This window comes from Phocaeicola intestinalis (assembly GCF_014837065.1).
GTDB lineage: Bacteria > Bacteroidota > Bacteroidia > Bacteroidales > Bacteroidaceae > Phocaeicola > Phocaeicola intestinalis.
In genome coordinates, this window is sequence record NZ_JACSPP010000002.1 from 1 (window position 1) to 57,671 (window position 57,671).

Sequence of the window (57,671 nt, forward strand, 5' to 3'; positions counted from 1 at the left end):
CCACAAACTGGGTTACAGTACGCACCAAACAGCTCAAAAATGTGGGCTAAATTGGGAACATTAAACTGGACACCCTAATTAATAATTAACAATTAAGAATTAATAATTAATAATTAAGAACCTTGTCACGCCGGATTTGCAATCCGGCGTAATCATATAAGTCATTTATGAGCAGCGACTTATCTGGGAGCATTCATTCAAACAAATAATCATAATACGCCTCCTTGCCGGTGAAGGCGCTCAGCAGTTCCGCATTGCCAAGAGGTGTTTGGTGCACCCCGTTATACAGCCTGATTTCATTGCGTATCAGATTGAAATCGTCATAAAACACGGAAAGGTTCAATGCCTTCATCAGGCGCAACATCGCGTATTGAACCGTATCAGCTTTCTCTTTCATCGTCTTTCTCAACGCAAGTGCATAAAGCGTATCAGCTTTCAGGAAGTCGTGCCTTGCTGTATCCCGATACCCGGCACGGTCTTCCAATGCCGCTTTCAAATGCCACATATCCGCCGCTATCGAATCGGGTACATTTGTTTTCATCTTCCGCAAGAGCGGCAATAATTCTTCCATCTTCCGGCTCCGAAGCAGGTAGATGTATTTGCTCAGGTAAGCTTTCTTTAGCGAAGGGCACATCAGCAGCGCGTCATCCAGCTTTTGCCGGACAAGCGAGTCATGCCGGCATACACGCGGATTCTCCCGGTCGACCGGCATATACCAGAAAGCCGAATCGGCACGCATCAGGCTGTCTGCTTCCTTCAGCAAACGCTCTGCCATCTCCTGATTAGGCACAACGGAAGGCTTCCTCTGTCCGCACGAAAAGAGGGAAAGCAAAACAAACAAAAGCAGTATGTCGCGAACGGTATGCATAAGTTTCATTCTTTCTCAGAACAAAAGTAAACAAAAAGAATTATCTTTGCAACAAAATGCCAAAAAGAAATGATTCGGAAAGTTGAACTTCAAGACGCCCACGCTTTAGCGGACATTTACAATCATTATATCGCGCACAGCACTGCCACTTTCGACATCCGTCCTATCGGTGAAGAAGAGATGCGTAAACGGATTGCCACCCTATCCGCCTGCCATCCGTATTTCGTATGCGAAGAAGAAGGGAAAATCGCCGGTTATTGCTATGCACACCCTTGGAAAGAGAAAGACGCTTACAGCCGGACATTGGAAACAACGGTCTATCTGGCACCGGGACAAGAGCGGAAAGGCATCGGAACACAACTGATGCGCCAACTGATTGACGAATGCCGACGCTCCGAAGTCCATTCGCTCATCGCCTGCATCACCGAAGACAACCAAGCCAGCTGCCTTTTTCACGAACGGTTAGGCTTTACCCAAGTGTCCCATTTCAAGGAAGCGGGCTTCAAGTTCGGCAAGTGGGTGGGGATTATCGATTATCAGCTCATCCTATAGTTGGCAACTTCAACTAAATTTACTAACTTTGCGAAAATACCTTCCGCTATGAAACATGACACCTTATTAAATAGATACTTAAAAACGCAGATTCACGTTTACTTCCTATTCGGCATCTTCCTATTATTGCCGGCATCCCTTTCCGCCTCTTCCGGCAAAGAACGCCAAATTTCGTTATTGGAGAAAGCCGAACAAGAGCTGTATACCAATCCGCAACTTGCCGTCTACTACACTTTAGGCGCGCAGGATTCTATCCATTCCGCATTAGGACAGGCTCAAGCACTCTACGTCTATGCCCAAGCCGAGAAACTTTTAGGGAATTTCGACAATTGCATTCAGGCATTATACGAAGCGGAGTCTAAGCTTCCTTCCAAAGAAATCAAACTAAGAGGAAACATCTACAACCTAATGAGCCTGGGATACTGCAACCTGGGCGACTATAGCAAAGCCATCGACCTGAGCAACGATGCCATCGCATTGTTCCAGACCGAGCAAGACTCGCTCAACCTTGCCTTATGCTACAACAACCGGGGCATCATCCACACCTACATCAATGAATACCAGCAAGCCGACCGGTTCCTGAAAAAAGCCCTGGAACTCAACCGTTCTTCGCACGACCTGAAACGCATTGCCGCCAATCTGAACAACCTGTGCCTCTACAAAGGGAATATCAAAGAACAACTGAAATGGATAAACGAAGCCATTGTCATCAACAAAAACCTGAATGCCAAATGGTCGCTAAGCGAGAACTATAACAACCTGGGAAAACTCTACATATATGCAGGCAAATACTCCCAAGCGATAGATGCCTTAAAGACCGCCTACCGGATTGCATCCGAAGTAGGCGCCAAAGGGCTGATGTGTGACAATTACGAATATGCCGCACAAGCCTACAACGCCATCGGGAACTATCAAATGGCTTACCAAAAACAAGCCGCCCTCACCGAACTGAGCAAAGAGATACAGAACACCAACAAGCTGCGCTCGGTAGAGCAACGCATCGCACAGGAAAAAATGTCCGCCCTCCAGCAAAAGGAAAGGCAGAAACAACAGGAATACGAAATAGCCACGCTCCAGCGAAACTTCATCACGTTCCTCGTCATTATTGTCCTGCTTACCGTAATCGGCACCTTGTTGTTCCAGCGTTACAAGCGTAAGAAAAAGCTGCAATTGCTCAACGCCCAATACCGCATCGAACAATCGGAACATGAAATAGCCAAACTGAAAATGCAACAACAAAAAGCGGATTTGGAAAACGCACAACAGGCTTTGGAAACCAACAAGCAAGAGACCATGAACTTTGCCGTATTCCTGCAAAGCCGCAACGAACTGCTCGACAAAATCCAGGAACAAGTGCGCCAAAGCTACCGCATGGAACACTCGGAACTGATTGCCCACCTGAAGAAACTAAACGCGTTTATCAAACAATACCAGACTACAAACAAAGCCAACAGCACTACTCTGCAAACCATCGATGAGAAAAGCCAGGAGTTTCTGGCACACCTGACGGAACGGCATCCCAACCTGACACAAGGCGAAAAACACCTTGCCAGCCTGCTGCGTGTAAACCTTTCGACCAAAGAAATCGCCATGCTGACCGGCAACACGCCTAAGACCATCAACATGAACCGCTACCGCCTGCGCAAGTCATTGGGGCTTTCCGGAGAAGACGATTTAATCCAATACATCCAAAGCATCTGATTCTTCCCTTATATCCTGCACAATACAGATTCGTGTATGTTGTATACGCCACATGACCCAACCATGCATGGTATAAACCATACTCAGATTAGTTAAAAGGTTACCGTTATTATCTTCTTGCTTCAACGCAGATAGCTTCGTCTGGTGTAAGATTAATAATCTTCCGCTTGTAAGATTAATAATCTTGCAGCCTGAAGATTAATAATCTTACAGCGGATGCACCTATATGCGCTTGCCGCCGCACCTATATCCGCCGGCTTCCGCAACCGGCTGCGTCTTGCAATGATATTATCTGGAAAAGGGGTTGCCAGGAACTGTTTCTTGGATTTTGCTCCTCATGTCCCGAGAACGATGTGCACATCGTCTCTACATCCAATGAGAGATTATTGAATATGAATGAATCTCTGCCGCAACCTTTATCTTCCTCACCTGACCGAAATATAAATGAAATATAGATTTGTAGATATAGAATAAGCCTCGTATAAGTTAATTATCAATACATTATGAAATATCATGTAGATATAAATATCAGTCAAATTCCAGATTTGTAGACACTTTATAGCCAGTAAAGATTATTCCTTACATGCACGATTTGATATATTTGTCCAGCCAAACAAAAAAACACAAGGCACAATTTAAACCTTAATATAAACCAAAAACACAATGAAAGAAAGGAATCATTTGAAAGCATGGCAATGGATTTTCTTGCTGGCTTTACTGCTCCCGGCAGCGGGATTCGCGCAGACCATTCAAGTGAAAGGTACAGTACTCGACGGCTCAGGCATGACCGTTATCGGAGCAAGCGTACTGGAAAAAGGAACAACCAACGGTGTCATTACAGACATAGACGGTAACTTTACCTTAAATGTATCGCCTACGGGCACGTTGGTAATCTCTTATGTCGGGTTCAAAACCCAGGAAATTCCAATCAACAACCAGACTTCGTTTAATGTGACTTTGGCAGAAGACACCGAAATACTGGACGAAGTAGTCGTTATCGGTTACGGTACGATGAAGAAGAGCGACATGACCGGAGCGATTTCATCGGTTAAATCAGATGAATTGCTGAAACGTGCCACTACCAGCCCTACCGAAGCCTTACAAGGCAAAGTTGCCGGTGTAAGCGTATTGAAATCGGGAGGTAACGCAGGCGCAGGCATTTCTGTAAAAATCCGTGGTATCAAGACAATGGGTGATAATGAACCGCTTTATATCATTGACGGTTATCCGGGCGACATCAACGCTATCAACCCGCAAGATATCGAATCCATGGAAATCTTGAAAGACGGTGCCGCAGCTGCTATCTATGGTTCTGTGGCTGCCAATGGTGTAATCTTGGTAACGACCAAAAACGGTAAGAAAGGAGAAACAAAAGTCACATTCAACACTTACCTGACTTTCAATAGTGCTGCTAAAACAAATGAAATGTTGGATGCTGACGGTTGGTTGAAAGTAACAGATATGATGTATGAAAATGCTGGAGAAGCTTTGCCTAATTACATCATTAAAAATTCTGACGGAAGTCTGAAAAACCCCACCGGATATAACACAGACTGGCAAGACCAAGCTTTGCGCAACGCTATGTCTCAAAACTATTATGTCAATGTAACCGGAGGATCTGAAAACGCAAGCTACTCTTTGTCATACGGTCACGCTGATGAAGAAGGTATTTTCTTAGGCAATGAATACGTACAAGACAATGCCCGTCTGAAAGTAAATATGTCTAAATACATTTTCGATTTTGACGCTACATTGAATTTCAAGGCTACACAAAACCAACAGCCTCAATATTCTTTGAGACAGATGTACTCTATCACTCCTTTGGTGCCTGTATATGATGAAAACCAACCATCGGGCTATGGCCTTACACAAATGACGGTAGGAAACCAAACTTATACATTCCCTACTTACAATAATATCATGGCAGACCAACATTTCAATCAAGAAAAAACAAATGGTTATGATATTACCGGTAACATAGGTTTAGGAATCCATTTAGCACCTTGGCTGACATTTAAAACAACCTATCAATACAACGGTTATTATTCAGTCACAAGATCACATACAGAAGCCTATACATCCAACATTCAAGGAGCGGTTAAGTTCCCATCAAATTCAGAAAGCAACTCTTATTTCTATTCTCATACATTTGAGAATGTATTGACTTTCATGAAAGATTTTGATAAACACTCGGTTACAGCCATGGTAGGTAGCTCTATCATTGCTTACCGAAACGATGAAAGTTCTGTCGGTGTAGAAGGAAAGAACTCTAATGATGAACCTGCTGGATTCTTCGATCCGCACAATCCTACTATCAATGCCGGTATTGGAGGAACATTCAGCGGTAGCGGTACATTCTACAACTACAACCGTGCATCTTTCTTCGGACGTTTAAATTACTCTTTTAACGACCGTTATCTTTTGCAAGCCACTGTACGTGCAGACGGTTCGTCTAAATTCGGCAAAAACAACCGTTGGGGTGTATTCCCTTCGGTAGCAGTCGGTTGGAGAATCAGTGAAGAAGATTTCTTCCCCAAGAACACAATCATCAGCAACTTGAAATTCCGTGCAAGCTGGGGACGCTTAGGTAATGAGAATGCTTTAGGCTATTATTACGCCCCCACCATGACACAAGACAACACGCAATGGATGAGTTACATACAAGGAGGTATGCCTTGGCCGGGTATGTCAAACCTATACTTAGTCAATGATGACCTCCGTTGGGAAACGACAGATACAAAAAACATCGGTTTCGACTTTGGTCTTTTCAGCAATCATCTGACCGGTACAATCAACTATTACTACAATACGACTACCGATCTTTTGATAGAAAAGGTTATGCCACCCTCAGCTGGTATTTATAACCCGACTGTAAATGTAGGCAAGATGCGCAATAGCGGATTCGAATTGGAATTAAATTACGCAAACAATGTTGGCGGATTCGACTATAACATCGGATTCAACCTGTCTACTATCAGCAACGAAATGATTAAGGCAGACCCGAACCAAGTTTTATACGGATCAGCACTTAAAGATGCCGGACACTTTGCCACCCAAACACTGGAAGGCTATCCAGTAGGCGCCTTCTTCTTGTATCAAACAGACGGTTTATTCCAAAGTGATGCAGAAGCTGAAGCTTATAATAAGGAACATGGTACTTGGATTACGGATGCTAACGGAAATAAAGAATGGGCAGGCATTCAACCCAATGCAAAAGGCGGTGATATCCGTTTCAAAGACATAAACGGTGACGGCGTACTCGATGCAAAAGATAAAGTCTACAGCGGTTCCGGTATTCCCAAAGTAGAAGCGAACCTCTCATTCAGCGGTTCATATAAAGGCTTCGACCTTTCTTTCCAATTGGGAAGCGCTTGGGGACACAAGCTATACAATGCCAACCGCATTTATACAGAAGGCATGGATGCAGGAGCAAACCAATTGACAACGACCTTGGATGCATGGACCCCGGATAACACAAATACAGATATGCCGAGAGCCGTATTAGGAGACCCGAACAACAACACACGCGAGTCAACCCGTTATTTGGAAAACGGAAACTTCGTCCGTATGCGCCAACTGCAATTGGGATATACTTTCCCAACTGACTGGATGAAAAAGCTATACATCGAAAGATGCCGTCTGTATGTAAGCGGAGAGAACCTGTTTACCATCACTAACTATTCAGGCAACGATCCGGAATTCTCATCTTCCATCTTGAATACAGGTGTAGATTCGTTCGTTTATCCGTTCACACGTTCCTATGTAGTAGGTTTACAAGTAACATTCTAATCATTTATAAAACAGCATACAAGATGAAAAAGATATTATATATGGCATCATTAGCATTGACATTTGCATTTGCTGGATGCGATGACTTTCTGACAGTTGAATCGCCTGATTTCTCCACCGAAATTTACTGGAGAGACAAGTCAGACGTTGAAGCCGGACTTTCCGCTGTATATGGCCAATTGGAAAACCGTACTTCTAATTACGGTTTTGCCGAACACAAATATCCGGTAGAAACTTTCCGTGGTGACGATGTAGCTATAGGCGATGACATCAACAACTATCCGGACATGAAAGACCTATATGAGTATACATACACCAACGAAAATGCCACGACCAAGGAATACTGGATGAATAACTACAACGGTATCAACTATGCAAACAACGTGATTTTCGGTATCGATAAAGTACAAACTTCCGGAGAAAAAATGAGTGATGAAGACTATAACCATTTAATGGGAGAAGCCGTTTTCTTAAGAGCTTATTATCACTTCAAACTCATTTTGAATTGGGAAGACATCATTATCCGAGACGAATACCTAACCAGTGAAGAACAAGTACACAAAGCCATCAGTCCGCGTATTGATTGCTGGGACTTCATTTGCACCGAACTTGAAAAAGCCGCAAATCTGCTTCCTGAGACTCGTCCTTCAACTGAAACAGGACGTGTAACAAAAGACGTAGCATACGCTTACTTAGGCTGGTCGTACTTAACTCGTGCATACGAAGAGACAGACAAGAAAGACACCTATTTAAGTCAAGCCATTGCCGCATTCAATAATGTAAAACATGCAGCATTAGAGCCTGATTTTGAAAGCATGTTTAATGGAACGAACAAGAACTGCCAAGAATCTATATTTGAACTGCAATTCACCAATATTACTTCCGATGGAGCTTACCACAAACACGTTATGCACTATTGGGTAGCAGCTCCTTCCATGGGAGGTTGGGATGAAATCAGAGTCAGTCCAATGATGTACAATGAATTCTTGAAAGAAGGAAAAATTGCCAACAACAATACGCAATATGATGCCCGTGCTTACGCTTCGATGATATTTGACGATGCATATTATGCAGCTGATAATTCCATCTTCGGAGAATACAACTATGCAGATTGTTTCCCCAGCGGCTCTAAAACGGCTTATTGCTTCAAAAAACTAATGCCGTCTACGTATGAAGAATTTGCCCAATCATCAGTCTATACCAATGTACCCTTAATGCGGTATGCCAATGTCATGCTGATGAAAGCTGAAGCCCTTAACGAACAAGGGACAGAAGCCGGACGTACTGAAGCCATTAACTTAATCAATGAAATCAGAAGCGTGCATGGCAAATTACCACCCATGGAAGGCAACTCATACGAAGCTGTAAAAGCACAAATCGAGCACGAACGTTTAGTAGAGTTTTCAATGGAGTGCTATCGTTTCTATGATTTGCGCCGTTGGGGCAAACTGGAAGAAGCCATGAAAACTGATGATAGAAGTAATTTCAACATCAGTGAAGACCAATTCTTACCCATACCATTAATGGAAAGCCAAAGCAATAATGATGTAAATTAAAAACTAAACAACAAATGAACAGCAGGATCGCATAAAATGCTAGCCACTATTGCTCCTGCTGTTTTCAATATTTAACATTAAAAATATTTACGCATGAAACCACTAACTACAATATTTTGCACCCTACTATTCTTTTGTAGTTGCAACAATGAAATAGAAACAACAGATATACAAAAAGAATCAAATATCAATAGGGAGTATCAAATAACATATCCATTGAGTAAAACAGAGAGCCGTTCTAATAGTGAATTGGACACATCATGGGAAACAGTACAAGAGATTACACTGCCTTCTGGTGAACCAGCTTATACACCTTGGAATCCTGAAATTTCTTCTAAAACAGTTCCAAATGAGTTTAGCATGGATATAAAAAAAGAAGATGGGTGGAATCTTATTGCACATTCTATGAATAACCAAGAAAAAGGACTTAACTATCTTTTTTTCTATAATATATATCGTGGCACACTCAAAGTCTTCTATTATTTAGAAGAAAATTTTAATCAGACGACAGGATTATGGCATGTACATATAGATAAGCCTCAAAATCTATTAGCTTTTACAGGACTCTATGCAAAAGCCATTAATGCATCTGATAAAATACAAGATATCTATTGTAGTAATATTACAATTAATCCTTCTAAAGCTTTTACTAAAGGATGGAACTGCTTTGAAGTTGATTTAGCTTACGACCCAAATTTTGAAGATGCTACTCTATATATTGAACCATGTGGTATTATTGAATCTAACATTGAAATATCAGGCAATTATAATTCAAGTTCAGAAGGATCTATAATAACTATAGGTGCAGACAAACAATCCGGAGTTTTAAAAGGCACTGGGAAAGACGCAGAAAAATATTTGTCTGATGAATCATCTAAAGTTGCATGGGAAAATTTTCCTAGCACCCGTACTTTATCTTCTTCTATTTCCGAAAGAGACAGTAAATCCGTTGATATTGGAAGCATAATAAAACTTGGAGCAAATTTCTTACAGAAAGTATTTTCTTCAGAAAAAAAAGGTGAAGAATATAAATTAAAATTTGCAACACAAGGTAGTGTAACACTAAAAGGCGATATTACAACTATAGTGGGTGGAGGATTTTCTCCTATAGCTATTAGTATAGACAAAGATAAAGTTGGTAATTTAGGTGTATGGGGAGTAGAAGAACAACCTACAATTCAATTTAACACATTAGGAAGGAAGAAAGAAGTTTTTACATCTGGTAGTCCAACATTTATGACATATGGAGGCACTACTCCTATTTACCATATAGTCATTAACCCTGACTTATCTAATAAAATTACAAATTTAAAACGTGACTATGAAACTTTAATTGGAACATTTTCTGATTCATATACAGATAAAGAAAATCAAAATTCTATTAGCGGAGGTATGAATTATAGTGCACAAGGTGAACATATTTACAATGATATATATGCACGTATAGCACCTGTCTTTAAAGTTCATTTTAAGAATTTAAATAATAACGATACAAGAGAAGTTCCGCCTGCTATTTATTTATATGGCAGTAAAGATGGATCAGGTACACCATTTGGTATCAAAAATAACTTTATTTTTGGCATCAATGTGACATTTACAGCTCCTGATGGGAGAGAGTTTATGTCAACTAGAAGTTTTCGCCCGTTATTAGAATGGAGAACTGATAATCTTCAACAAATTTATAAACAGACTGCTCCTAATGGGCATCCTGACAATTTTTTCCTTATGTATAACTATTAATCCATATTATGTTTACAGTTATCGGACTCATGTTGGGAGGCATGTGCATCGGATTCCTGCTGCGCAAAAGCCGTTTTACCTGGATACACAACGTCATCACCGCACTTATCTGGATATTGTTGTTCCTGCTGGGTGTGGAAGTAGGAGGCAACCGCCAGATTATCGAAGGGCTTGCTACCATCGGATTGGAAGCGTTCGTCATTACCCTGGCAGCCATCCTCGGAAGCTGCATCTGCGCTTGGGCTTTGTGGTACCTATTATATAAAAGGAAAGGAGGACGGGCATGAAAGGCAGTCTGATTATCGTAGGGTTCTTTGCCTTGGGATGTGTGTGCGGACTGTTCCACGTCATTCCATTCGACATTGCCAAGACCGACATCAGCTTTTACACGTTGTGTGCCCTGATGTTCAGCGTAGGATTAAGCATCGGCAACGACCCTCAGACACTGAAAAACTTCCGGAGTTTGAATCCGAGGCTGATATTTCTTCCGATAATGACGATACTGGGAACCGTATCGGCAGCCGCATTGGTCAGCCTGTTGCTTCCGCACCGGAGCGCAGCCGACTGTATGGCTGTAGGAGCCGGTTTCGGCTACTATTCGCTATCAAGCATCTTCATTACCGAATACAAGGGAGCGGAACTGGGCACCATTGCCTTACTGTCGAATATCCTGCGTGAAATTATCACGCTGTTGTGCGCACCCTTATTGGTCCGCTGGTTTGGCAACCTGGCTCCCATATCCGCCGGAGGAGCCACCACGGCAGACACCACCCTGCCTATCATCACCCAATGTGCAGGGCAGCAGTTTGCTGTAGTGTCTATCTTCCACGGATTTGTAACGGATTTCAGCGTACCGTTCTTAGTAACATTCTTTTGTTCTTTATAAAACTAAAATTACCATGAAACATACTGCATTCATTCTTACATTTATCTGTGCTACTGCTTGGGCTGACAATAGCCAGCCCTGGCAGGACGCACGTATCAATGAAATCAACCGTGAACCGATGACGGCACATTTCCTGCCTTTCATCAGCGAACAAGCAGCACTCGCACAACAGGCTTTGCCCGACGAACAACGTTTCAACGTAAACCCGGCTACCGAACGCCGCATCTCGCTGAACGGCACATGGAAATTCTTGTACTCGAAAAACAACGATGCTTGCCCGGCAGATTTCCAAAAGCCCGGATATAACACAAAAAAATGGAAAGACATCCAAGTGCCCGGAAGCTGGGAACTTCAAGGCTTCGACGCACCTATCTATACCGATACGCGCTATCCTTTCCCACCCAATCCTCCGTACGTACCTACTGATTACAATCCGGTCGGAGCATACGTACATGAATTCACCGTACCCGAAGGTTGGGACGGCATGGACATTTTCCTGGACTTCGAAGGAGTGGAATCGGCTTTCTATTGCTGGGTAAACGGAGAACTGGCTGGGTACAGCGAAGACAGCCGCCTGCCGGCACACTTCAACGTGACCAACCTGTTGAAAAAAGGAAAAAACAAACTGGCTGTAAAGGTATTCCGTTATAGCGACGGCTCCTACATGGAAGGACAGGACTACTGGAAATACAGCGGCATCGAACGGGATGTATACCTGTATGCACGTCCGCAAAGCCGTGTGAAAGACTTCCGAATGACCGCCGAACTGGTAAACGGCTACAAAGACGGAGATTTTGACCTTGACGTCATCTTGAACGAACCGCGCCAAGGACAACGCGTAGACGTGAAGATACTGGACGCTGCCGGCAAACAGCTGATAGCCGAAACAAAAACCGTCAGCAATGAAACAGACACCTTATTTACCATTGAAAAAATGTTTCCGAATGTCTTGCCTTGGAACGCCGAAACTCCCAACCTCTATACACTGGTCGTAACAGCTTCGGACACCCAAGGGAAAACACTGGAATCGTTCGCCCATCCGTTCGGTTTCCGTACCGTTGAGATGAAAAACGGACAACAGCTCATCAACGGAGTCCCTGTCTTGTTCAAAGGAGTGAACCGCCACGAGCACAACCGCTTTACCGGACGTACCATTGACGTGGCAAGCATGGTAGAAGACATCCGGCTGATGAAGCAGTTCAACATCAATTCGGTGCGTAACTGCCACTATCCGAACCGGTATGAATGGTACAGCCTGTGCGACAAATACGGACTTTATCTCGTGGACGAAGCCAATCTGGAAAGCCACGGCATGATGTTCCACAAAGACGAAACGCTTGCCAACTATCCCGACTGGGAAGGTGCATTCATGCAACGCATGAGCCGCATGGTGCAACGCGACCGGAACTATACCGCCATCGTCACCTGGTCGCTCGGCAATGAATCGGGCTACGGAAAGAACTTCGAGACCATTTACCATTGGACGAAACAGACCGACCCGACCCGTCCGGTGCAATATGAAGGAGGCGGCTACGAAAGCGTCTCGGATATCTATTGCCCGATGTATGCCCGTATCTGGCGTCTGCGCCAACACGTGAACCAACGGGATGCACGTCCATTGATTCTTTGTGAATATGCACACTCTATGGGAAACAGTACCGGAAACCTGCAAGACTATTGGGACTTGATTTACAAGTATGACCAACTGCAGGGAGGATTCATCTGGGACTGGGTGGATCAGACATTTGCCAAGAAAGACGAAAAAGGACATGACATCTGGGCATACGGAGGCGATATGGGATTCGTAGGCGTGCCCAATGACTCGAACTTCTGCTCCAACGGACTTGTCGCTTCCGACCGCAGCTTGCATCCGCATATCTGGGAAGTGAAGAAGGTATACCAATACGTTCATTTCAAACCGGTTGCGTTTACGGCAAACCGCGTTGAAGTAGATAACTGGTTCGACTTCATCGACTTGTCTGATTATCAATTGCGTTGGACGATAGAAGCCGACGGAAAAGCTGTACAAGGCGGGACAATGGACTTCCCCTATATTCCAGCCCGAAGCAAAGGCGAAGTGGAACTGCCGCTGCAAACCCTTCCGGCAGGAAATAAGGAATATTTCTTGAAACTGGAAGCCATTACGCGCAAAGACACTCCGTTAGTTCCAGCCGGACACGTAGCCGCTATGGAACAATGGCAACTGCCCGTCAGCAATGTTGCATCTGCAATGGAAACAGTCAACGGTACGCTGCAAAGCGAACGCACGCCGGAAGCTCTGACACTGAACGGCACCAACTTCCGTATCAGCTTCAGCACGAAGAGCGGCGAGATGACTGCATTGGAATACAACGGAAAGAATCTGGTAAAAGAAGGCCTGCAAGCCAATTTCTGGCGCGGACTGACCGACAATGATGTAGCGAACGGTACGGAAGCACGCTGCCAGACATGGAAACATGCCGGACAAAACGCAACATTAAAAGACATCCGTCTGGAAGAAAGTGCAGACAAGCAACTGGCAACCGTAACTGCAATGTATGACATGAAAGAGCAGGAATCAGCTTTGACCGTAACTTACCGCATCCGTCCCAATGGAGTCGTAGGCGTAACCATGCAATTCACAGCAGGCAAAAAACAACTGCCTGAAATGCCCCGCTTAGGCATGCGTATGGTCTTGCCCGGCGAATACGAACAAATGACGTGGCTGGGAAGAGGACCGCAAGAAAACTATGCCGACCGAAAAACCGGAGCAGCAATCGGGTTATACAACGCAACCGTATGGGAACAATACCATCCCTATGTACGTGCCCAGGAAACAGGAAACAAATGTGACGTGCGCTGGGTAGCTTTGCGCAATGCCGCAGGCGAAGGCTTGCTGGTAACCGGCGAAGAACCGTTAAACGTAAGCGCTTGGAATTTCCCGATGGAGGACATCATGTACCGTCCCTTCAACATCGAACGCCGGCATGGAGGCAGCATTGAAAAGAAAGACATGGTATGGCTGAACATTGACCACCTGCAAATGGGCGTAGGCGGAGACAATACATGGGGAGCGGAAGTACATCCGGAATATACCATCACTCCACATGACTGGACATACAGCTTCACCCTTCAGCCGTTAGGCAACAAAGATGATGCTGCTGAATTAGCACATAAAGTATGGTTTTAACAAACACAAGCACCATGAATACGACAACAATCAAAACCCTATTATTCTCTTGCCTTACCGCTGGGCTTGCCGCCTGTAGCCCGACGGTACAAGAGGCACATACCGACCTCCGTTATGAGTTCGGCAACATCTTAAACATAACGCTTACCCCTGACTCGACTGTCCGCCGTGCCGGATGCTTTACGGATGCCGGCTCTTGGATGGGATTCACGATTCCACAAGCAGATAAATGGGTAAACGGATTCTGCGGACCGTTCAGCATCGACAACCGTATCTGGTTTGCACAATCAGCAGTCAGCGTTGACTTCCAAAACGGGGCAGATGGCCTTTCACCGGATTCCACTTCTTATTTTCCGGGTGAAGTATACATGGCTTCCTCTTCCGAAACCGGCACCATCGAACAACGTATGAATTTCATAAACAGTTCGACTGCACTGCTGCAAATCACCAGTAATGCCGATAAGGGGTTCATCATTACCGGAAAAGACTGGAACAACAATATCCGGTTGGAACAGGAAGATCAGACCATTACGGCACGTCACCCCAACGGTGAAATCGTACAACTGACATTCATGCCGGGAGTAACCTTGACATGCGACGGCAAAAATTATACGGCACAAACCGATGCGCAATGCAGCCAAACCAATGTAGCCATCTCTTTCTATTTTACAAACGAAGAATTGGCATCAGGTACACAGAAAAGCATAGCCCTACTTCAAAATACCGAAGCGGCGCTGCAAAAGAACGACGACCGCTGGCAAACTTACCTGCAAAAGATTTTACGCAAAGACATGAAGCATGAATACGACCGTGTAGCTGTAAAATCAGTCGTCACCCTCATCTCTAACTGGCGTACACATCGTGAAGGCCTTCTGCATGAAGGAGTTATCCCCAGTCATGCCGTACCTTATTTCATTGGCTTTTGGGCATGGGACAGCTGGCGTTTCTCGGCAGCATTGGCACGCTTTGCACCCGAATTGGCAAAGAATAACATCCGTGCCATGTTTGATTACCAGCAGCCGGACGGCATGATTATCGACTGTATCTATACCAACTCCGCCGAGAACAATGCACGCGACAGCAAACCACCCTTGGTATGCTGGGCTGTGGACGAAATCTTCACTTACAACCAAGACACCGCGTTTGTAAAAGAAATGTATCCGCAGCTGCTCGCTTATTATAAATGGTGGTATCAAAAACGTGACCATAACCGTAACGGCATGTGTGAATTCGGCTCAACCGACGGAACACTGGAAGCAGCCGGATGGGAAAGCGGCATGGACAATGCGATTCGTTTCGATAATGCCAAGATGCTGAAAAACGGAAGCGATGCATGGAGTCTTGATCAGGAAAGCGTCGACCTCAATGCGTATTTAGCATACGAATGCAAATTGCTGAAAAAGTTCGCCGGACTCATCGGAAGCAGTTTCGACGGACCGGACTACAGCGATAAAGTTGCTGATTATTTCTTTAACGACAAGATAGGATGGTTCTGTGACAAACGCATCGCTGACGGCAGCTTCATTGCAGAGCCTGCATGTGAAGGATATACACCCTTTTGGACAAAGATAGCCAGCAAGGAACAAATGGAAAAAGCACTGGTGCTGTTGACCGACACAACCAAGTTCTCAACGTATATTCCTTTCCCGACAGCTGCTGCAGACAATCCCAAATGTGACCCGAACGGATATTGGAGAGGTCCTATCTGGCTTGACCAGACGTATCAAGCCATTCGTGGATTACGCAATTATGGTTACAAAGAGTTAGCAGATAAATATACAATGCAAGTATTCGACCGTTGCCAAGGGCTGACCGGTGATGCGCCGATTCATGAAAATTATGGCACACATAATGGCGAACTGCTTCAAGCTTCACACTTCAGTTGGAGTGCTTCGCACCTGCTGATGATGTATGAAGACTTTGGTAAATAAATCTTACAAGCGGAAGATTATTAATCTTACACCAGACGAAGCTATCTGCGTGCGTTGAAGCAAGAAGATAATAACGACAACCTTTTATACCATGCGCGGTATGAAATTGTGTATTTTAATAGGACACAGAAGACACGGAAAGGCACAGACGAACACAGATTTTTATATTTTCCTTCTGTGTATTCTTGTGTAGTCTGTGTTCTATGATAGCATCAACAAAATGCACAAATCTATATTGCGCATAGTATAAATCAGCTAAACGATATGTATCAGGAGCTATCTTACACGTACCAATTCATAATCACGGTTGCCCAACCCGATTTTTTCAGCATGAGCCAAACACGTTTTATATTCCGCGTTCGGATTGGTATTGTCGAAATGGTCATGATGGTCATGAAAATGAGGACTTGCCATTTCATCCGCCAACTGGCTATCGGGCAAAGGAGTCTGTTTCAAACAAGCGTCTACACATGCCTGGTCTAAAGCCAACGGGTCGAAAGATGCGAACATGCCCACATCGGGTATAATCGGAGTGTCATTGCCCGAATGGCAATCACAAGTCGGCGAGACATCGCACACCAAGGAGATATGGAAGTTTGGCCTGCCATAAACTACGGCTTTCGTATATTCAGCCATCCGGCAATTCAGCTCTTTGATTGCCGCATCTTGGGCAAAGCCGATTGCATCAAAATTACATGCCCCAATGCAGCGTCCGCAACCTACACAGTTGTCTTGGTTGATAGACATCTTCTTTCGCCCTTCGTCAAAAACTAGACCGTCATTCGCACATTCGCGCATGCACCTCTTACATCCCCTGCATGCATCCTGATTGATAACAGGCTTTCCGTTGCAGTGCTGGTCTTTCTTTCCGGCTCTCGACCCGCATCCCATACCGATATTCTTTATTGCGCCTCCGAATCCGGTCATCTCATGACCTTTGAAATGAGTGAGTGAAATAAAAATATCGGCATCCATTACGGCACGGCCGATTCTCGCTTCTTTTACATATTCACCTCCAGCCACAGGCACCGCAATGTCATCCGTTCCTTTCAGGCCATCGCCGATAATCACCGGACAGCCTACGGTCAAAGGCGTAAAGCCATTCTCCCATGCACAATACAGATGCTCAATGGCATTCTTGCGGCTGCCCGGATACAATGTATTGCAATCGGTAAGGAATGGCTTCCCACCACATTGTTTCACCATATCCACTACAGCCCGCGCGTAGTTCGGACGAAGGAAACTCAAGTTCCCCAGTTCGCCGAAATGCATCTTGATAGCGACAAACTTTCCGTCCATATCTATTGTATTCAGACCTGCTGCCTTTATCAACCTTTTCAGCTTGTCAGCAGGCCCTTCATCAGGTTTGCACCGGAAATCGGTATAATAAACCTTGCTTTTTGTTTTTACTTCATCCATTGTCTTATTCCTTTTGGTCGATACCGCAAAGATAATCGAAAATCACATTACAGGCAATAAAAAAGCAGATTAACACAAATCCTTCCAATCTGCATTAATCCGCTTTCTTATTATATCACAATGTCTTATTTCGTACGGCGAACCGTATGGAGCGCTTTCCCGTCCTTGTCCATCATGTGTAGGCAAAGCTCGTGTTTGTCTACCGTAATGAGCGAGAAACCTGTCGCACCGCTGCAGAACTGCGTGCCGTCTATCGGTTTCACTTCGCGTGCCAACGAGCCGGAAGTGTTCACCACATAGTCAATCTTGCTGTCCGGCTTACGGATGTGCTGGAAGTTATGGATATGGCCACATACGTACATGTCTACATTGCCGTGCTTGCGCAAAATAGAGTCTACCCGCTTCTGCATGTCCGTCCGTTCGCTATCGTTCTTATCGGTATCGGCATAGATGGGGTGATGGCCTACCACCATTACCCAGTCTTCTTTAGCCGAAGTCAATACCGAATCCAGCCATGCCAGCTGCTTGTCCATATCTTGTTTGCCTGCATCGGGATATTTCTCGGTATCTTCACGGTATTTGTCAAGCAAAGGTGGCGTATCAATCATCACCAAGCGGATAGTCGCCCCGTCTTCCTCCATCACCTTTGTATAATAACGTGCCGGCATCTCCCACCGTGCGCTGACATTGCTATAATCCAACACCGCCTGCGTATTGCCACGGTATTCATGATTCCCTAAAATGGGATACCAGGGCAACATCAAATCGGGATGGCTGTATATCAGTTCGTAATTGGTCATCCACAAAGGGTCTTGCACACTGCGCACCCCCTCGAAATGATGCACGTCACCGGCAGCTACTACAAATTCGATATCAATCGTTTCTGCCATTTTACCCATCAGTTCGGCTATCGGCTTCTGGTCATAATAACCGTTGCGCCCAAGGTCGTTTGCCAAATAAAAATTAAGCGGTTTTTCCAAAGATTTCCACGTTGCCGCATCTTGCGCGAAAGCGACTACAGCCGCCATTACCAGGAATAAAGAGATTCCTATTTTCTTCATTGATTTCATTTGCTTAAAGATAAATGTTGATTAATAATTATGCGACAAAATTAGGAGACAATTCTGAATTAAAACTGAAACCTCCTGCTGTATGTCTTAATAAAAAAATCCGGGTACTGGAGTTATTTCCGGTCCCGGACCTTTTAGGAAAAAAGAATGTATATCAGAGTTGTATCAGAGATACCGCATTCAGATTACTCTGCACCATACGCACCGAAATAAGGTTGGGGAGCAGGAGTAGTGTAAGTTTCGCCGTTCACAGTCAAGCCCGTAGTGCCGAAGAGCGGAGCCATATCCGATCCGTTTTCGCTGTATGCGCCTTCCAAAGCCGGAGAGCCTGCAGTCAAATGGAAATCCCAAGCATCGTTGTAAACATAATTGGTCAATGAAGTAGCATTGATGTCGTAGTTAGCGAACATCGGGTCTTTGCTGTCTTCTTCGGTAGCGATAACGCTATTCACATCAACTACACCTACATGATAGTCTTCGTGCTCATAGTTATATCCCTGCCAAGAATACTGAATGCCTTGTTCGTAAACGTATGCAGGGTCTACTTCCTGACTACCTGAAGCATAATAGTTATAATCGATTACCGAGTTTTTGTCATCATAACCGCCTTCTACATTCGCCAAGTTATCCAAGCCCGGAGTCATTGCACGGAATTTGCAGTTCACAAGCAAGTTGTTGTAAACATGTACGGCTACGTTTTCTTCCGCATAAATACCGCCACCCTTATCGCTGTCGCGACGCCATCCGGCATTGATGATGGTATTGTTGTAAGCCTGAATCTTAGCTTGAGCGCGAACGTCACTTTGGTCAGAGCTTGACAGCTTCAAGGCGTTGGTGTTCGGAGCATACATTACATTGCCTACTACATCTACTTGGCAACCCGATTTCACATTAACCGCTTCCTCGCCTGTCTCACCGTTTGCGATAAACAAGTTGTTCATGATAATGGCATTACCGCCCATCATATAAATGGCATCCGACACACCGTTGCGAAGGATAGAATTTGTAATGACATACTTGCCGTTTACGTTATTGGTAGTAATCTGCGGATAAGCGTCATCACCTGCTTCATAATATCCTGCGTTAGCAGCGGGAGCACCTTCCAATACATCACCACCCGTATATTCAATAATGGTATGGTCAATCAGCATTTCTTCGCAAGTACTTCCGGCTACAATACCGCCCCACAAACCTGCGAATGTATTGGCTTCCGTCCGGTCAGCTTCAGGAATAGAGAACAGAATAGGTTTTTCTTCCGTTCCTTCACAATACAAGTTTCCGTTTACAGTAAACTCTACCGGAAGCAAATTGGCACCTACGCCTTCTGTACTGGCAATAATCTGCACACCTTCCTTGATAATCAAAGTCTTGCCTTCAGGAACGGTGTAATGCTCAGTAAGGTTGATTACCGTATCAGCAGGCCAAGTCACCGTATTGGTATTGTTCCATTGGTCTTCCAGACTTACAGGACCTTCCGGATCGTCACCATTCGGTTCATCCGGTTCTTCTACAGGAGGATTCTGCGGTTCGTTCTCGTCATCACTACAAGCAGCGAAGAATGATACACTCATCAAAGCTGCACCTACGAATAAATACTTCTTTAAATTCATAATTAAAAGTGTTTGTTAGTCAATATGTTTTGTTTTGCTTTCTTACAATTTATATCTCACGCCCAGCATAATGGTTTGTCCGTGCCATTCCTTACGCTCTATCAGGTTCCCGTTCTTGCGTTCGAAATTCGTCACACCGTCTGTATGAGGACCTTTATGGGTATAACGGAGCAATGGAATATCCAATAAGTTAGAAGCCTTGGCAAATACACTCACGCCACACTTGAAACTTTTCTCTACCGATGCGTCCAATTGGAAATACCCGTCTTCCCAAATATCGTCATCAAAATAGTTAGAGACTTCACTCAAGCGCTTGCCCGTGTAACTTCCGGCTATCTGACCTTCCCAACCGTATTTCGTACTCTTGAAAAGCAAGGAAAGATTTGCCACATGACCTGCCTGGCCATACAACGGACGCGACTGGCGGACGGTCTTCACTTCCGTACCTTCCATAATACGTTTATCGGTTGTAATTTTAGAATGAGTGTACGTATAATTTGCTTTGATACCGAACCAATTGAAATATTTCATAACGTCTACCTCTACACCCATATTGTCTGCATCACCAAAGTTCATCGGCACGTAATAAGTATTCTGTCCCATATTCAACAAACCGGTTTCAATCGGGTCTTTCAAATGTTTGTAGAACAGACCAACCATAAACTGCTCAGACGATTTCGGGAAAAATTCATACCGCAAGTCTACGTTGTCAGCTACCGTATGCTTCAAATCCGGATTACCTCTTTCATCAAAGTCCTCATTAAAAATTGTATAAGGCACAATTTCGAAGAAACTCGGGCGATTGATGGCACGGGCGTATGAGAAACGCAAATTGGCATTTTCGTGCACATTGTATTTGGCATGGAAACTGGGCAATACATCCGTATATTTCTGATTGCCTTCAGGGTCTGCGTTCTCAGTGGGGAACTTCAGCAAATATCCTTGATTGGTATGTTCTACACGCACACCCGCAATCAGTTCCCACTTGCTCCATGTATATTTTACCATCCCGTATCCGGCGCCAATCTTTTCGGTTGCATCATAATTCAAGGCTCCGCTAATATTACGGCTGCTTACATCCGAGAAAACGATTTCATCAAAATTATTCCAATCTTCTCCTTTTATCTGAGGATCACCGTTTGTTGTTCTAAACTTATATTCATTGAAATAGCTGTCACGCTTCTTGTCACGATACATACCTCCGATTGAAAAGTCAAATGATGAGCCGTTCGAAAGATTCAGTTTATACATTAAGTCAAGGTATCCGGCAAAGTCACGGTCGGAATTGTGTTCCCAGCGGCGAACCAACGCATCGTTTACCGCTACACGATTTCCGCCATCCAGCAAACCTACTTCTGCATTATCGGGAGTTTCATTATACGCTTTCGATGCTACCGCCGACCAATTCAAGCGCAAGGCATGATTGTCCAGAAACCCATGTTCGCCTTTCAGTGTAGAATTAATAATGTACTGATGGTTCCATTTCATGCGTACATGTTCTTCATCATCATCTTTTTGGTCGCGCACTTCCGCTTCACGCATATCCATGTATCCGTTATACCAGGTCAGCTTATTGTTTTCATTAATATGATAATCCAGTTTTACGTGTGCTCCGATACGGGTCTGCTGGGAAGAATAGTTACGGTATTCAATATTACCGCTATCCCGCCCCGGCTGATAAAAAATCTGGCTTTCCTTACCGCGGTACGTATTCAAGAATGTACCTGCCACCATCACACCCAAACGGTCATTAAAGAAACGGTCACCATACGAAAGGCTTGCATTCAAGTCGGGCATCGGCTTACTCCATTTCATGTGAAGATTATCGTAATTAAAATCATCGGGAGTCACGCGGAAATATTCAGGCTTGCCCATCCGCTCGTAAGGCGAATCCTTTACAATAGCTCCATGGTCGAACGACTGGAAATCGCGGTCGAAATACATAGCGTTATAACCGGTAGAAATGCTTGCCGTGAACTGACGTTCCGTAGGCGCATCTTTCATCACCAGATTGACCGCACCGCCGATGCCGTCGCCTTCCATATTGGCAGTAAGTGATTTGGTCACCTCCAACCGGTCGAGCATCTCAGAAGGGAATATGTCAAGAGGCACGAAACGGTTCTTATTATCGGGACTTGGAATCTTCACCCCATTAATTAAGGTATAATTGTAACGCTTGTCCATACCGCGCAGGATAGCATACTGCCCTTCCCCACTGCTGTTACGCTCGATTGTCACACCCGACATACGCTGGATTACATTCGCGACCGTGATATCCGGAGAAAGCTCGATAGCTTTTGCACTCATCACGTTCACCACGTTCATCGCCTTACGCTCGATGGCGCGTGCACCAGCTTCACTTCGTCCGGGATTGGTAGCCACCACGGTGACTTCTCCCAGCAGCACATCATCACTTGCCAATGGTATTTCTATATCCGAATCCTTCGAAGTGACCTGCATTTCGTAGCTCTTATAACCAATATATGTACAGATAATCGTAAACGTCGGACGGTTCACCGACAGACTGAAACTTCCGTCAAGTCCCGTCACTGCGCCTTTCGACGGCTCTTCCTTCACCACGACTGATGCACCGATAATCTCTTCACCGGTCTTTGCATCTTTTATCTTTCCTTTGATGTCCATCGCATTGGCACTGGCTGCCGTGAGCAACGCCAAGCCCAAAACAACTCTCTTTCTCATAACAATCTTTTTCCCTTTTTGCTTGTTTGACGCCGCAAAAGTAGAGGCAATGTTTTTCAAGACAGTTTCACAAATGTTTCATTTCCGCTACACATGCGAAAGAGGTGCGAAAAGAGTGCTTTTTGAAGATTTTTTGAAGACGATATTACATTCGTGTTACAAATTCAGACCATGTATGACAATTTTATAGTGCATGTGACATTTTATTCAATATAAAGGACGAGAATCGGTACAATCTGATACTTTTGCAATTCGAAACCATGCCTTTTATTTATATGAAAACTATACGAAAAAGCCAGCAGACTGACTGTCTTACCATTTATAATTTAATATGCGATATGGAGGCCCAAACGCTTCCGTACGAAACATTCGAAGAAATTTACTCCAGACAATTGGAGAACGACTGTTACATTTGCTTAGTATACGAAATAAATGGAGAGGTGATTGGCTGCATCAACCTGCGAATGGAATACCAGCTGCACCACGCCGGACGGATATGCGAGATTATGGAATTGGCGGTACGCTCCGACCGCCGCAGCCAAGGCATCGGCAGATGTCTTTTCAATGCTGCTTACAATGAGGCAAAAGCCCAAGGTTGCCTCCAGATAGAAGTGTGCTGCAACCAACTGCGCCTCCGTACCCACCGTTTCTATGAAGTGTGCGGAATGCATAACTTCCACTACAAGTTCTCACTTAGCCTTACCCAAACGGGTGATTACGACAACAAACTGGGGAGGTGAAATTATCATTTTCACGCCAACAATTAGAAGCTGTTTTGAATTTATCGTGCGATGATTTGGGATGAGTTTTTGAGGCATTTCCGCTTCTGTGATGAGGAAGATAGCGGGCTATCTGACGAAGAACAGGAGCGAAAAGGACCAAAAAATCGCCCAAAGCACACACGAAAACGGATACATCAAGCCAAGAAAAACTTTTTGGAGAAATTCAAAACAGCTTCTTAGTAACAGGCAATCTTATTCCTGCAGGAAAAGGCGTAAGCGGAAGTACACAGAAAATCGTCACCTTTGCCTGCAAATCACCAGTATAATATAAGGTATATGGATTTATCGAATTGGTTTAAAGGTTTTGAACTAGGTATCGCACGACTCACGGAAGAAGAGCGGAAACGTTTTTTCGCTGAGTGTGGAAAGAATTGCGTGCGCAACGGCGTGTTACCCATTTACGAAAAGCTGTACAAAGATGCCAACGGCAACATGGATACATTCTTCCGCAAAGCAAACGAACTGCCTGGAGTCAGCGGAAAGGTAGTGAAAGAAGGACAGATATACCGTCTTTCCTTTCTGGAATGCACATGCGGACTGCACACAGAGGGGTATGTCCGCACACCCCTGCTGTGTGAATGCTCACGTCAAAGCGTACTCTATGCATTGCACAGCCTGTGGCAGGAACATGATTTCCGTGTAACGCTCTGCTGTTCCATCCTACAGGGAAACGAGAAGTGCATAATGCAGATTGAGGTAATACAAGGCAGAAGTCAATCTTCCTGAGTCACTTCCACATCGGGTAAGGAAATACTATCGACTACCTTCTGCCAGTAAGCACGGACATCTTTCCAATGGTAGAAAGGCGCACTGTCGGTTTTGACGGGAAGCGTCACCTCACGCTCGTTCAGAAGAAGCTTCACCAGAATGTCATCATTACCCGGCTTGCGGAAGAAAATGAGTTGAACGTTGCCGCACATCGGAATAATACGGTAGGTTCGGTAGGTATCGGCTATCTTTTGCCAATCACCGGTAGAAGCAGACAAATGATTGCACCCCATCAGCGTGGCCAAGGGAGCCAGATTGGTATCATGCCCATAACGAAGGGTAACGCAATTCCGTTTCGAAGCGATGACCGTATCGGCAGTCTCTACAAAATTACGGAGCAGGTTGCGTTCTACCTTGTACATACAAGCACCGCTCAGCGGGGATGCGCCTTTCTCGTAATACCACTCGAAGTTATTACGTTGCCACAAGTCGTAACGTTCATCTTCGGTAAACAAGAACGCCAAATCAGGCTGATTGTAACTGCTTTGGCTGATTCCGTCCAGTTCGAAGAGGTCCATCATCAGTCCCGTAGGATCTTCCACAGCCTGAGGACGGGTGAAGAGCTGCTTCATCAGACGGTCAGGATGCACGTATATGCTGTCGGCAGCACGATAGACCGAATCAGCATTCGCCAAATGGACAGCTTCGTAGGGTTCGTTTTTATACTTTATATAATAAAGGTCATGATTGCTGGCATCGTTGGTGATATTCAATTTCGGATTTAAACCTTTCAGCTCCACACACCCGGCGGTCATCGAAAGGAAAGCACGGGTCTTATAGGTAGAGCGGGCATCCACGTGTACACCTTCGGTAAACACTTGCGGATAACGGGCAAACATACGGCGTACCAACTGGCGATGTTGTTCAGCTCCTTTCGGAGTGAGTTCTCCATAGCGTCCTTCGGCTTCCTGCGCCAGACTTTCCACTATCTTGAGTGCCCGTTTCCCATCGGCAGTAAGGATATGTTGCTTTTCGGCATCACGCAAGACAGCCAAGGGCTTATCGTATTTTTTCTGCTTGGTAAGATAACGTGAACCGTGACGGGCGAACATCGAGATGTAAAAGGGTTCATAGCCTTCAGGAGCCGGAGTAAGTTCCACGGACGGAGCCTGATAGGCATAATACTTACCGGTTGCCAAAGCCGGGTTTTGGCGGATTTCATCCTTTGCGGTCTGTGCTGACACTGACAAGGTAACACAAAACAAGGGAACAAACGATAACAATCTTTTCATACTATCTTATAAATAAAAAAACGGATGTAAATGTAGAGATTCTTCCCTACACTTACACCCGTTGATACGTTAAAAGATAACGTCAGCCTTTGAAATGAAACAGGACTGAAATATGTTTGTCACGCTTATTGCGCTGGCATACTTACGATCTCTTGCATAATGCGTACGGCGGTCTGCACGTCTTTTACGTCTTTGATGACCATGCTTCGCTTACCGTTTTGCTCGCGCAGGTTACATATACGCGGGTTCTGTGACATATAGTTGATTATTTTCCCGAACGCCTCGCTTTGATAATAAGGGCTCTCCAGGTTGCTGACAAAATACAGCGTCATCCGCCCTAACTTGAGGATAACCTTTTCGATGCCCATCCGTTTCGCCATCCGGCGCAAGGGCACGATACGTATCAGTTCTTCTCCTTCGGGCGGAATCTTGCCGAAACGGTCTACCAGCCTTGCCTTGAAGGCTTCGACATCCTTGTCCAATTCCAGTTTATCCAATTCGCGGTAAAGCAGCATACGCTCGCTGCTGCTGGGGATGTACTCGTTGGGGAAAAGCAATTCGAGGTCGCTCTCTACCGTACATTCGTCAACAAATCCCTCGCCGCTCAGTTTTTCTTCACCTGCTTTGATTTCATCGGCATAAAGTTCGGCAAACTCATCGTTCTTCAATTCTGTCACCGCCTCTGCCAGAATCTTCTGATAGGTCTCATAACCCAGGTCGGCAATGAAACCGCTCTGCTCAGCACCCAGCATATTCCCGGCACCGCGGATATCAAGGTCCTGCATGGCAATGTGAATGCCGCTTCCTAAGTCGCTGAAGTTCTCGATAGCTTGCAAACGGCGTTTGGCTTCGGGGGTCAGAGTAGACAAGGGGGGAGCCAGCAGATAACAGAAAGCTTTCTTGTTGCTCCGCCCTACCCGTCCGCGCATCTGGTGCAGGTCGCTCAATCCGAAATTCTGCGCCTGGTTAATGATGATGGTATTGGCGTTGGGAATATCGATACCGCTCTCGATGATGGTGGTGGCAAGCAACACATCGTAATCATAATTCACAAAGTCGAAGATGATTTTCTCCAGTTCTTCGGGTTTCATTTGTCCGTGCCCCACGCACACACGGCAATCGGGAATGTTACGTTCTATCATCGCTTTCAGTTCGGGCAGATTCTGGATGCGGTTGTTTACAAAAAACACTTGCCCGTTACGGCTCATTTCAAAGTTGATAGCATCGGCAATGATTTCTTCATTGAACGTGTGCACCTCGGTCTGTATGGGATAACGGTTGGGCGGCGGGGTCTGGATAACCGACAGGTCGCGTGCTCCCATCAACGAAAATTGCAAGGTACGCGGAATAGGCGTAGCGGTCATTGTCAGCGTATCGACGTTCACCTTCAGCTGACGCAGTTTTTCCTTCACGCTCACGCCGAACTTCTGCTCCTCATCGATAATCAGCAATCCAAGGTCTTTGAACTTCACACTCTTGCCGATAATCTTGTGCGTGCCTATCAGGATGTCTATCTTTCCGTCGGCAAGTTCCTTCAAGATACGGCTGGTGTCTTTTGCCGTACGGGCACGGCTCAGGTAGTCTACCTTGCACGGCATTCCTTCCAACCGCTTGCTGAACGTCTGGAAATGCTGGAACGCCAGCACGGTAGTAGGTACCAGCACTGCTACTTGCTTGTTGTCGGTCACCGCCTTGAAGGCTGCACGTACAGCCACTTCGGTCTTGCCGAATCCTACATCGCCACACACCAGACGGTCCATCGGACGGTCGCTTTCCATATCTGCTTTTACCTCTTGTGTAGCTTTCAGCTGGTCGGGCGTATCTTCGTAAAGGAAACTTGCTTCCAGTTCGTGTTGCAGAAAACTATCGGGGCTGTACTTGAAGCCCTTTTCCTGCTTGCGGCGCGAATAGAGCTTGATAAGGTCGCGGGCGATGTCCTTGATTTTCGTTTTGGTACGTTCCTTCATCTTCTCCCACGCCCCGGTACCCAGCTTGCTGATGCGAGGCTGCTCGCCTTCTTTCCCTTTATACTTCGAAATCTTATGCAACGAATGGATGGAAACGAAGACTACATCGTCATTTTGATATACCAACTTGATAACTTCCTGCGTAGTGTTCCCATTGGGGATGCGCACCAGTCCGGCAAACTTTCCGATACCGTGGTCGATATGCACCACATAGTCTCCCGGTTCAAACTGGCTCAGTTCTTTCAGCGAAAGCGCTACCTTTCCGCTACGTGCCTTGTCGCTGCGTAAATTGTATTTATGAAAACGGTCGAATATCTGATGGTCGGTAAAAATGCAACACTTCAGTGTATGGTCGATGAAACCTTCGTGCAAAGTGCGGTCTACCGGCACAAATGAAATCTTATCGCCACGTTCTTGAAAAATGTCACGCAAGCGGTCGGTCTGCTTTACACTGTCCGAACAGATATACAACTGATATCCCCGCTGCCGGTAATCGGTCAGGGTGCTCGCCACCAAATCGAAATTCTTATGGAAAATCGGCTGAATGGAAGTTTGGAATGCCAACGTTGCCTGAGGAGTGCCAGCCGCTTTATGCCCAAAATCTATCCGCCGGAAAGACAATGCCTTTTGCAGAAAATCAGGCCCGGAAATTAATTTTTTCCGCAAATTTACCCAGTCGGTTTCCTCCCCTTCGTATGCCTGCACTGCCTGAGGAGAAAAAACCTCATCGTGTACCGTCTGGATACGCTCACGCACCCACATCAAGTCTTTGACCCACAGCACACATGTCTCAGGGACAAACTCCAACAGACACACATCCCCGTCAGAAGCCTCCGACAATTCGGGAACAATACTTACCGCATCTTTCTTCTCTTTCGAAAGTTGCGAATCCACCTCAAACGTACGAATACTGTCTATCTCATCACCAAAGAAATCAATACGATATGGATATTCTGATGCGAACGAATATACATCGAGAATACTTCCCCGCATTGCAAACTGTCCTGGCTCATACACATAGTCAACACGATGAAAACCGTATTTCACCAATTCTCCGGTTATCACTTCCGTATCGATGTGCTGTCCGATACGAAGACACAACATCCGTTCATCCAGCGACTTTTGGGATACCACTTTTTCTGCCAACGCATCCGGATAAGTCACCACCGTAACAGGTTTCTCCTGTTTCAACCGTGCCAATACTTCCGTACGCAATATCTCATTGGCTGCATCACGCTGACCATACTTAATGGCCCGCCGAAACGAAGAAGGGAAAAACAAAATCTCTTCATCACCATCGGCCTGTACCATATCGTGATAAAAATATCCTGCTTCTTCCAAATCATTCAAGATAAAAAGATTCACCCGGGAATACTGCTTAATGAAAGCCGATGCAAAAAAAGAAGCACACGAAGCATGAGTGCCTTCCATAAAAACAGTACGTATATCTTGATTCTGCAAAAGTTTCACCAAAGCCCCCACATTCGGATGTTTGGCATAAATTTGTTGAAGTCCAGCTATTTCCATTGTAATTCCTATAGATGGCGCAAAATTACAAAATTATTGCTACATTTGCACTTGTCAAACCAGATAAAAAACTTTATGCACGAACACATCATCGAACTGTTAGACCAACGGCGGCTGAAAGAAGCACTCGTCCAGCTGCAAGCTTTTGCCGTAGAACTGGAAGACTGGCAATTGAATGCAGACATCGAAAGCCTGTCAACTACATACAATTATATGCTGCAATACGCAGCCCAAGGAGTAAACGACCCCGAACGTGGGAAAATGTACTGCCACTTGTGGAGAAGAGCATATGAACTGGCCGATAAGGCAAACTTCATCAAAACCGGAAAACGCGGAACTGGATATTTTGCCGACACCTACCGCCGGCAAATGCAACACCCTGCACATTCGTTGCAAGAATTGCAAATGACCTTGGAAATGTTAAGCGAAGACATGGCATTGTCACAACTTCCAGTGACCGAACCGTTGCAGACAGACAAAAAAGAAAATCCTTTTATCAGGCATGAACAGACGGTAGATGAATTATTTTACAAAATATGGACTTCGGCACAATGGTCGGAAAACGAACAGAACCAAGCCGAAGCCTTTCTCTCGTCATTGCTGATACCAGCCAACGATATTGCCGTGATGCTCAGTGCAACCACCCTCAGCCTGCTACACATATTCGACAGCCGCAAGTACCAATTCCTTATCAATGCCTATCAATCAGGCACCGACACGCTAGTCACCCAACGGGCACTGGTAGGTATCGCCCTGGTAGCATACTACCAAGAGGCACGCCTCAACCTCTATCCCGAACTGCTGGCTGCCCTTTCACTGCTCACCGATAAACCGAAAGCAGCTAAAGAACTGCTCACCATACAAATTCTACTCCTTCTTTCACGCGAAACAGAAAAGATAAGCAAAAAAATGCGTGAAGAAATCATCCCGCAAATGATGCGTTCTGCCAACATAGCCAAAACCGACCTGAAAATTTTAGACCTAGAAGAACTGGAAGACAAAAATCCGGAATGGAGCAAAGGAATGGCACAGGTGGAAAATACCATCCGTGAACTAGGCGAACTGCAAATGGAAGGAGCGGACACCTACATGAGTACGTTCTCACAACTGAAAAGTTATCCTTTCTTCCGGGAAGCAGCACATTGGTTCTACCCATTTGATAAACAAACCCCCGAAATAGCTCCACTCTTCAAAGACGAAAAAGAAGGACAACGCTCAATGATGGGACTGATAATGGACTCACCAGTCTTCTGTAATTCAGACAAATACTCATTCTGCCTCACGCTTTTTAACCTGCCTGAACAACAACGTCAGTACATGACTTCGCAGTTCAATGCACAAACCGAAATGCAAGCGGAACAGATACAAGCACTTTCTGAAACATCAAAAGACTTTCAAAAACCCGAAATCGTCAGCCGGCAATACATCCACGACCTTTACCGCTTTTTCAAGCTATGGATGTACCGCAACGAAGTGGACGACATATTCAAAAGCAAACTTGACCTGTGGAACTGCCAAGCACTCGGTCCGCTATTGCACCACACCGAAGCCATCAAGCACATCGCCGACCACCTGTTTGCCAAAGATTATATGGAAGAAGCATCACAGCTTTATCTCCGGCTGAGCCAGGGAGAAAAGCCCAACGCCGAAATCATGCAGAAGCTCGGCTACACCTACCAGAAAATGAAAAACTATGAGGAAGCCATCCGGGCATACCTTCAAGCCGACCTGCTCAAGCCCGACCATCTTTGGACTTTGAAGCATCTGGCACAATGCTACAAACGTACCCGACAATACTCAAAAGCATTGGAATACTACGAGAAAGTGAAAGAAATGAAGCCCGATGACTTGAATATTCTGCTCCAAATCGGACAATGCCTTGCCACTCTCCGCCGCTACAAGGAAGCATTGGCATACTTCTTCAAGGTTGAATACTTGGACAATGCACCTGCCAATGCACAGCGTGCCATAGGCTGGTGTTACTTCATGACCGGTAAATACGAAGATGCGCTCCGGTTCTATCGCAAACTGACAGATACACCCGATAATGTACCAATGGCCGACTGGCTGAACACCGGACACGCCTACCTGGCACTTGGAAAAATTCCAGAAGCCTTGGAACATTACCGGAAAGCTGAAAACAGCTGCATAAGCCATGAAGCATTTATCCAGAACTTCAAAAACGACAAAGAAGCATTACTTGAACAAGGCGTACCCGAAGACACACTTTACCTTATTCCAGATATGCTGTAAAAGACAAAAAAATGAATGCCCGCAAACAGCCAATACATACCCCTGAAAAATGAATATATACTGCATACGCGGTTGAATATATACTGCATACGCGGTTGAATATATACTGCATACGCCTATGGATATATACTTCATCGGCAAATGCAGTACTACTGCGTTTTCAACTCAGTCAGATTGGCTAATTGCGGACATGCATTATTAAAAGGAAACAAGGTGCGCACGGAGTTCCTTTTCCAACCTCAAGCATACCTCTTCCATAGGAATTTCCATACCGGTTTCCTTGGCTAACGAGGTCACTCCCTTATCGATGAAGCCACACGGATGGATGTAACCGAAATAACGCAAATCGGTATTCACATTCAGTGCCAATCCGTGCATTGTGACAAAATGGCTGCTCCGTACTCCGATAGCACATATTTTCCGCTCAGAAGAAGTGCCGATGTCCAGCCATACTCCCGTAGCTCCCTTCACTCTTCCGCCCTCAATGCCATAGGAGCGGCACACACCGATAACTGCCTCTTCAAGTACCGAGACATATTCTTTCAATCCCAAATGAAAATCTTCCAGACAAAGGATGGGATAACACACCAGTTGCCCGGGTCCATGAAATGTAATGTCTCCTCCCCTGTCGATATGAAAAAGCTCTGCACCTATCCGCTTCAGTTGTTCTTTGCCCAACAACATATTCGTCTCTTTCCCGTGCTTTCCCAACGTATATACAGGGGGGTGCTCGCAAAACACCAACCGGTTAATATAAGATACGTGGCCGGCACGCGCCGCAATCACCTCATTAAACAAACGAGACTGGCGTTCCCATGCTTCCTGATAAGGAATCATACCCCAATTTTCTGTTTCCAACGATACTTTCATTTTGCCTTTCGCTTTATATTATGAATTCCGCATCCAGCCAATATCCTCCCTGAAAACGAAGTTATATTCATAAACCATTCCAATCAACTGCTACAGTCCGCGAAGACAACTGAAACGGTAAAGTTGAGAAGCTGTTTTGAATTTCTCCAAAAAGTTTTTCTTGTCTTGATGTATACGTTTTCGTGTGTGCTTTGGGCGATAAATTCAAAACAGCTTCTGAATATATCTTCATTTGGGAGACATCTTATCCGGTGACTGATTGCGGTATTTATTCCCGTTTTAGATCCCTTGATACAATTTCAGCCCGAAACGGGGAGCCATAGCCAGCAGATGATCGAAAATATCCGACTGGATACGTTCATACTCCCGCCACGCCTTGATGCGTGAAAAGAAATATACACGAATGGGCAGACCGTGCTCGGTAGGTTCTTTCTGCGAAATAATCAAGTCCAAATCCTGGTTCACCACCGGCAAACTCATCAAATAACGCTCGATGTAAACACGATACACCTGCGAATTGGTCGGCACCTGACCTTTGTCCGGCACATAACCGACAAGCAACGGAATATCTTTGCAAAGACGTTCTAATTCATCCGGAGCACAAAAGCGGATAGTATCCAAGTCCAGCCAGATGCGCTTATCCACCCGGCGTCCTCCACTTTCCTGCATTCCACGCCAATTTTGGAACGTACTGTTCACCATTGTATAAGGAGGTATGGTAGTAATGGTATTGTCCCAGTTTTGAATCTTCACCGTGTTCAGCGTAATTTCCTGCACTATCCCGTCGGCTGTCCCATTAGGCAAAGTCACCCAGTCACCAATCCGCAACATATCATTGGCAGAAAGCTGAATGCCCGACACAAATCCCAGAATACTATCCTTAAATACCAACATAAGCACCGTGGCAGCAGCCCCCAGACCGGCAAAAAGCGTCACGGGCGATTTATCGATAAGCGTGGCAACACTCAGTATACCTCCCAGGAAAAACAGCACCACCTGACATACCTGCACCAATCCGCGGATAGGATGGTTCTTCCGGATTTCTTTTGAATTGTAAATGTCGAGCATCACCAGCAACACCGCATTCAGAGTGAACAATATAGACACAATGATATAAACGGCACAGACACGCTGCGAAAAATCCAGCATCCCCTTCCCTTTCACGAAAGCCAAGGGCAAAAGCATATAAATCAACATGCCGGGGACGATGTGCAGCAGATGATGCACCACCTTGCGTTCTACCAGCAAGGTATTCCACTTTCGAGGGAACCGGCGTGTGTAACGCTTGATTCCTCCCACCACAATAGCTTGGAAGAAATAATTCAGGCCCACGGCCAACAATATGATGAGCGCAGCCACCACTGTTTCGTCGAACATATTGGCATACTTGGGTGAGAATCCCCACGAAATAAGCAAGTCGTTCATCCATCCACCCAACGTACCGATGTTTTGTATTGTTTCCATAAACAAATGTTTTTATAAATTATTACAAATAATAACACGCTAAAGATACAAGATGTTCAGCAGACCGGCAAGAAATCCCCCTAAGTTTTTTCCAACAGACCTTCTCCCGACATCCATTCCGTCATTCCCAAATCCATTCCGGATAACATACAGTTCTCATAAATATTTTTTCCACATCACCCTTTGCATAACGAAAGACGCGTGTACGTAGCAACCGACTGATATTTCCAACCTTTTTGCAAAAAGATTAAGAGAATATATACAAAAAATTCACAAACTTGTGTTATCTTTGTCATATCAAAATCAGAGGAACCTAAAACAAATGATATGAAGCATAGAACGAACTTATTTTTATCGCTGATATTCAGCGTCACGGGATGTTGCATGCTGCCGGGCTGCCTACAACAAGACAAAACGGAAACAGCACCACAAGTATGTACTGTGAGCACAGACACCATCATCTACCTGCAAGAAGGAGAAGAAGTTCCATCGTGCAAAATCAACTTGGATTTCTCGTACCTCAAACCAACGGCTGAAAACGATTCGGTATCACCTAGAATCAACGCAGCCATCCAAAAAACACTTTTCGGAAACGCTTTCATGACAATGACTCCCGACAAAGTACTTTCCACACTGGCAGACAATTACATACGCGGATACAGGACAGATGTAAAAGGACTGTTCGATGCTGACATGCACAATGGTATGAAACCAGCCGACGTACCGGCATGGTACAACTACGAATACCAATTGAACACAGAAATGAAGCAAGGATACAACGGCGTATGGAATTACACACTGACTAATTTCCGTTATACAGGAGGTGCACATCCCAACACTGAAACCACCTGCCTGAACATCGATTCAAAAACGGGAACGATATTGAAAAAAAATGATGTATTCAACCCCAAAGATACCGCCAATATCTGCAAGCTCATCATGAACGAACTGATAAAAGAAACAAACCGAAGACTAAATACCGATACCATCACGTCATTGGACGGACTGCAAGAACAAGGCATCTTACTGGATACATATTTATACATACCGTCGAACTTCCTGCTGGAAAAAGAAGGAGTGACATTCTACTACAACCACTACGAAATAGCCCCTTACTCGGCCGGCGACTTCCGTTTACAGGTAAACTATGACGATATTCAACCTTATATGAAAAAGTAACAGTACAACCATGGACATCATTCTAAAATACTTTCCTACCCTGACAGATACCCAAAAAGCACAATTTGAAGCATTGGGAGAACTTTATACCGACTGGAACAGCAAAATAAACGTCATTTCCAGAAAAGACATCGGAAACTTATACGAACACCACGTGTTACACTCACTAGGCATCGCAAAAATTATTTCGTTCCGGCCAGGAACAGAAGTGATGGACTTAGGTACAGGAGGTGGGTTCCCTGGCATTCCGCTTGCTATTCTCTTCCCCGAAGTGAAATTTCACCTGATAGACAGCATCGGGAAAAAGATAAAAGTAACTACGGAAGTGGCTAATGCTATCGGGCTGAAAAATGTAACCACACGCCAGTGCAGAGCTGAAGAAGAAAAAGCACAGTTCAATTTCGTTGTAAGCCGGGCTGTAATGCCACTGGCCGACCTGCTGAAATTAGTCCGAAAGAATATCAAGAAAGAGCAATGCAATGCCTTGCCCAACGGCCTGATTTGCCTGAAAGGCGGCGAGCTGCAACACGAAATTCTACCCGTAAGGCATCAGGCAATTGTCACGGAACTGACAAATTTCTTCAAAGAGGAATACTTCAATACGAAAAAGGTTGTGTATGTAAGCATAAACAAATAAAAAGTGACTCTACGAAAGCTATGACCATCAAACGTTTTCAATTCAATATGTTTCCCGTCAATTGCTACGTGATTTCCGACAAAACGGGAGAAGCAGCCATCATCGATGCAGGATGTTATTATCCAGAAGAAGAACAGCAACTGAAAAGATACATTAACGACAACAACCTGAATGTAAAACACTTGCTGAACACCCATCTCCATTTAGACCACATATTCGGCAACACATTCCTGTTGCGCGAATTGGGACTGAAAGCTAAAGCATGCAAGGAGGATGAATTCTTGCTGGAAAAGATGCCTGCCATGTGCCGTATGTTCGGATTTCCGCCCAACGCTGCCCCGGCAGAATTGGGAGGATACATAGCCGATGGCGACAAAATACAGTTTGGAGAAAGCACGTTGGAAGCTATCCATGTACCTGGACACTCTCCAGGAGGAATGGTATTCTACAATGCTGAAAACCAATGCATCTTCAGCGGAGACGTTCTGTTTCAGGGAAGTATAGGACGTGCCGACCTGGAAGGAGGAAACTATGACGAGTTGCTGGACAGTATTGCAACCCGTCTCTTCACCTTGCCTGATGAAACAATCGTATATCCCGGACACGGAGAACCGACCAGCATCGGACAAGAGAAAATGAACAACCCTTATTTTAAATAACAACCAGACAGACAAGTCGACAAGACATGAGGGAAACAAAATAAGAAATCTTGCCGACTTGCTCCTAAAAATCTAAAAACCATGAAGACAGACATTTTTGCCAACCGCCACATTGGCATTTCGGACTCCGACCTTCCCAAGATGTTGGAGAAAATAGGTGTCGGCACATTGGATGAACTCATTGACAAAACTATCCCGAAACAAATCCGACTGAAAAAACCGCTAGATCTGCCACCGGCAATGACCGAACGAGAATTTTCCGAACATATCACGCAGATGGCTTCGCACAATAAAGTCTACAAATCGTATATAGGTACGGGTTGGTATGATACAATTACTCCAGCCGTCATCCAACGTAATGTATTCGAAAACCCGGTCTGGTATACTTCGTACACACCTTATCAAACCGAAATCTCACAAGGACGCCTGGAAGCCCTCATCAATTTCCAGACTGTAATAAGCGACTTGACCGCCATGCCGCTCGCTAACTGCTCACTATTGGATGAAGCGACTGCAGCAGCCGAAGCCGCCACAATGATGTTCGCTTTACGTAGCCGCGCACAACAAAAGGCTGGCGCCAACACACTCTTTGTCGATCGGGAAATATTCCCACAGGTACAGGCCGTTATCCGCACACGTGCCATACCGCAAGGTATCGAAATAAAAACTGGTGACTATAAAAAACTGGAATTCACTCCCGACATATTTGGTTGCATTGTACAATATCCAAACAATAGCGGCAACATCGAAAACTACAGCAACTTTACCGCCCGTGCACATGAATCTGGATGCAAAGTAGCAGTAGACGCCGATATTTTAAGTCTAGCCCTGCTGGTTCCTCCCGGAGAATGGGGAGCCGACATTGTATTCGGAAGCACCCAGCGACTGGGTATACCTCTGTTCTATGGCGGGCCATCAGCTGCTTATTTCGCCACACGGGATGAATACAAGCGCAATATGCCAGGAAGAATCATCGGCCTCTCGAAAGACAAATATGGACATGTATGTTACCGGATGGCTTTACAAACACGAGAACAGCACATCAAACGTGAACGGGCAACATCGAATATCTGTACAGCTCAGGCACTGCTCGCTACCATGGCGGGGTTTTATGCTGTATGGCACGGTGCAAAAGGCATTAAAGAAATAGCCCAACGCATCCACAGCATAACCAACTGGCTGAACCTCCGGCTTACCGGCTTGGGATATATCGAACGGAATGAAACATTTTTCGATACACTCCGCCTTGGCCTTCCAGAAAATGTGTCGCAAGAAAAATTGCGCACCATTGCTTTGAGCAAAGAAGTAAACCTGCGCTATTTCGACAATGGCGATGTAGGTATCAGCATTGACGAAGCTACCACATTGGCAGATGCCAACCAACTCTTTATGATATTCGGCATCGCTGCAGAAGAAACGGTACATGAAGTAAAAGATATCACAGACAGTTCTTCAATCAGCCCCGACATGTGCCGCCGTTCACCTTTCCTTACCCACGAAGTATTCAGCCTTTATCACACGGAAACGGAAATGATGCGCTATATCAAGCGGCTGGAACGCAAAGACATTTCCCTTACCCATTCCATGATTTCATTAGGGTCGTGTACCATGAAACTGAATGCCGCAGCCGAAATGTTACCACTTAGTAATTCGGCATGGATGAACATCCATCCGTTAGTGCCAGAAGAACAAGCCCAAGGATACCACGAACTGATAGAAAACCTTTCCAAACAATTGCTTGCCATCACAGGTTTTGACGGCATTACTTTTCAGCCCAATTCAGGAGCAGCCGGCGAATATACAGGACTGCGCATCATCCGCAGTTATTTGGAAAGTATCGGACAAGGGCATCGGAACTTGATTCTGATTCCAGCATCAGCTCACGGAACCAACCCGGCATCTGCCGTACAAGCTGGATACGAAACCTTGACTTGTGCCTGTGACGAACACGGAAACGTAGACGTAAATGACTTACGCGAAAAAGCAGAAGCCAACAAAAATCGTCTTGCGGCACTTATGATTACCTATCCGTCTACTCATGGCATTTTCGAAAACGACATTATGGAAATCTGCCAGATTATCCATGCCTGTGGAGCACAAGTATATATGGACGGCGCAAACATGAATGCGCAAGTGGGACTGACAAATCCAAGTACCATCGGGGCAGACCTGTGCCACCTCAACCTGCACAAAACATTTGCCAGTCCACATGGAGGAGGCGGTCCAGGTGTAGGTCCAGTTTGCGTATCCGAACACTTGATTCCATTCTTGCCAGGTCACAATCTGTTCGGGAATGACACTAATGAAGTTTCATCTGCCCCATACGGAAGTGCCGGCATCTTACCCATTACTTATGGGTACATTTCAATGATGGGTGCAAAAGGACTGGAACAAGCCACAAAAACAGCTATCCTCAATGCCAATTATCTGGTAGCATGCCTGAGCGATACCTATGGTACAGTATATCGGGGAACAAACGGCTATGTGGGGCACGAAATGATTCTGGAATGTCGCAATATCCACGAAGAAAGCGGAATAACAGAAAACGACATTGCCAAACGTCTGATGGATTACGGTTATCACGCTCCGACCCTATCATTCCCTGTACACGGCACATTAATGATAGAACCTACCGAAAGTGAAAGTTTAAGTGAACTTGACAACTTTATAGACTGTATGCTCTCCATCTGGAACGAAATAGAAGAAATCAAAAATGGCGAAGCATCAAAAGAGGACAATGTGCTAGTCAATGCCCCTCATCCCGAATACGAAGCCGTATCAGATCGATGGCAACATTTTTACACACGTGAAAAAGCTGTCTATCCGACAACAAGTGTACGAGAAAACAAATTCTGGATAAATGTGGCACGCGTAGACAACACATTGGGAGACCGCAAACTATTGCCTACACGCTACGGTTCATTTACAGATTAAAAAAGACAGATAAAGACAATAAAGAAAGGCTCAAAATAGCATTTGGGATTAAAGTCAAGACATGAAGCAAGAGAAATCTTTCCTTTCTTACCTTATATATTATAAAGTATAAAGGACTTCATATCATAAGTATAAAACCAAGACATCTCATTTTCTATCTTGAGCCCTTTCTTTTGATTAAAGATTCATCGGTCTCGAAAACCTATCATAAAAAAGTACCTGTTGAGACGTCTCCTAAAATCATATTTCCCCAAGTATGCAGAAAGTGAAACACGCTTTCCAGGCAATATCACGGTTTTTCTTTTAATGAATTTTCCAGACGGATAAGCTCATCACGATATTGTGCGGCTTCAATGAAATCCAGTTTCTTAGCCGCTTCCTGCATCAGCTTCCGAGTGCGATTGATGCTTTTCTGCAACTGTTCTTTTGACATGTATTGTACAATCGGGTCTGCCGCAGCATAGAACTGTTCCGGAGCATCGGTGTAAGCCTTAGGTTGTTTCGAAACCGGTGTCTCGGTATCTGTCTTTTCAAGCAAAACGTTGTTGTATGCCCGCTTGATTTGTTGAGGCGTGATGCCATGTGCTTCGTTGTAAGCCAGCTGCTTGATGCGGCGGCGATTCGTTTCATCGATAGTCAGCCGCATACTGTCAGTTATCCTGTCGGCATACATAATGACTTTCCCATTAACATTCCGAGCTGCCCTGCCGGCTGTCTGGGTCAACGACCGGTGTGAACGAAGAAAGCCTTCCTTATCCGCGTCCAATATGGCAACCAGCGACACTTCAGGCAGGTCAAGCCCTTCACGAAGCAAATTGACCCCAATCAACACATCGTAGGTACCTTGGCGCAAATCGTCCATTATCCTCACACGCTCCAGTGTCTCTACATCGCTATGTATGTAGGTGCAACGGATACCATGGTTGAGCAAGTATTCAGTCAGTTCTTCTGCCATACGCTTGGTAAGCGTGGTGACAAGTACACGCTCCTGCATTTCAATACGTTGCTGAATTTCTTCCATCAGGTCGTCCACTTGGTTCATACTGGGACGCACCTCAATAACCGGATCCAATAAACCAGTAGGACGGATGACTTGTTCCACGACAATTCCTTCACTTTGCTCCAGTTCGTAATCGTCTGGGGTAGCACTGACATAAATAACTTGCTTCACCATTTCCTGAAACTCGTCAAACTTCAACGGGCGGTTATCCATAGCTGCCGGCAAACGAAACCCATATTTAATCAGGTTTTCCTTACGGGCACGGTCACCTCCATACATAGCACGAATTTGCGGCACACTGACATGACTCTCATCGATAACCATCAGAAAATCTTTCGGGAAAAAGTCGAGCAAGCAATAAGGACGGGTACCTGCCTCCCTACCATCGAAGTATCTTGAATAATTCTCAATACCGGAACAATGCCCCAGTTCGCGAAGCATTTCCATGTCATAAGTAACACGTTCGTACAAACGCTTGGCTTCGAACGTTTTTCCCTGATCTTCAAAAAAAGCCACTTGTTTGGTAAGGTCGTCTTCTATTTCGTGAATAGCCCGGAGCACACTTTCCTTTGTAGTCATGAACAGATTGGCCGGGTAAATTCTGTACTCGTCAAATTCTGCCTGCCTGTGCCCTGAAACCGGGTCTATCTCTTCAATAGCATCTATTTCGTCATCCCAAAACATCACCCTCAAAGCACTGTCGGTATAAGCGAGATAAATATCCACCGTATCTCCTTTTACCCGGAAGTTTCCCCGGTTCAGTTCAATATCGTTTCTGACATAGAGACTGTCTACCAATTTTCTGAGAAAGACATTCCGATCTATCCGTTTGCCTTTCTTAATATCTATTACGTTATTGTAAAAATCTGCCGGATTACCCATTCCATAAATACAGGATACAGATGATACCACAATGACATCTTTCCTGCCAGAAAGCAAAGCCGAGGTAGCAGCAAGCCTCAACTTGTCAATTTCCTCGTTTATGGCAAGATCTTTCTCTATGTAAGTATCAGTAGAGGGGATATAAGCTTCCGGCTGATAGTAATCGTAGTAGGAAACATAATATTCTACGGCATTGTTCGGAAAGAAATTCTTAAACTCACCATACAATTGAGCGGCAAGTGTCTTGTTGTGACTCAGAATCAACGTTGGCTTGTTGATGTTCTTGATGACATTGGCAATGGTAAACGTCTTACCCGACCCAGTCACACCAAGCAGCGTCTGGGCAGGAATGCCATTTTTTACTCCTTCGGTCAATTGCGCGATAGCTTCCGGCTGGTCGCCAGTAGGCTGGTAGTCTGATACGAGTTCAAAATTCATACGGCTATGTTTAAAAAGCGTGTAAAGTTACACAATAATTTTCATCGGAATGGAACAGACGAGATTTTTTGTATTAAAAATTATTGAGATGTTGCATTATTCGGCAGAAAGCCGTAATTTTGCACAACTATATAGATTGATATGAAAAAGTACATCGTTATGGCATTGCTTCTTGGCGGAGTGTTGTCTTCGTGCGGGGAGTATAATACCGTACTTAAAAGTACGGACTACGAATATAAATATGAGGCAGCCAAAGGGTATTTTGCCAAAGGTCAGAACAGCCGGGCTGCAACCTTGCTGGAAGAACTGATTTCTATCTTGAAAGGAACGGCCAATGCAGAAGAGTCAGCATATATGTTGGCTATGACGTACTTCAATCAAGGCGATTATATTTCGGCTTCTCATTATTTTAATGTGTATTACACTACTTACCCGCGTGGAACCTATACTGAATTGGCACGCTTTTTCTGTGGAAAATCGCTGTATTTGGATACACCTGAACCGCGGTTGGATCAGACAAGCACTTATAAAGCCATTCAGGAATTACAGATGTTCATCGAATACTTTCCGACAAGTTCACGCAAGGAAATAGCCCAAAACATGATTTACGAATTGCAAGACAAACTGGTGGAAAAAGAATACTTGTCTGCAAAACTGTATTACGACCTAGGTTCGTACACAGGAAACACCTCGTATAGCAGTACGGGTAACAATTATCTTGCAGCCGTTGTGACAGCACAGAATGTCTTACGGGATTATCCCTATACCAAACGGCGGGAAGATCTTTCGATTCTGATTCTCCGGGCCAAATATGATATGGCAAAAGAAAGTGTCCTTGAAAAGAAGGAAGAACGTATGCGCGAAGCAATAGACGAGTATTATGCATTCAAAAACGAATTTCCCGAAAGCAAGTATATGCCGGAAGTGGAAAAAATCTTCAAGGATGCCAGCCAATACATAAAAGACGAAAATTAATCAAAGGTTTATAATAAAGTAAAATTATGGATTACAAAAAAACAAACGCTCCGACCAATACCATTACCCGTAACCTGATGGAATTGTGTGAAGACACGGGTAATATCTATGAAACCGTAGCTATTATCGGTAAGCGCGCAAATCAGATCGGCGTAGAAATGAAGAACGATTTGTCTAAAAAACTTCAAGAATTTGCTTCTTACAATGATAATTTGGAGGAAGTGTTCGAGAACAGGGAGCAGATTGAAATTTCACGTTATTATGAAAAATTGCCGAAACCAACATTGATTGCCACCCAAGAATATATTGAAGGCAAGGTATATTACCGCAATCCGGCCAAGGAAAAAGAAAAATTGCAATAATCGAATTAAAAACAGGACACAGATACGTATTGTTACCAGACTTTCCAGAATAAGGGAAAAGGTATAAGAATACGCTTCTGTGTCTTTTTGTTCTAGAAAAGAAAGACTAGTTATGATACAACGTATTCAAACAGTTTATTTATTTGTGGCTACAGTACTGCTGGCAATCGCGATGTCGGTACCTGTGGGATATTTTTATACAGAAACCAGTGTGGCTGTGTTAAGCAATCTGTCTGTTATCGCTGCAGACGGTACCTCAAATTACACACCGGGAGTAATGTTTGTGCTCCTGTTCATAGCTGCCTTACTTGCATTCGTCACCATTTTCTTCTATAAAAAACGTATGCGGCAAATCCGCTTGGCTATATTCAGTAATGTGGTTTTGGTAGCATACTATCTCGTAGTAGGAATATATGCTTATTCTGTATTGGCGGCATACGGTAGCTTCACCCCCTCATGGGCAATTTGCTTGCCATTTATTTCGCTTGTGCTGAATTGGCTTGCCATCCGTGGCATAAAGAACGACGAAAAATTAGTACGCTCTTACAACACAATCCGTTAAACTGCCTGAAGCACTCTTCTATTTAATTATAATGAATGTCCGCATTCAGCCAATACAATACCTCTGAAAAATGAATATATACTGCATCCGCGGTTGAATATAACTGCATCCGCCTACGAATATATCTTCATCGGCAAACGCAGTAGTACTGCGTTTACAACTCAACTGGACCGGCTAATTGCGGACATTCTTTTTAGCTAATTACAATACCAGAAATTCAGTAAAAAAATCAAGAGATAAGATACCGTCAGTCATCTTTCTTCATTCGTTTTTTACTAAAGAATACAACAACTAAACAAAAAAATTATGTGTGGAATCGTAGGATACATCGGACAAAAACAAGCTTACCCCATCCTGATAAAAGGGTTAAAACGACTGGAATACCGTGGATATGACAGTGCCGGAGTAGGGCTGATCAATGAATACCACAAGCTAAATGTGTATAAAGCTAAAGGAAAAGTTTTGAATCTGGAAGAACTCACCACGCAAAAAGATGTGACAGGATGCATCGGCATCGCCCATACACGCTGGGCTACACACGGAGAACCATGCCAAGCTAACGCTCACCCGCACGTGTCTCAATCAGGAAACCTGGCATTGGTACATAATGGTATCATTGAGAATTACGCCCTTTTGCGCGAACAACTCCAACAAAAAGGATATACCTTTAAAAGTTCGACCGATACCGAAGTGCTGGTCCAACTCATAGACTACATCCAGACCAGTTCGCATATTGACCTGCTGGATGCTATCCGGATAGCCTTACACCGCGTTATCGGAGCATACGCCATCGCCGTTATTGACCGACGACAACCAGGCCGCATTCTTGCGGCACGCAAAAGCAGCCCATTAATAATCGGTGTAGGAAGTGACGAATTTTTTCTGGCATCAGATGCTACTCCTATCGTAGAATATACAGACAAAGTGGTTTACCTGCAGGATAATGAAATAGCGGTACTCGAACCTGGGAAAGCACTTAAGGTAGTCAATCTTGAAAACGAACAACAACTGGCCGAAGTGAAAAAAATAGACCTGAACATCGGCCGGCTGGAAAAAGACGGATACCCACATTTCATGCTGAAAGAAATATTCGAGCAACCCGAATGCATCAACGACTGCATGCGTGGAAGAGTGAACAAAGAGACTCATGAAGTACAGCTCTCTGCCATAAGCGAACATAAAGAGCGCCTGCTTGGAGCACGAAGATTCATCATTGTAGCTTGCGGTACCTCATGGCATGCCGGACTTATCGGGAAACAACTCATCGAAACCTTCTGCCGCATCCCTGTGGAAGTGGAATACGCCTCGGAGTTCCGTTATCGCAATCCGGTGATTGACAATGGAGATGTAGTTATTGCCCTCTCACAATCAGGTGAAACAGCCGACACGCTGGCAGCCATCGAATTGGCAAAAGAAAAAGGAGCTTTCGTATACGGCATCTGCAACGTAGTAGGTTCGTCCATTCCACGAAACACGGATACTGGTTCATACATCCATGTAGGTCCCGAAATCGGGGTGGCATCCACCAAAGCCTTTACCGGCCAGGTAACAGTGCTAACCCTCTTTGCCCTGGCACTGAGCAAAGAAAAGCAACTTATTAATGACACAACGTACCGCTGTATCATTGACGAACTGGAGCAGATACCAGAAAAAATAAAAGAGGTATTAAAACAAAACCAAAACATTGCCGAATTATCGCGCATATTCACATATGCACACAATTTCATCTACTTAGGACGCGGATACAGCTATCCTGTAGCATTGGAAGGTGCACTGAAATTAAAAGAAATCTCGTATATTCATGCCGAAGGCTATCCGGCTGCCGAAATGAAACATGGCCCCATCGCTTTGATAGACACGGAAATGCCCGTAGTAGTCATTGCCACACAAAATGCAATGTATGAAAAAATAATAAGCAACATTCAGGAAATCAAGGCACGAAAAGGGCACATCATCGCTTTAATAAACCCGAACGACACGATAATCAGCAAACTGGCAGACGAATGCATCGAAATACCAGAAACTCTGGAATGCCTGGAACCACTCATTACCACTATTCCCCTCCAACTATTAGCCTACCATATTGCCGTATGCAAAGGCAAAGATGTAGACCAACCACGGAACTTGGCAAAATCGGTCACAGTAGAATAGCGACACGTCAATAAGTTGACAAGGTTTTCTGATACATTAACTACTCAAAACCTTGTCAACTTATAATGATATCTCGTCAACTTTGGTTACTCCACATACAATACCAATCCTTTCAAATATTCTCCTTCAGGATGATAGATATTTACCGGATGGTCACCGGGCTGAGTCAGCTGGTGCAAGATACGCACACTACGCCCTGCCTGAGCAGCAGCTGTAAAGACCGCATTGCGAAAATTATCCTTCGTTACCACCTGCGAACAGGAGAAAGTAAACAGAATCCCTCCCGGACGAATCTTCTCGAAAGCTTTTGCGTTGAGTTTGGTATATCCACGCAAGGCATTACGAAGTGCGTCACGGTGCTTGGCAAAAGCCGGTGGATCAAGAATAATCAAATCATACTGTTCTCCCATACGATCAAGATACTTGAATGCATCTTCGGCAAATGCCTGATGACGCACATCGCCAGGAAAATTCAACTGCACGTTTTCATTAGTAAGGTCGATTGCTTTCGAAGAACTGTCTACAGAATGTACCAGTCTGGCACCTCCGCGCATTGCATAGAACGAAAATCCACCTGTATAGCAGAACATATTAAGTACATTTCTCCCTGCTGCATAACGTTCCAATAAGCGACGGTTTTCCCGCTGGTCGACAAAAAAACCTGTTTTTTGTCCTTTAAGCCAGTCAACATGAAACTTCAAACCATTTTCCATCGCTACATTATCTACACTTCCACCTCGGATAAATCCATTTTCAGTAGCCAGCAAATCGGCCTTGAAAGGCAACGTGGTTTCCGACTTGTAATAGATATTCTGAACCGTATCATCCATTACTTCGGACAAAGCGGCAGCTATTTCCATCCGGTCCAGGTGCATTCCTGCCGAATGAGCCTGCATCACAGCCGTCTTACCATAAATATCAACTATCAAGCCGGGCAGGTTATCGCCTTCACCATGCACCAGGCGATAAGTATTGGTCTGCGGATTACCAATCAGTCCCAAAGCCTCACGTACCTTCCGTGCACACGACAATTTACGTACCCAAAAAGCACGGTCAACCGGTTCTTGTACAAACGAAAGTACCCGTACTGCAATGCTTCCAATCTGGAAATGTCCGCAAGCGATAAATTCCTTCTCCGATGTATATACATCTACTACTTCTCCTTCTTCCGGTTCATTCTCTACCCGAGCTATGGCACCTGAGAAAATCCAAGGATGAAAACGCTTCAATGATTCTTCCTTTCCGGATTTCAAATAGACTCTTTTATATGACACGTTATATAATATTTATTAATAGATTAAACGATTGATATCAGACAAAGAAAGGTCCCCAAAGACTCCCTATGCTGTTGAAACTATTCACCAGCCTTCTCCTCTACCTTTTCAATGCGGTAGTTGCCATGACTCCGAAGGTCTTCAAGATAACTGTAAATTTCCACACATGCCCAAGCATCTGTAGCAGCATACAACTGCTGTGCTTCAGTAAGCACCTCTGCCTCCCAATTGGAAAGGCGTTGCGCCTTCGATATTTTCTTGCCAAAAAGCAATGCATAGATTTTTTGCAGACTTTTCTCTTCAATACCGAAATGCGGCACATAATCCTGCAACTCTATCCAGTTTCCGTCACGCAAATCGCCTCCATTCCGCTTACGGAGCACAGCAAAATCATCGCGCAACGACAATCCTACCTTCAACACATCATTCTGCAAAAATTCTTCCAGAAAATCGGGAAGTCCCAAATGGTTCAAGCGGAACAAGAAACACGTGTCATAAGTAGCTATTTGCAAAAGAGCGACCTTATGAGTCATCCCTTTACGGAAAGAAGGACGTGTCTCGGTATCCACCCCTACTACAGAATGCGTGTTCAAGTAATCGATTGCCTTACGTGCTTCCGTTTCGGTGTAGATAACAAAAATGCGCCCCGAGAAACTAACCTTCGGCATCTCAGACACTTCTTGTTTGGATATCTTATTCTGTAATATAATCATAAATGTTTTTTGAGTTCTCACATGCTTTTCTCACTCCCAACGGTCGCCCGAACCATCATCATCGGTTTCAAGCCCACCGTACAAATCATTTCCCGTATAGCCGTCATTATCCTCCTGCCCGGAAGCAGTATTGTATTTCACATCATGCAAGGCACGCATGACATTGACCAGACGCTGCCCCCAGAACTCTGCAAACCCTTCGCGACAAATCACCAATGCATCATTCATCGTCTGGTCAAATCCCAAACGGTACACGCACACAAAATCTTTCAACACCTGGTAAATATCGGCAAGGTTCTCTGATATGGTCTGATGAATAGGCGTGTCGCTATATACCATATCCTCTACAAACACTTCAAGGTAATCATCATGTCTCCCCATCAAAGATGCCACACCGGCACGCACACGCTCGTAATCACCTTCGGTTACAAAAACTTCAGGGTCAAACTCATCCATCCGCACGGCATGTTCCGGAAGCATTGATGCTTTCAGATAGAGCAACGGAAGCAACTTCAACACCTTATCCACGAACTCAGGATGTTCTATTTCACCAACACGCTCGAGGAAGCCACAAAACTCTGCAGCCACCGTTACAAACTCGACTGTATTTTTATCGTAAACGACTGATAAATTCTTTTTCATAACGAAACTTGATTGCGGCACAAAAATACAAAAAAATATTCGTACATTTGCGATTGATTTTTACCATTTTGCTATAACATTATGAAGAAAAAGACAGAAACAAAAGAAAACGAAGAGAAAAACATCCTTCCCAAAAAGATGCTTACCGCCATAAAAGGCGAAACCATACACTTCATCCTCGGCTTGCTTTGTGTCATATTCGGTGTCTATATGCTACTGGCATTCAGCTCATTCTTTTTTACCGGAGGAAACGACCAAAGTATCCTGGCACATCCAGATCCCGGGGAATTGCTCGAAACCCAGAACGGCATACAAAACTATGCCGGAGCACGCGGAGCCCAACTTTCGCAATTCCTTATAAACGATTGTTTCGGGATTTCGGCATATTTTATTGTGGTGTTCCTCATTGTCTGCGGCATGAGGCTGATGAAAGCTTACCGGTTCACCATATGGAAATGGTTCGTAAGCTGCTCCATATTAATGGTATGGCTATCCGTCACTTTAGGCTTTGCCTTCGGAGGCACGTTTCAAGACTCTTTCCTCTATCCTGGAGGATTGCACGGATATAATGTGAGCCAATGGATTTGTTCCCAAATCGGTGCACCAGGACTTATCCTCGTTTTGCTGGTTACCTTGGTACTCATCGGCATTTTCTTTACCCGTGAAACGATGCAAGTAGTACGAAAAGCTTTCCATCCAGCCCTTCCGAAACGGAACAAAAGAAAAGAAGCGTTCCCTACAGAAGCTGCCCAACAGCCGGCCGATACGGAAAACACTGCCCTGCACCATACGCCCGACAACACATCAGATGCCACCGGCACAAAAGAAGACGAACAGCCGGTAGAAATAGAACTTGACCCCATAGAAAGCCAGGCAGACAACACAACGCCAGCCTATGCTACCGAAATGCGTAAACAACCCGATGAAACGGTAATAGCCGAAGCCGGGACAATCCATCAGAAAACTCAGGCAAAAACGACCGAAGAGCCCACGTTCGAAATAGAAGAAACTCCCGAAGAAGAAGAACAGGAAGACGAACGTGGATCGCTAGACCAGCCTTACAATCCGCGGCTGGATCTGGAACACTACCACTTCCCGACACTCGACCTGCTCAATTCGTATAACGACAACACCCCTGCCATTGATATGCAAGAGCAAAATGCCAACAAAGACCGTATCATCCAGGTATTGCGAAGCTTTGGCATCGAAATCAGTTCCATCAAGGCCAGCGTAGGCCCTACCGTTACATTGTATGAAATCACTCCTGCCGAAGGAGTACGCATCAACCGCATCCGCAACTTGGAAGATGACATCGCCCTGAGCCTTTCGGCACTGGGTATCCGTATCATCGCTCCTATTCCGGGTAAGGGAACCATCGGTATTGAAGTGCCGAACGCCAACCCGCGCATCGTATCAATGAGCTCTATATTGAACAGTAAAAAATTCCAAGACACTACATTCGAACTCCCTGTAGCTTTGGGAAAAACCATCACCAACGATGTTTTCATTGTCGACCTGGCAAAAGCTCCCCACATGCTGGTAGCTGGTGCTACAGGACAAGGTAAATCAGTAGGATTGAACGCCATCGTCACCTCCTTATTATATAAGAAACACCCTAGCGAACTGAAATTCGTCATCGTCGACCCGAAAAAAGTAGAGTTTGCCATCTATGCACCGATAGAAAAGCACTACCTTGCCAAGTTGCCCGACTCGGACAGCGCCATCATCACCGATGTAACCAAAGTGGTGCAAACCTTAAACTCGCTCTGTATCGAGATGGACACCCGCTACGACCTTTTGCAAAAAGCAGGATGCCGTAATATCAAGGAATACAACGCAAAGTTTATCAACCGCCAGCTGAACCCTGAAAACGGACACCGCTTTATGCCGTATATCGTCATCATTATCGATGAGTTCGGTGACCTGATAATGACCGCCGGCAAGGAAATCGAGCTTCCTATCTGCCGCATTGCCCAACTGGCACGTGCTGTCGGTATCCATGCCATCATCGCTACCCAACGGCCTACTACAAACATCATCACCGGAACCATCAAGGCAAACTTCCCTGCACGCGTAGCATTCCGCGTAGCATCGATGATGGACTCACGTACCATCTTAGACCGTCCTGGTGCACAACAGCTTATCGGTAAAGGCGATATGCTCTACCTGCAAGGCAACGACCCTGTACGTGTACAATGTGCCTTCGTTGATACGCCCGAAGTAGAACGTATAGTCGATTTCATCAGCCACCAACAGGGATATCCCACCGCTTTCATGCTGCCCGAAGTAGAAGACGACACAGAAGGAGGAAGCAGTGCCGACGTAGACATGAACCGGCTCGACCCACTCTTCGAAGAAGCTGCCCGCCTGCTCATCTACCACCAGCAAGGGTCCACCTCACTCATCCAACGCAAGTTCTCCATCGGATACAACCGCGCCGGACGTATCATGGACCAGTTGGAACGTGCCGGCATCGTAGGTCCTGCCAATGGAAGCAAAGCACGCGAAGTGCTCTGCATGGACGAAAACGACCTTGCCATGCGCATGAACAATTTGAAAAATTAAAACCAACCGCAGATTGCATGATTGCCCTAACCGTTCTTTCCGGCACATGCAACCTGCGGTATTCCAAAACTTCATAAATATGATGAAACGTATCTTTTTCTCCTGCTTGCTAGCCTTACTGGTATCTGTAAACCTGCAAGCCAACGAAGACACCCGTGCCCAATCCATCTTAAGCAAAGCCGCCACTGCTTACCAGAAATCCGGCGGAATAAGCATCCGGTTCGGGGGAAGCCAACAAGGAACCCTCGCCCTGAAAGGAACATGTTTCTACCTGGAATGTGGAGGCGTAAAAAGCTGGTTCGACGGAACTACCCAATGGAGTTATGTGGAACAAAACGAAGAAGTGACCGTCTCTACCCCCTCCCCCGACGAACTGCAAAGCATCAATCCATACGCTTTGATAAACTCTTACAACCGGCTTTTCCATTGCCGCTATGGAGGCAAGCATACCATACGAGGTAAAGAAGGCAACGAAATCATCCTTACCCCCCGCCAAAAAGGTGATATCGAATCGGTAGTGCTTTTCCTTTCCGAAAACTATCAGCCTCTCTATATCACCGTCAAACTGGCCAGTGGACAAACCCAAGAATTCCGCATACTCGACTATCAGACCGGAATGTCCTATACCAACGACACATTCCGTTTCGATGCGAAAAAATACCCACAGGCGGAAGTAATTGACATGCGATGAAAAAACTGTTTCCACACCCTGCACAACCAATAATCAAAACTCTTAAGGAAGGAAACGAATATATATGCACCGGCGCATGTAGCTGAATGCATAGCTTAATCCATATAGTTCCGTGTCCATACGAAACAGTTTTTTAGATTGTTTGGTCACTTCGGCAAAATACACTATCTTTGTTTCATTAAAAGAATTGAATAATCTCATTAAACCAATCAAAAGAATATGACAACAGAACATGTAAAATGCCTGATTATCGGATCAGGACCCGCCGGATATACGGCAGCTATCTATGCCGGACGCGCCAACATCGCACCGGTACTTTACGAAGGAATCCAACCCGGAGGACAACTCACCATTACGACTGAAGTGGAAAACTTTCCGGGTTATCCCGAAGGAGTGACCGGACCGGTACTGATGGATGACCTGCGCCGGCAAGCAGCCCGTTTTGGGGCAGACATCCGCTCTGGTATCATCGTCAAAGCAGACTTAAGCCAGGCTCCTTACCACTTCTGGACAGATGATGAAAAAGAAATCACCGCCGATACCGCCATCATCGCCACCGGAGCTACCGCCAAATATCTGGGACTGGAAGACGAAAAGAAATATGCAGGCATGGGGGTAAGCGCCTGCGCCACATGCGACGGCTTCTTCTACCGGAAAAAGACCGTAGCCGTAGTAGGAGGAGGCGATACCGCCTGTGAAGAGGCTATCTACCTTGCCGGACTGGCGAAACAAGTCTATCTGGTAGTACGCAAACCTTATTTACGCGCTTCCAAGATTATGCAAGAACGTGTGTTGAATCATCCTAACATCCAAGTGCTGTTCGAACACAATGCCATAGGTCTGTATGGTGAAAACGGTGTGGAAGGAATGCACGTAGTAAAACGCATGGGAGAACCCGATGAAGAGCGTTACGATGTACCTATCGACGGATTTTTCCTTGCCATCGGTCACAAACCGAATTCGGACATATTCAAACCATGGATAAAAACTGACGAAACAGGATATATCCTGACCGAAGCAGGAACACCACGCACAGGTGTGCCGGGCGTGTTCGCCGCCGGTGATGTTGCCGATCCCCATTACCGGCAAGCCATCACTGCGGCCGGAAGCGGATGCAAAGCCGCCATAGAAACCGAACGATACCTTTCGACCAACGGCTTGCTTTGATGCTTTTTTCACCACAGATTACACAGACAAACCACCAGAAGGCATCTGTGTAATCTGTGGCAAACTCATAAAAACTTACCACAATGAAGAACTTTTACAGAAAGACACTGATTGCCGCTTTCCTGATAGGAAGTGCGGCTACAGCATTTTCACAACAAATGCCGCCTATTCCCACCGACCCTGATGTAAGAACAGGTAAGCTGGAAAACGGACTGACTTACTACATCCGTCATAATGAACTGCCCGAAAAACAGGCAGACTTCTACATTGCACAAAAAGTAGGTTCGATTTTGGAAGAAGACAACCAGCGCGGACTGGCACACTTCCTTGAACATATGTGCTTCAATGGTACCAAGAACTTTCCGGGAAACTCACTACGCGAATACCTGGAATCCATCGGTGTAAAATTCGGTGTCAACCTGAATGCTTACACCTCCATCGATGAAACGGTATATAACATCAACGATGTACCTGTCATCCGTGAAGGCATCATCGATTCGTGCCTCCTTATCCTGCACGACTGGGCAGACGACCTCACTCTCGACCCTAAAGAAATAGATAAAGAACGCGGAGTCATCCACGAAGAATGGCGTACACGTACCGGAGCCATGATGCGTATGTACGAAACCGCTTTCCCTACCATCTTTGCAGGAAGCAAATATGCCTATCGCCTGCCTATCGGAACGATGGAAGTTGTAGACAATTTCCCTTATCAGGCGTTGCGCGACTATTATGAAAAATGGTACCGCCCCGACCAACAAGGCATTATCGTAGTAGGTGACGTGAACGTAGACCAGATAGAACAGAAAATCAAGAACCTGTTCGGTCCCATCCAAATGCCTGCCAACCCCGCAGAACGAGTACATTATCCAGTGCCCGACAATAAAGAAACCATCGTGTCCATCAACAAAGACAAGGAACAGGAAATCAACCAAGTCATGGTATTCCACAAACATGAACCTTTCCCTGCAGAAATGAAGAACACCGTAGGATACCTTGCCTATTCATTTATGGACTATGCCATCAGCCACATGCTGAACGCCCGCTTGCAAGAACTTCTACTCACTGCTACCCCACCCTTCATCAATGCCGGAGCGCAAGACATGGACTTTATCCTTGCCAAGACAAAACGGGCATTTACGGGTGTTGCCATCTGTAAAGAAGATGGAATAGAAAGCGGACTGAAAGCTCTGATGCGAGAAATCGAACGCGCACACCGATTCGGATTCACCGCCAGTGAATATGCACGGGCAAAAGCCGATTACCTGAGCAACCTGGAAAACGTGTACAACGAACGCGATAAAATGAAAAACAATCAGTTCGTAGCCCAATACGTATCTAATTTTATTGATGGAGAGCCTATCCCCAGTGTAGAATATAAATACACAATGATGAACCAGTTGGTACCCAACATCCCCTTGGAAAGTGTGAACCAACTCTACCAGCAACAGGTAAGCGACACCAACCGGGTAGTATGCCTGTTCTGCCCTGACAAGGAAGGAATGAAATATCCCACCGAGGAAAGCATCCGCAAGGTACTGGCAGAAGTAAATGCTGAAAAACTGGAACCTTATGTCGACAAGACTTCTGACGAGCCACTGATGAAAGAAAAACCGACTGGAGGCAAAGTGACAAATACAGAAAAAGGACCGTTTGAATCAACTATTCTCACATTAAGCAACGGAGTACGCGTGGTATTGAAGCCTACCAATTTCAAGGCAGATGAAATCCGGATGCAATCGTTCAGTGCTGGAGGAAACTCCCTATTCGATGATGAGGATGCCCTGCAATACGCCGTACTCGATGAAGTCGTATCTTTGGGCGGTCTGGGCAACTTCAGTGCCATCGACCTCCAAAAAATATTGGCGGGAAAAGTAGCTTCGGCATCAGCATCTGTACGTACCCTGACCGAAGCCGTAAACGGAAGTTGTGCCCCGAAAGACCTTGAGACAATGCTTCAGCTCACCTACCTGTCGTTCACCGCTCCACGCACCGACCAGGCAGCTTTCGAATCATTCAAGAACCGGCTGAAAGCTCAACTTTCCAATCAGGAAGCAAACCCGAACACGGCGTTGAGTGACACAATTACCAAAGTGTTATATGGTGATAATCCTCGTGCCGCACGCATCAAGGCCGACAAGGTAGACCAGATAGACTACGGGAAAGTAATGGAAATGTATCGCGACCGATTCAAGGATGCAAGCGACTTTACCTTCATTTTCGTGGGCAACATCGATCCTGCTACCGCTACTCCACTCATCGAGACTTATCTGGGTGGTTTGCCATCGACGGGACGTAAGGAAAACTTCCGTGACCCGAAGCTGGACATCCGCAAGGGAGAGTGGAAAAACATCTTCCACAAAGACCTGCAAACCCAAAAAGCAACCGTTATTATCATAGAAAGCGGCACATGCGAATATACCCTGAAGAATAAACTGATGATGAGTATGCTCTCGCAACTGCTTACAATGAAATATACCGAGACCGTGCGCGAAGAAGCAGGAGCATCGTATGGCGTAAGCGTACAAGGCAACCTCAGCAAATATCCGAAGGAAGAAGCCACGCTACAAATCTTTTTTGATACCGACCCTACCAAGCGTGCCGACATGAGCCAGCTTATAGACAAAGGCATCGAAGAATTTATAGCCGGAGGCCCTAAAGCTGAAGACCTGGCTAAAGTAAAAGAATACATGCTGAAAACCTACGAAGCCAACCAGAAAGAAAACGGATACTGGATGAGCCTGCTCTACGGAAGCCTGTGGGAAGGCATGGACGGACACACCGGATATACCGACCTGGTGAATGGCATCACAAATGCCGACCTCCAGCAATTTGCCAAGACATTAATGGCACAAAAGAACCGCATCGAAGTGAGCATGACTTCGGGCGATACCAATTAAAACCGGATGCCTATGTCACTCTACTCCGATATCCGACGCATACAGAAACTTGACGAAAAGCGGAATCCGATGTTCGAGAAAAACCGCTTCGCCAAAGTAATGATTTATATCGGAATTGCATTTTGGGCAGCATACCTCGTTTTCTTCGGGGTATTGCTGCCCGCTGCTTTTTCCGACAGTTTTCCCAACATGGAACCTTATCACATCTTGAACAAAGGTTTGCTCATTGTCTTGGCCCTCGATTTTCTGATAAGGTTTCTGTTCCCTACTCCAGTACAGGAAATCAAGCCCTTCCTCTTGCTTCCTATACCCAAAAAGAAAGTGATGGCCGCACTCCTTCTGCGAGAAGCCGCCAACCCGTTCAATCTGTTCTGGCTCTTCTTGTTCATCCCCTTTGCCCTGCTTAGCGTCACCCGTTTCTACGGACTGGCAGGAGTGCTGGGATATGCTTTCGGCATTTGGCTGCTCACCGTGGCAAACAGCTATTGGAGCATGCTCATCCGGGTATTGAAGCGTCAGAAATTTGTCTACATCTGCTGGTGCCTGCCTGTTTATGGCATCTTTGCCCTACTTGAGTTCTTACCCGGCACACACTGGGTAAGCACTTTCACGATGAATTTAGGTGAAGCCTTTATCCTGTGGAATCCGCTTGCCTTCATCGGCGCCCTGATACTGGCAGGTATGCTGGGTATGCTTAACCGCAAAGTGCAGCTACACCTTATTTACAACGAACTTTCCCGCGTAGAAGATACCCGCCTCAAACACATCAGCGACTATAGCTTCCTTGACCGTTACGGAAATGTAGGCGATTATATCCGGCTCGAACTGAAGATGCTCGTCCGGAACAAGACCCCCCGAAGCCAGTTCTGGAGTTTCACCATACTGACGGTGCTCTTTGCACTGGCACTGACTTTCGAAGTATATGGAGACGGACTCATGAACGATTTTATTTGCCTGTATTGTTATTGCGTAATGGGACTTTCTACCCTGATACAGACGATGGCAATAGAAGGGAACTACATCGACGGGCTGATGGTTCGCCGGGAAAGTATTTATAATATGCTTTGTGCCAAATACTACGTACAATGTGCCCTTCTTATCATCCCCTTTGTATGTTGCCTGATACCGGTATTCAGAGGAAGCATCTCCTTGCTCATGTCGGTGACTTACCTGATTTTTACAGCAGGCGTCATCTTCCCCGGTGTGATGCAAATGGCGGTGTACAATGACAAGACGGCCCCTCTCAATATGGGACTGATGGGCAAACGCCAAGGCAACAATGCCTATCAGACCGTTATACTGGTCGCTTCGTTCACCCTGCCACTGGTTATCTATAAAGGACTGGAACTGGCATTGGGGGCAACGACAAGTTACATTGTGATGTGCACCATGGGCATAATCGGATTTGTTACCCACCCTCACTGGATACGCAACATCTACATACGATTCATGGCACGGCGCTACCGGAACATGGAAGGATTCAGGAATACAAGATAAAACAATCAGAAAACTTCAAACTCATAAAATGGATATAACAATCAACCATCTGAAGAAAATATATGGCAAGCGTACCGTGCTTGACGTAGACGACTATACCATACACAGCGGAGAAATCCTCGGACTGGTGGGCAACAATGGAGCCGGAAAAACCACTCTCTTCCGGCTTATCCTGGACCTGCTGAAAGCAGACGAAGGAAATGTTTACATCGGTGAAACCGAAGTGAACCAAAGCGAAGCATGGAAAGACACAACCGGTGCCTATATGGACGAAAGTTTCCTTATCGATTACCTCACGCCCGAAGAATATTTCTACTTTGTGGGCAAGATGTGTAACCTTGACAAGACAACCGTAGACCAGCGTCTGGTACCCTACGAACGCTTTATGAACGGAGAAATACTGGGACAGAAGAAACTTATCCGGAACCTCTCGGCGGGCAACAAGCAAAAAGTGGGCATCCTTGCCGCTCTGCTCAACCAACCGCAACTCCTGATACTGGACGAACCGTTTAATTTTCTCGACCCCAGTTCACAATCGGCATTGAAACACCTGCTCCATACCTACAACCAGGAAACGGGAGCCACCATC

The 57,671-nt window shown here is 45.3% G+C and carries 40 protein-coding genes (1 of these 40 running past the window's edge); 27 read left to right on the forward strand and 13 right to left on the reverse strand.

What is annotated here, in order from left to right; genetic code table 11:
- Positions 1–193: 193 nt before the first annotated feature.
- Positions 194–868, reverse strand: a complete 675-nt coding sequence (locus H9625_RS00695; protein ID WP_191762742.1) for a hypothetical protein — start codon at positions 866–868, stop codon at positions 194–196.
- 69 nt (positions 869–937) lie between these two features.
- Here H9625_RS00695 and H9625_RS00700 point away from each other — a divergent pair, with 69 nt between their 5' ends.
- From H9625_RS00700 to H9625_RS00740, 9 genes are all read left to right on the forward strand, one after another.
- Positions 938–1,420, forward strand: a complete 483-nt coding sequence (locus H9625_RS00700) for a GNAT family N-acetyltransferase (protein ID WP_013618693.1) — start codon at positions 938–940, stop codon at positions 1,418–1,420.
- Between the two features lie 48 nt (positions 1,421–1,468).
- Positions 1,469–3,121 carry a tetratricopeptide repeat protein gene (locus H9625_RS00705; protein ID WP_013618692.1) on the forward strand — a complete coding sequence of 551 codons (1,653 nt, stop codon included), beginning with the start codon at positions 1,469–1,471 and terminating at the stop codon, positions 3,119–3,121.
- Positions 3,122–3,784: 663 nt separating this feature from the next.
- Positions 3,785–6,910 (forward strand): SusC/RagA family TonB-linked outer membrane protein, encoded by a 3,126-nt coding sequence (locus H9625_RS00710; RefSeq protein ID WP_013618690.1) that lies wholly within the window; start codon positions 3,785–3,787, stop codon positions 6,908–6,910.
- A 23-nt stretch (positions 6,911–6,933) separates the two neighbouring features.
- A complete protein-coding gene (locus H9625_RS00715; RefSeq protein WP_013618689.1) occupies positions 6,934–8,466 on the forward strand; it encodes a RagB/SusD family nutrient uptake outer membrane protein in 1,533 nt (510 codons plus the stop codon).
- Between the two features lie 93 nt (positions 8,467–8,559).
- Complete coding sequence (locus H9625_RS00720) at positions 8,560–10,206, forward strand: hypothetical protein (protein ID WP_013618688.1); 1,647 nt, start codon at positions 8,560–8,562, stop codon at positions 10,204–10,206.
- Between the two features lie 8 nt (positions 10,207–10,214).
- On the forward strand, positions 10,215–10,493 hold the full coding sequence (locus tag H9625_RS00725; protein ID WP_013618687.1) for a LysO family transporter: 279 nt from the start codon (positions 10,215–10,217) through the stop codon (positions 10,491–10,493).
- Positions 10,490–11,092: a lysine exporter LysO family protein gene (locus H9625_RS00730; protein ID WP_013618686.1), complete on the forward strand. Its 603-nt coding sequence runs from the start codon at positions 10,490–10,492 to the stop codon at positions 11,090–11,092. Before H9625_RS00725 ends, H9625_RS00730 begins: the two co-directional genes overlap by 4 nt.
- A 13-nt stretch (positions 11,093–11,105) precedes the next feature.
- Complete coding sequence (locus tag H9625_RS00735; RefSeq protein ID WP_191762743.1) at positions 11,106–14,261, forward strand: glycoside hydrolase family 2 TIM barrel-domain containing protein; 3,156 nt, start codon at positions 11,106–11,108, stop codon at positions 14,259–14,261.
- A 14-nt stretch (positions 14,262–14,275) separates the two neighbouring features.
- A complete protein-coding gene (locus H9625_RS00740; RefSeq protein ID WP_191762744.1) occupies positions 14,276–16,192 on the forward strand; it encodes an MGH1-like glycoside hydrolase domain-containing protein in 1,917 nt (638 codons plus the stop codon).
- Between the two features lie 276 nt (positions 16,193–16,468).
- Here the strand turns inward: H9625_RS00740 and H9625_RS00745 are convergent, their stop codons facing one another.
- From H9625_RS00745 to H9625_RS00760, 4 genes are all read right to left on the reverse strand, one after another.
- Positions 16,469–17,611 carry a DUF362 domain-containing protein gene (locus H9625_RS00745; protein WP_087397346.1) on the reverse strand — a complete coding sequence of 381 codons (1,143 nt, stop codon included), beginning with the start codon at positions 17,609–17,611 and terminating at the stop codon, positions 16,469–16,471.
- 125 nt (positions 17,612–17,736) lie between these two features.
- The gene (locus H9625_RS00750) at positions 17,737–18,639 is read right to left on the reverse strand and encodes a metallophosphoesterase (protein WP_225226178.1); all 903 of its coding nucleotides are present in this window, start codon (positions 18,637–18,639) and stop codon (positions 17,737–17,739) included.
- A gap of 227 nt (positions 18,640–18,866) precedes the next feature.
- Positions 18,867–20,291 carry a hypothetical protein gene (locus H9625_RS00755; RefSeq protein ID WP_191762746.1) on the reverse strand — a complete coding sequence of 475 codons (1,425 nt, stop codon included), beginning with the start codon at positions 20,289–20,291 and terminating at the stop codon, positions 18,867–18,869.
- 42 nt (positions 20,292–20,333) lie between these two features.
- Complete coding sequence (locus H9625_RS00760; protein WP_191762747.1) at positions 20,334–22,991, reverse strand: TonB-dependent receptor; 2,658 nt, start codon at positions 22,989–22,991, stop codon at positions 20,334–20,336.
- Positions 22,992–23,266: 275 nt separating this feature from the next.
- Here H9625_RS00760 and H9625_RS00765 point away from each other — a divergent pair, with 275 nt between their 5' ends.
- The 3 genes from H9625_RS00765 (at position 23,267) to H9625_RS00775 (ending at position 24,499) form a co-directional block, all read left to right on the forward strand.
- A complete protein-coding gene (locus H9625_RS00765) occupies positions 23,267–23,731 on the forward strand; it encodes a GNAT family N-acetyltransferase (RefSeq protein WP_087212588.1) in 465 nt (154 codons plus the stop codon).
- Between the two features lie 51 nt (positions 23,732–23,782).
- The gene (locus tag H9625_RS00770; RefSeq protein ID WP_158098033.1) at positions 23,783–23,953 is read left to right on the forward strand and encodes a hypothetical protein; all 171 of its coding nucleotides are present in this window, start codon (positions 23,783–23,785) and stop codon (positions 23,951–23,953) included.
- A gap of 96 nt (positions 23,954–24,049) precedes the next feature.
- Positions 24,050–24,499 (forward strand): hypothetical protein, encoded by a 450-nt coding sequence (locus tag H9625_RS00775; RefSeq protein WP_191762748.1) that lies wholly within the window; start codon positions 24,050–24,052, stop codon positions 24,497–24,499.
- On the opposite strand, the gene H9625_RS00780 is transcribed toward H9625_RS00775, so the two are convergent.
- Both H9625_RS00780 and mfd read right to left on the reverse strand, forming a co-directional pair.
- A complete protein-coding gene (locus tag H9625_RS00780) occupies positions 24,487–25,773 on the reverse strand; it encodes a histidine-type phosphatase (protein WP_191762749.1) in 1,287 nt (428 codons plus the stop codon). The genes H9625_RS00775 and H9625_RS00780 overlap by 13 nt on opposite strands.
- Before the next feature lie 125 nt (positions 25,774–25,898).
- Complete coding sequence (gene mfd / locus H9625_RS00785; protein ID WP_191762750.1) at positions 25,899–29,267, reverse strand: transcription-repair coupling factor; 3,369 nt, start codon at positions 29,265–29,267, stop codon at positions 25,899–25,901.
- Between the two features lie 75 nt (positions 29,268–29,342).
- On the opposite strand from mfd, the gene H9625_RS00790 reads away from it, so the two are divergent.
- Positions 29,343–31,520, forward strand: coding sequence for a CDC27 family protein (locus H9625_RS00790; RefSeq protein WP_191762751.1), 2,178 nt, complete (start codon positions 29,343–29,345; stop codon positions 31,518–31,520).
- 198 nt (positions 31,521–31,718) lie between these two features.
- Here H9625_RS00790 and lipB read toward each other — a convergent pair whose 3' ends face one another.
- Positions 31,719–32,390, reverse strand: a complete 672-nt coding sequence (gene lipB, locus H9625_RS00795) for a lipoyl(octanoyl) transferase LipB (RefSeq protein ID WP_022039325.1) — start codon at positions 32,388–32,390, stop codon at positions 31,719–31,721.
- 279 nt (positions 32,391–32,669) lie between these two features.
- Positions 32,670–33,836: a mechanosensitive ion channel family protein gene (locus H9625_RS00800; protein ID WP_191762786.1), complete on the reverse strand. Its 1,167-nt coding sequence runs from the start codon at positions 33,834–33,836 to the stop codon at positions 32,670–32,672.
- A 345-nt stretch (positions 33,837–34,181) separates the two neighbouring features.
- Between H9625_RS00800 and H9625_RS00805 the strand changes: the two genes are divergently transcribed.
- From H9625_RS00805 to gcvP, 4 genes are all read left to right on the forward strand, one after another.
- Positions 34,182–35,033 carry an RsiV family protein gene (locus H9625_RS00805; protein WP_191762752.1) on the forward strand — a complete coding sequence of 284 codons (852 nt, stop codon included), beginning with the start codon at positions 34,182–34,184 and terminating at the stop codon, positions 35,031–35,033.
- A gap of 10 nt (positions 35,034–35,043) precedes the next feature.
- Positions 35,044–35,670 carry a 16S rRNA (guanine(527)-N(7))-methyltransferase RsmG gene (gene rsmG, locus H9625_RS00810; RefSeq protein WP_022039328.1) on the forward strand — a complete coding sequence of 209 codons (627 nt, stop codon included), beginning with the start codon at positions 35,044–35,046 and terminating at the stop codon, positions 35,668–35,670.
- Positions 35,671–35,690: 20 nt separating this feature from the next.
- Positions 35,691–36,329: an MBL fold metallo-hydrolase gene (locus H9625_RS00815; RefSeq protein WP_022039329.1), complete on the forward strand. Its 639-nt coding sequence runs from the start codon at positions 35,691–35,693 to the stop codon at positions 36,327–36,329.
- Between the two features lie 81 nt (positions 36,330–36,410).
- Positions 36,411–39,263: an aminomethyl-transferring glycine dehydrogenase gene (gene gcvP / locus H9625_RS00820; protein WP_191762753.1), complete on the forward strand. Its 2,853-nt coding sequence runs from the start codon at positions 36,411–36,413 to the stop codon at positions 39,261–39,263.
- Positions 39,264–39,552: 289 nt separating this feature from the next.
- Here gcvP and uvrB read toward each other — a convergent pair whose 3' ends face one another.
- Positions 39,553–41,583, reverse strand: a complete 2,031-nt coding sequence (gene uvrB / locus H9625_RS00825; RefSeq protein ID WP_022039331.1) for an excinuclease ABC subunit UvrB — start codon at positions 41,581–41,583, stop codon at positions 39,553–39,555.
- Positions 41,584–41,724: 141 nt separating this feature from the next.
- Between uvrB and H9625_RS00830 the strand changes: the two genes are divergently transcribed.
- From H9625_RS00830 to glmS, 4 genes are all read left to right on the forward strand, one after another.
- On the forward strand, positions 41,725–42,558 hold the full coding sequence (locus tag H9625_RS00830; RefSeq protein WP_087209402.1) for an outer membrane protein assembly factor BamD: 834 nt from the start codon (positions 41,725–41,727) through the stop codon (positions 42,556–42,558).
- 26 nt (positions 42,559–42,584) lie between these two features.
- Positions 42,585–42,920 carry a DNA-directed RNA polymerase subunit omega gene (locus H9625_RS00835; protein WP_022039334.1) on the forward strand — a complete coding sequence of 112 codons (336 nt, stop codon included), beginning with the start codon at positions 42,585–42,587 and terminating at the stop codon, positions 42,918–42,920.
- Positions 42,921–43,032: 112 nt separating this feature from the next.
- Positions 43,033–43,482 carry a DUF4293 domain-containing protein gene (locus H9625_RS00840; RefSeq protein ID WP_022039335.1) on the forward strand — a complete coding sequence of 150 codons (450 nt, stop codon included), beginning with the start codon at positions 43,033–43,035 and terminating at the stop codon, positions 43,480–43,482.
- 306 nt (positions 43,483–43,788) lie between these two features.
- On the forward strand, positions 43,789–45,633 hold the full coding sequence (gene glmS, locus H9625_RS00845) for a glutamine--fructose-6-phosphate transaminase (isomerizing) (protein ID WP_087247400.1): 1,845 nt from the start codon (positions 43,789–43,791) through the stop codon (positions 45,631–45,633).
- A gap of 86 nt (positions 45,634–45,719) precedes the next feature.
- Here the strand turns inward: glmS and H9625_RS00850 are convergent, their stop codons facing one another.
- The 3 genes from H9625_RS00850 to H9625_RS00860 all read right to left on the reverse strand — a co-directional run bounded on the left by H9625_RS00850 (position 45,720) and on the right by H9625_RS00860 (position 48,262).
- Entirely contained in the window at positions 45,720–46,907 is a 1,188-nt protein-coding gene (locus H9625_RS00850) for a class I SAM-dependent rRNA methyltransferase (RefSeq protein WP_022039337.1), read from the reverse strand.
- Positions 46,908–46,987: 80 nt separating this feature from the next.
- A complete protein-coding gene (locus H9625_RS00855) occupies positions 46,988–47,620 on the reverse strand; it encodes a 3'-5' exonuclease (RefSeq protein ID WP_022039338.1) in 633 nt (210 codons plus the stop codon).
- A gap of 30 nt (positions 47,621–47,650) precedes the next feature.
- Positions 47,651–48,262 (reverse strand): DUF5063 domain-containing protein, encoded by a 612-nt coding sequence (locus H9625_RS00860; RefSeq protein WP_191762754.1) that lies wholly within the window; start codon positions 48,260–48,262, stop codon positions 47,651–47,653.
- An 81-nt stretch (positions 48,263–48,343) separates the two neighbouring features.
- Between H9625_RS00860 and H9625_RS00865 the strand changes: the two genes are divergently transcribed.
- The 6 genes from H9625_RS00865 to H9625_RS00890 form a co-directional block, all read left to right on the forward strand.
- Complete coding sequence (locus H9625_RS00865; protein WP_022039340.1) at positions 48,344–50,827, forward strand: FtsK/SpoIIIE family DNA translocase; 2,484 nt, start codon at positions 48,344–48,346, stop codon at positions 50,825–50,827.
- Between the two features lie 79 nt (positions 50,828–50,906).
- Entirely contained in the window at positions 50,907–51,518 is a 612-nt protein-coding gene (locus H9625_RS00870; protein ID WP_225226170.1) for a LolA-like putative outer membrane lipoprotein chaperone, read from the forward strand.
- Positions 51,519–51,737: 219 nt separating this feature from the next.
- Positions 51,738–52,685, forward strand: a complete 948-nt coding sequence (gene trxB / locus H9625_RS00875; RefSeq protein WP_191762755.1) for a thioredoxin-disulfide reductase — start codon at positions 51,738–51,740, stop codon at positions 52,683–52,685.
- An 83-nt stretch (positions 52,686–52,768) separates the two neighbouring features.
- On the forward strand, positions 52,769–55,585 hold the full coding sequence (locus tag H9625_RS00880; protein WP_191762756.1) for a M16 family metallopeptidase: 2,817 nt from the start codon (positions 52,769–52,771) through the stop codon (positions 55,583–55,585).
- 12 nt (positions 55,586–55,597) lie between these two features.
- Positions 55,598–57,082: a DUF5687 family protein gene (locus H9625_RS00885; RefSeq protein WP_087209422.1), complete on the forward strand. Its 1,485-nt coding sequence runs from the start codon at positions 55,598–55,600 to the stop codon at positions 57,080–57,082.
- Between the two features lie 28 nt (positions 57,083–57,110).
- Positions 57,111–57,671 carry the 5' portion of an ABC transporter ATP-binding protein gene (locus H9625_RS00890; RefSeq protein WP_087247410.1) on the forward strand. It continues 153 nt past the right edge of the window, so only the first 561 of its 714 coding nucleotides appear in the window; its start codon is at positions 57,111–57,113; the stop codon falls past the right edge of the window.

Excerpts from the sequence above, each read along its gene's own strand:
- H9625_RS00695 (WP_191762742.1), bottom strand. The coding sequence starts at position 868 with ATGCATACCGTTCGCGACATACTGCTTTTGTTTGTTTTGCTTTCCCTC.
- H9625_RS00700 (WP_013618693.1), top strand. The coding sequence starts at position 938 with ATGATTCGGAAAGTTGAACTTCAAGACGCCCACGCTTTAGCGGACATT.
- H9625_RS00705 (WP_013618692.1), top strand. The coding sequence starts at position 1,469 with ATGAAACATGACACCTTATTAAATAGATACTTAAAAACGCAGATTCAC.
- H9625_RS00710 (WP_013618690.1), top strand. The coding sequence starts at position 3,785 with ATGAAAGAAAGGAATCATTTGAAAGCATGGCAATGGATTTTCTTGCTG.
- H9625_RS00715 (WP_013618689.1), top strand. The coding sequence starts at position 6,934 with ATGAAAAAGATATTATATATGGCATCATTAGCATTGACATTTGCATTT.
- H9625_RS00720 (WP_013618688.1), top strand. The coding sequence starts at position 8,560 with ATGAAACCACTAACTACAATATTTTGCACCCTACTATTCTTTTGTAGT.
- H9625_RS00725 (WP_013618687.1), top strand. The coding sequence starts at position 10,215 with ATGTTTACAGTTATCGGACTCATGTTGGGAGGCATGTGCATCGGATTC.
- H9625_RS00730 (WP_013618686.1), top strand. The coding sequence starts at position 10,490 with ATGAAAGGCAGTCTGATTATCGTAGGGTTCTTTGCCTTGGGATGTGTG.
- H9625_RS00735 (WP_191762743.1), top strand. The coding sequence starts at position 11,106 with ATGAAACATACTGCATTCATTCTTACATTTATCTGTGCTACTGCTTGG.
- H9625_RS00740 (WP_191762744.1), top strand. The coding sequence starts at position 14,276 with ATGAATACGACAACAATCAAAACCCTATTATTCTCTTGCCTTACCGCT.
- H9625_RS00745 (WP_087397346.1), bottom strand. The coding sequence starts at position 17,611 with ATGGATGAAGTAAAAACAAAAAGCAAGGTTTATTATACCGATTTCCGG.
- H9625_RS00750 (WP_225226178.1), bottom strand. The coding sequence starts at position 18,639 with ATGGCGGCTGTAGTCGCTTTCGCGCAAGATGCGGCAACGTGGAAATCT.
- H9625_RS00755 (WP_191762746.1), bottom strand. The coding sequence starts at position 20,291 with ATGAATTTAAAGAAGTATTTATTCGTAGGTGCAGCTTTGATGAGTGTA.
- H9625_RS00760 (WP_191762747.1), bottom strand. The coding sequence starts at position 22,991 with ATGAGAAAGAGAGTTGTTTTGGGCTTGGCGTTGCTCACGGCAGCCAGT.
- H9625_RS00765 (WP_087212588.1), top strand. The coding sequence starts at position 23,267 with ATGAAAACTATACGAAAAAGCCAGCAGACTGACTGTCTTACCATTTAT.
- H9625_RS00770 (WP_158098033.1), top strand. The coding sequence starts at position 23,783 with ATGATTTGGGATGAGTTTTTGAGGCATTTCCGCTTCTGTGATGAGGAA.
- H9625_RS00775 (WP_191762748.1), top strand. The coding sequence starts at position 24,050 with ATGGATTTATCGAATTGGTTTAAAGGTTTTGAACTAGGTATCGCACGA.
- H9625_RS00780 (WP_191762749.1), bottom strand. The coding sequence starts at position 25,773 with ATGAAAAGATTGTTATCGTTTGTTCCCTTGTTTTGTGTTACCTTGTCA.
- mfd (WP_191762750.1), bottom strand. The coding sequence starts at position 29,267 with ATGGAAATAGCTGGACTTCAACAAATTTATGCCAAACATCCGAATGTG.
- H9625_RS00790 (WP_191762751.1), top strand. The coding sequence starts at position 29,343 with ATGCACGAACACATCATCGAACTGTTAGACCAACGGCGGCTGAAAGAA.
- lipB (WP_022039325.1), bottom strand. The coding sequence starts at position 32,390 with ATGAAAGTATCGTTGGAAACAGAAAATTGGGGTATGATTCCTTATCAG.
- H9625_RS00805 (WP_191762752.1), top strand. The coding sequence starts at position 34,182 with ATGAAGCATAGAACGAACTTATTTTTATCGCTGATATTCAGCGTCACG.
- rsmG (WP_022039328.1), top strand. The coding sequence starts at position 35,044 with ATGGACATCATTCTAAAATACTTTCCTACCCTGACAGATACCCAAAAA.
- H9625_RS00815 (WP_022039329.1), top strand. The coding sequence starts at position 35,691 with ATGACCATCAAACGTTTTCAATTCAATATGTTTCCCGTCAATTGCTAC.
- gcvP (WP_191762753.1), top strand. The coding sequence starts at position 36,411 with ATGAAGACAGACATTTTTGCCAACCGCCACATTGGCATTTCGGACTCC.
- uvrB (WP_022039331.1), bottom strand. The coding sequence starts at position 41,583 with ATGAATTTTGAACTCGTATCAGACTACCAGCCTACTGGCGACCAGCCG.
- H9625_RS00830 (WP_087209402.1), top strand. The coding sequence starts at position 41,725 with ATGAAAAAGTACATCGTTATGGCATTGCTTCTTGGCGGAGTGTTGTCT.
- H9625_RS00835 (WP_022039334.1), top strand. The coding sequence starts at position 42,585 with ATGGATTACAAAAAAACAAACGCTCCGACCAATACCATTACCCGTAAC.
- H9625_RS00840 (WP_022039335.1), top strand. The coding sequence starts at position 43,033 with ATGATACAACGTATTCAAACAGTTTATTTATTTGTGGCTACAGTACTG.
- glmS (WP_087247400.1), top strand. The coding sequence starts at position 43,789 with ATGTGTGGAATCGTAGGATACATCGGACAAAAACAAGCTTACCCCATC.
- H9625_RS00855 (WP_022039338.1), bottom strand. The coding sequence starts at position 47,620 with ATGATTATATTACAGAATAAGATATCCAAACAAGAAGTGTCTGAGATG.
- H9625_RS00860 (WP_191762754.1), bottom strand. The coding sequence starts at position 48,262 with ATGAAAAAGAATTTATCAGTCGTTTACGATAAAAATACAGTCGAGTTT.
- H9625_RS00865 (WP_022039340.1), top strand. The coding sequence starts at position 48,344 with ATGAAGAAAAAGACAGAAACAAAAGAAAACGAAGAGAAAAACATCCTT.
- H9625_RS00870 (WP_225226170.1), top strand. The coding sequence starts at position 50,907 with ATGATGAAACGTATCTTTTTCTCCTGCTTGCTAGCCTTACTGGTATCT.
- trxB (WP_191762755.1), top strand. The coding sequence starts at position 51,738 with ATGACAACAGAACATGTAAAATGCCTGATTATCGGATCAGGACCCGCC.
- H9625_RS00880 (WP_191762756.1), top strand. The coding sequence starts at position 52,769 with ATGAAGAACTTTTACAGAAAGACACTGATTGCCGCTTTCCTGATAGGA.
- H9625_RS00885 (WP_087209422.1), top strand. The coding sequence starts at position 55,598 with ATGTCACTCTACTCCGATATCCGACGCATACAGAAACTTGACGAAAAG.